The organism is Aquimarina muelleri DSM 19832 (assembly GCF_000430665.1).
GTDB classification, from domain to species: Bacteria; Bacteroidota; Bacteroidia; order Flavobacteriales; family Flavobacteriaceae; genus Aquimarina; species Aquimarina muelleri.
Genome location: NZ_AUML01000006.1, coordinates 115,344 through 173,014 on the forward strand (window position 1 = coordinate 115,344; position 57,671 = coordinate 173,014).

At 31.7% G+C, this 57,671-nt stretch carries 48 protein-coding genes (1 of these 48 only partly in view); 35 read left to right on the forward strand and 13 right to left on the reverse strand.

Going from position 1 to position 57,671, the window contains the following annotated elements:
* The 12 genes from H527_RS0105425 to H527_RS0105480 all read left to right on the forward strand — a co-directional run.
* Positions 1-148 carry the 3' portion of a SusC/RagA family TonB-linked outer membrane protein gene (locus H527_RS0105425; RefSeq protein ID WP_162143808.1) on the forward strand. It extends 3,563 nt beyond the left edge of the window, so only the last 148 of its 3,711 coding nucleotides appear in the window; its start codon lies off the left edge, out of view; it ends in the stop codon at positions 146-148.
* An 11-nt stretch (positions 149-159) separates the two neighbouring features.
* Positions 160-1,671 carry a RagB/SusD family nutrient uptake outer membrane protein gene (locus H527_RS0105430; protein ID WP_027411766.1) on the forward strand — a complete coding sequence of 504 codons (1,512 nt, stop codon included), beginning with the start codon at positions 160-162 and terminating at the stop codon, positions 1,669-1,671.
* A gap of 9 nt (positions 1,672-1,680) precedes the next feature.
* On the forward strand, positions 1,681-2,586 hold the full coding sequence (locus H527_RS0105435) for a substrate import-associated zinc metallohydrolase lipoprotein (protein WP_027411767.1): 906 nt from the start codon (positions 1,681-1,683) through the stop codon (positions 2,584-2,586).
* A 16-nt stretch (positions 2,587-2,602) separates the two neighbouring features.
* Positions 2,603-3,934, forward strand: a complete 1,332-nt coding sequence (locus H527_RS0105440) for a DUF4302 domain-containing protein (RefSeq protein WP_027411768.1) — start codon at positions 2,603-2,605, stop codon at positions 3,932-3,934.
* 194 nt (positions 3,935-4,128) lie between these two features.
* A complete protein-coding gene (locus H527_RS23480) occupies positions 4,129-5,664 on the forward strand; it encodes a nuclear transport factor 2 family protein (RefSeq protein WP_081414556.1) in 1,536 nt (511 codons plus the stop codon).
* Positions 5,665-5,726: 62 nt separating this feature from the next.
* A complete protein-coding gene (locus tag H527_RS0105450) occupies positions 5,727-7,061 on the forward strand; it encodes a M28 family metallopeptidase (RefSeq protein WP_027411770.1) in 1,335 nt (444 codons plus the stop codon).
* A 479-nt stretch (positions 7,062-7,540) separates the two neighbouring features.
* Complete coding sequence (locus H527_RS0105455) at positions 7,541-9,163, forward strand: M1 family metallopeptidase (protein WP_027411771.1); 1,623 nt, start codon at positions 7,541-7,543, stop codon at positions 9,161-9,163.
* A gap of 300 nt (positions 9,164-9,463) precedes the next feature.
* Positions 9,464-9,988 (forward strand): GNAT family N-acetyltransferase, encoded by a 525-nt coding sequence (locus tag H527_RS0105460; RefSeq protein WP_027411772.1) that lies wholly within the window; start codon positions 9,464-9,466, stop codon positions 9,986-9,988.
* Positions 9,989-10,300: 312 nt separating this feature from the next.
* The gene (locus H527_RS21490; RefSeq protein ID WP_051316645.1) at positions 10,301-11,050 is read left to right on the forward strand and encodes an alpha/beta fold hydrolase; all 750 of its coding nucleotides are present in this window, start codon (positions 10,301-10,303) and stop codon (positions 11,048-11,050) included.
* 65 nt (positions 11,051-11,115) lie between these two features.
* Complete coding sequence (locus H527_RS0105470) at positions 11,116-11,610, forward strand: RNA polymerase sigma factor (protein WP_027411773.1); 495 nt, start codon at positions 11,116-11,118, stop codon at positions 11,608-11,610.
* Positions 11,603-12,220 carry a hypothetical protein gene (locus tag H527_RS0105475; protein WP_027411774.1) on the forward strand — a complete coding sequence of 206 codons (618 nt, stop codon included), beginning with the start codon at positions 11,603-11,605 and terminating at the stop codon, positions 12,218-12,220. Before H527_RS0105470 ends, H527_RS0105475 begins: the two co-directional genes overlap by 8 nt.
* 214 nt (positions 12,221-12,434) lie before the next feature.
* On the forward strand, positions 12,435-12,893 hold the full coding sequence (locus H527_RS0105480) for a GyrI-like domain-containing protein (protein ID WP_027411775.1): 459 nt from the start codon (positions 12,435-12,437) through the stop codon (positions 12,891-12,893).
* 139 nt (positions 12,894-13,032) lie between these two features.
* On the opposite strand, the gene H527_RS21495 is transcribed toward H527_RS0105480, so the two are convergent.
* Positions 13,033-13,437 carry an aegerolysin family protein gene (locus H527_RS21495; protein WP_051316646.1) on the reverse strand — a complete coding sequence of 135 codons (405 nt, stop codon included), beginning with the start codon at positions 13,435-13,437 and terminating at the stop codon, positions 13,033-13,035.
* Positions 13,438-14,123: 686 nt separating this feature from the next.
* On the opposite strand from H527_RS21495, the gene H527_RS0105490 reads away from it, so the two are divergent.
* The 3 genes from H527_RS0105490 (at position 14,124) to H527_RS23870 (ending at position 15,875) form a co-directional block, all read left to right on the forward strand.
* A complete protein-coding gene (locus H527_RS0105490) occupies positions 14,124-14,840 on the forward strand; it encodes a hypothetical protein (RefSeq protein WP_027411776.1) in 717 nt (238 codons plus the stop codon).
* The gene (locus H527_RS0105495) at positions 14,840-15,337 is read left to right on the forward strand and encodes a hypothetical protein (protein ID WP_027411777.1); all 498 of its coding nucleotides are present in this window, start codon (positions 14,840-14,842) and stop codon (positions 15,335-15,337) included. The genes H527_RS0105490 and H527_RS0105495 overlap by 1 nt, the downstream gene beginning before the upstream one ends.
* 379 nt (positions 15,338-15,716) lie before the next feature.
* A complete protein-coding gene (locus H527_RS23870) occupies positions 15,717-15,875 on the forward strand; it encodes a hypothetical protein (RefSeq protein WP_155837811.1) in 159 nt (52 codons plus the stop codon).
* A 7-nt stretch (positions 15,876-15,882) separates the two neighbouring features.
* On the opposite strand, the gene H527_RS0105500 is transcribed toward H527_RS23870, so the two are convergent.
* Positions 15,883-16,515: an NAD(P)H-dependent oxidoreductase gene (locus tag H527_RS0105500; protein ID WP_027411778.1), complete on the reverse strand. Its 633-nt coding sequence runs from the start codon at positions 16,513-16,515 to the stop codon at positions 15,883-15,885.
* Positions 16,516-16,610: 95 nt separating this feature from the next.
* Between H527_RS0105500 and H527_RS0105505 the strand changes: the two genes are divergently transcribed.
* From H527_RS0105505 to H527_RS21505, 8 genes are all read left to right on the forward strand, one after another.
* Positions 16,611-17,507 (forward strand): LysR family transcriptional regulator, encoded by an 897-nt coding sequence (locus H527_RS0105505; RefSeq protein ID WP_027411779.1) that lies wholly within the window; start codon positions 16,611-16,613, stop codon positions 17,505-17,507.
* Positions 17,504-18,079 (forward strand): YdeI/OmpD-associated family protein, encoded by a 576-nt coding sequence (locus H527_RS0105510; RefSeq protein ID WP_027411780.1) that lies wholly within the window; start codon positions 17,504-17,506, stop codon positions 18,077-18,079. Before H527_RS0105505 ends, H527_RS0105510 begins: the two co-directional genes overlap by 4 nt.
* Before the next feature lie 305 nt (positions 18,080-18,384).
* Complete coding sequence (locus tag H527_RS0105515) at positions 18,385-21,687, forward strand: amidohydrolase family protein (RefSeq protein WP_027411781.1); 3,303 nt, start codon at positions 18,385-18,387, stop codon at positions 21,685-21,687.
* 35 nt (positions 21,688-21,722) lie between these two features.
* Positions 21,723-23,219: a S10 family peptidase gene (locus tag H527_RS0105520; protein WP_027411782.1), complete on the forward strand. Its 1,497-nt coding sequence runs from the start codon at positions 21,723-21,725 to the stop codon at positions 23,217-23,219.
* A gap of 3 nt (positions 23,220-23,222) precedes the next feature.
* A complete protein-coding gene (locus tag H527_RS0105525; protein ID WP_027411783.1) occupies positions 23,223-24,233 on the forward strand; it encodes a pirin family protein in 1,011 nt (336 codons plus the stop codon).
* Positions 24,234-24,344: 111 nt separating this feature from the next.
* Entirely contained in the window at positions 24,345-26,414 is a 2,070-nt protein-coding gene (locus H527_RS0105530) for a response regulator (protein ID WP_051316647.1), read from the forward strand.
* A gap of 131 nt (positions 26,415-26,545) precedes the next feature.
* Positions 26,546-28,624, forward strand: coding sequence for a response regulator (locus tag H527_RS23055; protein ID WP_051316648.1), 2,079 nt, complete (start codon positions 26,546-26,548; stop codon positions 28,622-28,624).
* Positions 28,625-29,452: a DUF1853 family protein gene (locus tag H527_RS21505; RefSeq protein WP_051316649.1), complete on the forward strand. Its 828-nt coding sequence runs from the start codon at positions 28,625-28,627 to the stop codon at positions 29,450-29,452. It begins immediately after the preceding gene.
* Positions 29,453-29,475: 23 nt separating this feature from the next.
* Here the strand turns inward: H527_RS21505 and H527_RS0105545 are convergent, their stop codons facing one another.
* Together H527_RS0105545 and H527_RS0105550 are read right to left on the reverse strand one after the other, a co-directional pair.
* Positions 29,476-30,951 carry a hypothetical protein gene (locus H527_RS0105545; RefSeq protein ID WP_323054154.1) on the reverse strand — a complete coding sequence of 492 codons (1,476 nt, stop codon included), beginning with the start codon at positions 30,949-30,951 and terminating at the stop codon, positions 29,476-29,478.
* A gap of 59 nt (positions 30,952-31,010) precedes the next feature.
* Positions 31,011-32,141: a vWA domain-containing protein gene (locus H527_RS0105550; protein ID WP_027411786.1), complete on the reverse strand. Its 1,131-nt coding sequence runs from the start codon at positions 32,139-32,141 to the stop codon at positions 31,011-31,013.
* A 480-nt stretch (positions 32,142-32,621) separates the two neighbouring features.
* Here H527_RS0105550 and H527_RS0105555 point away from each other — a divergent pair, with 480 nt between their 5' ends.
* The 3 genes from H527_RS0105555 (at position 32,622) to H527_RS0105565 (ending at position 36,653) form a co-directional block, all read left to right on the forward strand.
* Positions 32,622-34,091, forward strand: coding sequence for a M28 family metallopeptidase (locus H527_RS0105555; RefSeq protein ID WP_027411787.1), 1,470 nt, complete (start codon positions 32,622-32,624; stop codon positions 34,089-34,091).
* Between the two features lie 453 nt (positions 34,092-34,544).
* Complete coding sequence (locus H527_RS0105560; RefSeq protein WP_027411788.1) at positions 34,545-34,901, forward strand: hypothetical protein; 357 nt, start codon at positions 34,545-34,547, stop codon at positions 34,899-34,901.
* Between the two features lie 276 nt (positions 34,902-35,177).
* Positions 35,178-36,653 (forward strand): SLC13 family permease, encoded by a 1,476-nt coding sequence (locus H527_RS0105565; RefSeq protein ID WP_027411789.1) that lies wholly within the window; start codon positions 35,178-35,180, stop codon positions 36,651-36,653.
* A 1-nt stretch (position 36,654) separates the two neighbouring features.
* Here H527_RS0105565 and H527_RS0105570 read toward each other — a convergent pair whose 3' ends face one another.
* On the reverse strand, positions 36,655-36,894 hold the full coding sequence (locus tag H527_RS0105570; RefSeq protein ID WP_027411790.1) for a hypothetical protein: 240 nt from the start codon (positions 36,892-36,894) through the stop codon (positions 36,655-36,657).
* Positions 36,895-37,505: 611 nt separating this feature from the next.
* Between H527_RS0105570 and H527_RS0105580 the strand changes: the two genes are divergently transcribed.
* From H527_RS0105580 to H527_RS0105600, 5 genes are all read left to right on the forward strand, one after another.
* Positions 37,506-38,582 (forward strand): hypothetical protein, encoded by a 1,077-nt coding sequence (locus H527_RS0105580; protein WP_027411791.1) that lies wholly within the window; start codon positions 37,506-37,508, stop codon positions 38,580-38,582.
* Positions 38,564-39,136 (forward strand): hypothetical protein, encoded by a 573-nt coding sequence (locus H527_RS0105585; RefSeq protein WP_027411792.1) that lies wholly within the window; start codon positions 38,564-38,566, stop codon positions 39,134-39,136. Before H527_RS0105580 ends, H527_RS0105585 begins: the two co-directional genes overlap by 19 nt.
* 272 nt (positions 39,137-39,408) lie before the next feature.
* Positions 39,409-39,930 carry a hypothetical protein gene (locus H527_RS0105590; protein WP_027411793.1) on the forward strand — a complete coding sequence of 174 codons (522 nt, stop codon included), beginning with the start codon at positions 39,409-39,411 and terminating at the stop codon, positions 39,928-39,930.
* Between the two features lie 147 nt (positions 39,931-40,077).
* Entirely contained in the window at positions 40,078-40,635 is a 558-nt protein-coding gene (locus tag H527_RS0105595) for a hypothetical protein (RefSeq protein WP_155837812.1), read from the forward strand.
* Between the two features lie 28 nt (positions 40,636-40,663).
* Positions 40,664-41,494: an alpha/beta hydrolase gene (locus H527_RS0105600; protein WP_027411795.1), complete on the forward strand. Its 831-nt coding sequence runs from the start codon at positions 40,664-40,666 to the stop codon at positions 41,492-41,494.
* Between the two features lie 242 nt (positions 41,495-41,736).
* Here H527_RS0105600 and hmpA read toward each other — a convergent pair whose 3' ends face one another.
* A complete protein-coding gene (hmpA, locus tag H527_RS0105605) occupies positions 41,737-42,942 on the reverse strand; it encodes an NO-inducible flavohemoprotein (protein ID WP_027411796.1) in 1,206 nt (401 codons plus the stop codon).
* A gap of 712 nt (positions 42,943-43,654) precedes the next feature.
* On the opposite strand from hmpA, the gene H527_RS0105615 reads away from it, so the two are divergent.
* The gene (locus H527_RS0105615; protein WP_027411798.1) at positions 43,655-46,858 is read left to right on the forward strand and encodes a VPS10 domain-containing protein; all 3,204 of its coding nucleotides are present in this window, start codon (positions 43,655-43,657) and stop codon (positions 46,856-46,858) included.
* A 17-nt stretch (positions 46,859-46,875) separates the two neighbouring features.
* Positions 46,876-48,825, forward strand: coding sequence for a S9 family peptidase (locus H527_RS0105620; protein WP_027411799.1), 1,950 nt, complete (start codon positions 46,876-46,878; stop codon positions 48,823-48,825).
* 105 nt (positions 48,826-48,930) lie between these two features.
* Here the strand turns inward: H527_RS0105620 and H527_RS23060 are convergent, their stop codons facing one another.
* From H527_RS23060 to H527_RS0105665, 7 genes are all read right to left on the reverse strand, one after another.
* Entirely contained in the window at positions 48,931-49,605 is a 675-nt protein-coding gene (locus H527_RS23060) for a M15 family metallopeptidase (protein ID WP_027411800.1), read from the reverse strand.
* On the reverse strand, positions 49,583-50,668 hold the full coding sequence (locus H527_RS0105630) for an alanine/ornithine racemase family PLP-dependent enzyme (protein WP_035087470.1): 1,086 nt from the start codon (positions 50,666-50,668) through the stop codon (positions 49,583-49,585). The genes H527_RS23060 and H527_RS0105630 overlap by 23 nt, the downstream gene beginning before the upstream one ends.
* On the reverse strand, positions 50,650-51,741 hold the full coding sequence (locus H527_RS0105635) for an N-acetyltransferase DgcN family protein (RefSeq protein ID WP_027411802.1): 1,092 nt from the start codon (positions 51,739-51,741) through the stop codon (positions 50,650-50,652). The genes H527_RS0105630 and H527_RS0105635 overlap by 19 nt, the downstream gene beginning before the upstream one ends.
* 47 nt (positions 51,742-51,788) lie before the next feature.
* Positions 51,789-51,971, reverse strand: coding sequence for a hypothetical protein (locus tag H527_RS21515; protein WP_035087472.1), 183 nt, complete (start codon positions 51,969-51,971; stop codon positions 51,789-51,791).
* 733 nt (positions 51,972-52,704) lie between these two features.
* Positions 52,705-53,265: a helix-turn-helix domain-containing protein gene (locus H527_RS0105655; protein ID WP_051316650.1), complete on the reverse strand. Its 561-nt coding sequence runs from the start codon at positions 53,263-53,265 to the stop codon at positions 52,705-52,707.
* A gap of 222 nt (positions 53,266-53,487) precedes the next feature.
* A complete protein-coding gene (locus H527_RS23065; protein ID WP_081414557.1) occupies positions 53,488-55,575 on the reverse strand; it encodes a T9SS type A sorting domain-containing protein in 2,088 nt (695 codons plus the stop codon).
* Positions 55,576-55,824: 249 nt separating this feature from the next.
* Complete coding sequence (locus tag H527_RS0105665) at positions 55,825-56,127, reverse strand: DUF5694 domain-containing protein (protein WP_027411804.1); 303 nt, start codon at positions 56,125-56,127, stop codon at positions 55,825-55,827.
* A 27-nt stretch (positions 56,128-56,154) separates the two neighbouring features.
* Between H527_RS0105665 and H527_RS0105670 the strand changes: the two genes are divergently transcribed.
* On the forward strand, positions 56,155-56,727 hold the full coding sequence (locus H527_RS0105670; RefSeq protein WP_027411805.1) for a cysteine hydrolase family protein: 573 nt from the start codon (positions 56,155-56,157) through the stop codon (positions 56,725-56,727).
* Positions 56,728-56,742: 15 nt separating this feature from the next.
* Positions 56,743-57,444, forward strand: a complete 702-nt coding sequence (locus tag H527_RS0105675) for a hypothetical protein (protein WP_027411806.1) — start codon at positions 56,743-56,745, stop codon at positions 57,442-57,444.
* Positions 57,445-57,671: the final 227 nt, after the last annotated feature.

Genomic DNA, 57,671 nt, shown 5'->3' on the forward strand with positions numbered 1-57,671 from the left:
TGCTAAAATTCGTTTACAAGGAGAAAATCTTTTCTTACTGTATTCTGATAAAGGTCTAAATGGTCAGGATCCTGAGTTTTTTAATTCAGGAGGAGCTGCATTACCAGTACCTAAAACAGTATCTGTTTCACTTAATGTTGGATTTTAAAAATATAAATTATGAAGAACTATAAATTAAAATCATATATACTATTACTCGTTGTTGTTATATTAAGTGCTAGTTGTGAAAAATATTTAGATGAATCTCCAGACGACAGATTAGTATTAAATACTGTTGAAAAAGCAGCTAAAGTTGTTGCAGATGGTTATGTTGATGCTAGTTATGTTTTTACAGATATATATACTGACTTAGTAGGACCGCTTGGTGCCCCTGATGCTAATGGTGTTGTACAAGACTCTGGAGGAAATTCTATTAATTTACAGGATAATCAAACCTATACTTGGGGAGATGTAACAGCTATATTTCAGGAAACACCAACTTTTTATTGGGATAATGCTTATGAAGCAATTGCCCATACTAATGAGGTTTTAGCTATAATTGATAATCTTGAAGGGGATCAAAAAAGAAAAAATGCTGTAAAAGGTGAAGCTTTATTATCAAGAGCTTATCACCATTTTATGTTGGTTAATCTGTTTGGATTGCATTATGATGCAAATGCTTCTTCTAATTTAGGAGTACCATATATATTAGAACCTGAGACAGAATTCTTACCTAATTACAAACGTAATACGGTGGCTGAAGTTTATGATCTTGTCGAAAAAGATTTATTAGAAGGATTGGCTCTAATCAATGATGATTTTTTTACAGGAACAAAAAAGTATCATTTTACAAAAAAAGCTGCTCAGGCTTTTGCTTCAAGATTCTACTTATGGAAAGGAGATTATGTAAATTGTATCGCATATAGTAATTTATTTCTTGATGGTACTCCTGAAATCTTTTTAAAAGATTTTACTTCTCTTGCTGGTAGTGGTTATAATTCTGCAGCAGAAAGATATAGTGATCCATCACATCCAAGTAATGTTTTAGTAATACAACAGTTTAGTTCTTATACAAGAAGAAACCGAGGATATGGACTTAATGCTATTCAAGTAAATGAAATGTATCGAAACCTATTTAATGTTGCGGATAACAGAACTGAAATAGGAGGATGGAGAGCTGGTACAGAAGCTAACTTTCATGCTAAATTAAGAGAATACTTTTTTAGAGAAAATTTATCCTCAAATTCGGGACAACCCTATTATATAGCTCAAGTATTAAAAGGAGAAGAAGTATTACTTAATCGAGCAGAAGCTTATCTCTTTTCTAATAGACAAAGTGATGCCTTGGCAGATATTAATATTTTAGCTAACAAAAGGTATAATGGAACAACTTATAATAGTGTAACCGATATTGCTACTTATTACAATCCTGTTACCACTAGTGGTATTTCTAAAAACTTATCTGGTGATGATAAAGCTATTTTAGAATTAATACTAGATGAAAGAAAAAAAGAATTCTGGGATCACGGTTTACGTTGGTTTGATATTAAAAGACATAGTATATCCATAACTCACACACTACCTGTAACTCAAGGAGGAGAAACATTTACATTAGCTAAAGATGATTTAAGAAAAGCTATACAAATACCTAATGATGCTCTTTCATTTGGATTAACCCCTAACCCTAGATAAATTTTGATTATGAAAACACAAAATATAATAAAACAACTATTGTTTCTTAGCCTAGGTTTAATAATACTATTAGGATGTGATAGAGAAGAGACATTACAACCAACACCTATTTTTGAAAACGGAGAACCCGAATCGACTGATGAACTAGATCAATTTCTAAAAATTGAGTTTAGAGATATTTATGGTTGTGTAATACATTATAAATTTGTAGATAAATTTATTGATCCTACTAAATCAGCAGTTCCTCCTCGTGTAGAAGTAGTGAGACCTATAGCTGAATTAATTAAAGAAGCATGGATAAAACCATACAATAAAGCTTCAAACCAAGGAGATGAGTTTTTAAAGACCTATTTTCCTGCAGAAATTGTAATCTTAGGCTCTCCTATTTTTAACAATGATAATACGATCACATTAGGCGTAGCAGACTCGGGAGTTAGAGTTACTTTAACTCAAGCAAATAATTATGCACCTGGCAATACTGGTTGGATTTTACAAACATTTAGAACGCTACACCATGAATTTGCACATATTGTAGATCAAAATTTCAAATTTGATATAGAAGCTTTCTTTAAAATTTCTGAAGATAGCTATACTTCTCCTGGTTCATGGACTCAAGAAGATGAAGAAAGTGCTATTATTAGAGGCATGGTAACCCCATATGCCACTTCTGCTCCTTCTGAAGATTTTGCAGAAATTATGGCGCGCATAATTACTACAGATCCTGCTGTATTTGAATCTACCTACATTACACCTGCAGACTGCTCTGTTGCTGGAGCTCCAGCTAACTGTGGAGAAATAAATAAAGGTAAAGCTAAAATTAAACAGAAGTATGACGTAGTAGTAAAATACATGAAAGAACAAGTAGGAATTGATCTTTTTGTATTAAGAGATGAGTTTTTAAATAATATCAATTAATCAAATTTAGAACGACATGCTTAAAAATATAAAAATATATACATTACTTCTTATTACTTTAGGCTTTATCGCCTGTAGTACAGATAATGAAGTAGAACCGTTATTTAATCAAGACATTGATACTCGTGTGGATACTTTGTTAAAAAGTTATAAATCAACTTTAACAGCTCCAGAGTTTGGATGGAAAGTAGTATACCAACCAAAAAATAGTGTTGGTTTTTATAATATTTTATTAAACTTTAACCAAGACAATACTGTCGAAATAGTTTCTGATTATCAAGGAGGAACACAAGATTTTGAAACTACCTATAGAGTAGGTAAAAGTCATTTTCCAGAATTAGTACTAGAAAATTATTCGACTTTCCATAATCTATTTGAAGTTGCAAATTTTAGCCTACAGGCAGAATTCGAATTTATTTTTGAAAATGTAGCAGATAATAAAATTGAATTTAGAAGTAAATCAGATAAAGGAGAAGAGGTTACTAAAATTGTTTTTGAAAAAGCAATATCTGGTGACAAAGAACGTATTATGGGATTACGGGAATCTTTTGATGAAGTAGCCCTTGGACATGAAACAAATAGTTTTCTTAGAAATATAATCGTTACAGATCCTGCAGCAGCTCCAACAGATCCCCCTATATTTAGTGGTACATTTTCATTCTCAGAACTAGACAGAACTGGTATTATTACCACTTTTGATCAAAGTACAGGAAAAATAGCTTCTACTTCTTATGTTGTATCTATTAGTGATACTGGGTTTTCATTTACTACACCTTTTAAAGTGAATGGGGTAGATATTACTACTTTTTCTTTTGTTGAAGCAGATAATAATTTTATTTCTGAAGATGGTAATTTAAACACCATTATCGGATATAATCTAGCTCCTGTAGCAACAGCACTTGTTCCTCAATTATTCTCAGATGATGTAGATACTTTTGACACTAGATTTCCTAGATATTTATACTTTGATGATACTTCTGGTAACTTCCTAAAGCTAACATCACCAGATTTTCTGCATTTAACTAAAAGTATCAATGCTCCTGTTTTGGACATTAGAATGAATTGGTTTGGACCAGATGTACATGGTATAATTGTAAATGGACTTAGTGAGCCATTAACCTTAGCTTTTAACATAGCCAAAATACCAGGGCAAAAAATTGTTTTACAATATCTTGGATCCACAAACAACGCCATAATAAATGAAGCTGAAAGTTTATTAAACTTATTAAGAGATGGTGCTGGATGGTATGTACAACAAACTAATGAGAGTAGGTTTAGAAACAATCCTTCTTTCTCATTAACAAGCGTAAGCTTTCCTAATTTTAGATTTTCAATATATGGAATTTAACTTTTAAAATTTAAATACAAAAAACTATTGTTTCATTACAATAGCCTTTCTAACTCAACTTGCGAAAACCCAGAGCTAACTCTCTGGGTTTTTTTGATTTATTACAACATTATACTTTTATAAAAAACATCACATTAACATTTACTTAAGAATAAGATCTGTATTTCCTTGTATTTTAGAAAACAAAAAAAACAATGAAAAATATTTTGGCTTTTTTAATTACCCTTATAGCCTTTACTTCCCTAGCCCAAACCAATACAGAAATATACCTTTTTGATATCCTTAAAAAAGGAAATAAACAGACCCTATTCAATAAGAAAAACATATCTAATAATAACGGGTATGATAATCAACCTTATATTATAGAAGACTCTGTTGTTTTATTTTCCTCTACCAGAAACAATCAAACAGACATAGCTGCATATAATATCCAACAGACAAAATTAAATTGGATTACAAATACGAAAACAGGAAGTGAGTACTCTCCTGTCAGAATTCCTGATACAAATGATATTTCTGCCATTCGACTGGACAAAGACGGTAAACAATTACTATATAGATACAAGTATACAACAGGAGATTCTAAAGTACTATTACCTAACCTTAAAGTAGGATACCATACTTGGTACACAAAAGATATAGTTATTTCTTCAGTTCTGGAAAAAAATGGATTATCATTAGTAGTATCTAACTTAAAAAATAATACTAACGATACCATACAAAAACAAGTCGGTAGATCGCTACATAAAATTCCAAATTCAAACCTGATTAGTTACATCAGTAAAGAAAATGAAGTTTGGGAAATTAAATCTTTAGATCCTATTACTAAATCTACAAAGACAATTATACATACAATTCCTAAAGTAGAAGATATGTGCTGGTTACCAAATGGTACTATCTTAATGGGAAAAGAAAACAGGATATTCAAATTCACTCCAAAAACAGATTCGAGATGGAGTACTTTTTATACTTTTATGGATAACGAAATCGGAAACATTTCAAGAATGGCAACAAATAGCAATGGAAATAAACTTACGGTAGTATCCGAAGTTTCTCCTGAACACATCGTACAAGAACAAGTAGAAGCATATAACTCTCGTGATATTAATGCCTTTATGGCTACCTATACTGAAGAAGTCTCTATTTATACATTTCCTAATACTCTTCGATATGAAAATAAGGAAGCTATGCGACCTTACTATGAAAAAAAATTCAAAGAAGAAGTTGATTTAAATTGCAAAATAAAACAGCGTATTGTATATCAAAATAAAGTAATAGATGAAGAATATGTTACCTACAAAAATAAAAATGTAAAAGTAGCTCCTATCTATGAAATAGAAAATGGAAAAATTGCTAAAGTAACTTTTATAAAACCACAAGAAAACGATAATGATAGTATCGAAAAAAATGCAGAAAAAATAGTCCAACAGCAATTAGATAGATATAATAACAGAGATATTAATGGATTTATGAATACTTACTCCAAGGATGTAAAAGTGTATGATTTCCCAAACAAACTTTTATATGAAGGTCAAGAAAAAATGAAAAAAGAGTATTCTGATTTCTTTAAAAACACTACTGATCTACATTGCGAAATTAAAAATAGAATCGTGATGGGCAATACGGTTATAGATAAAGAATTTTTAACCATTAATGGAAAAAACTATAGCGCCATTGCTATTTACGAAATAGAAAATAATAAAATTACTAAAGTGACTTTTATAAGGTAAACCCTATTCTTATAAATATGTTGAGATCATTTTAATTAAATTAGGCTATTAAATTAACACACATGAAAACATTTCTTACCGCAACCTTAATTTTATTATCCATTATATTAACTGCACAAACAGATCAAAAAATGTATGATATCATTAATGATATCTCCTCAAAACGTATAGAAAAAGATATAAAAACATTAGCAGGTTTTGGTACCCGTCATACACTAAGCGATACGGTTTCTAATACAAGAGGAATTGGTGCTGCCAGACGATGGATAAAATCAGAGTTCGATAAAATATCTAACCAATGTAATAATTGCTTAGACGTTTTTTATCAAAAAGATTTGGTAAAACAAGGCACTAACCAACGTATTACAAAAGATGTATGGGTAGTAAATGTTGTTGCTATACAACGAGGAACAAAATATCCAAATAGATTTATTATGATGAGTGGGGATATAGACTCTAGAGTTACAGACCCCACAGATTACACTTCGGATTCTCCAGGAGCTAATGATAATGCTACAGGTATGGCAGGAGCTATTGAAGCCGCAAGAGTACTAACCAAATATAAATTCGAAAACAGTATTATCTATGTAGGCTTATCTGGAGAAGAACAAGGTTTATTTGGTGGTCAAGGCTTGGCAAAGTATGCAAAACAAAAAGATTGGAATATTATTGGAATCATGAATAACGATATGATAGGTAATATTAAAGGAGTAGACGGGGTTATTGACAATAGAACTTTTAGAATATTTTCAGAACCAGTTCCTCCATCCGAAACTGAAAAACAAAGAAAATCGCGACGGTTTTATGGTGGCGAAGTAGATGGCGTTTCTAGACAACTTGCACGATATATTCATAAAACCGTAAAAACATATATGCCAGAAATGAACCCCATGATGGTATATCGATTAGATCGTTTTGGGCGTGGTGGACACCACAGACCATTTAACGATGCTGGTTATGCTGGAATCAGAATTATGGAAGCACATGAAAATTATACTCAGCAACATCAAAATATCAGAGAAGAGGATGGAATCCAATACGGAGATGTAGTAGAGCATGTTAATTTTGATTATGCAACAAAACTAACTTCTGTTAATGCTATAAATCTTGCCAGTATAGCATGGGCTCCCCCTGCTCCTACCGAAGTTAAAATTGGAGGAATTGTAGAGCCCTCTGTAAAATTTAAATGGAAAAAAATTAACGACCCTAACATCTTAGGATATAAAATATATTGGAGAGATACTACATCCCCAACTTGGGATCACAGCCGATTTGTAGGTAACATTGATAATTTTATATTAGATAATATTGTTATTGATAATTTCTTTTTTGGGATTGCTACCGTAGGTAAAAATGGATACGAAAGCCCCGTAGTATTTCCTTCAGAAATATTTTAGAGAACAATCAATCACAATAAAAAATCTTTGCTTTTTGATAAAAACCCTATGAATAGTAAAAATACACTCCCCTAGTTGAAAAAAACATTAACTATCATGGCGAAAACAGCAACTATCTTGTAGAAATCGTTAGCTATCATGAAGAAATCATCAACTAAGCTGGAGAAAGTGTTAACTATCATGGCGAAAACAGCAACTATCTTGTAGAAATCGTTAGCTATCATGAAGAAATCATTAACTAAGCTGGAGAAAGTGTTAACTATCATGGCGAAAACAGCAACTATCCTGTAGAAATCGTTAGCTATCATGAAGAAACCATTAACTAAGCTGGAGAAAGTGTTAACTACCATGGCGAAAACAGCAACTATCCTGTAAAAAGTATTAACTAATTTATGGAAAGCGTTAACTAAATCCCTAAAATTATTTGCTAGTTTAGCACAAGAGTTAAATCTATAACTAAAATCAACACCTTAAAGACAATGCATAAATTTTTTCTTTTCTGCTTGCTTACCATTCAGGTACAGTTTTTGCTCGCACAAGATCTGCCATTTACAAAACAAGATTCCTTGCGCGGATCTATAACTCCAGAACGAGAGTGGTGGGATCTAACCTATTATCATCTGGATATTAAAGTAAATCCAGATAAAAAGACAATATCAGGAAAAAACACTATACAATACCGTGTTTTAAAAGAGCATAATGTAATACAAATCGACCTGCAAGCTCCTTTAAAGATTGAGAAAGCACTACAAAACAATAAAAAGCTTGAAATAACCTCTATTGGCAACGCTCACTTTATAAAACTTACAGAACCTCAACAAAAAGACATTATATATACAATCGATGTTTACTATAGTGGAAAACCTCGCGAAGCTGTTAATGCACCTTGGGATGGTGGTATTTCTTGGAAAAAAGACACGAATAACAAACACTTTATAGCCTCTTCCTGTCAAGGATTAGGTGCTAGTGTATGGTGGCCCAATAAAGACCATATGTATGATGAAGTAGACAGTCTTTTAATAAGTGTTAACGTTCCTAAAGATTTAATCAACGTTTCTAATGGAAGATTACGTAAAATAGAAAATCATGATGATCACACCAAAACATATCATTGGTTTGTAAGTAATCCCATCAATAATTATGGGGTGAATATTAATATTGGAGATTATGTTCATTTTGGAGAAAAATACGAGGGCGAAAAAGGAATTTTAGACATGGATTATTATGTGCTTAGAGACAATCTGGAAAAAGCTAAAAAGCAATTTAAAGATGCCTCTAAAATGATGAAAGCTTTTGAACACTGGTTTGGTCCCTACCCTTTTTATGAAGATAGTTTTAAACTGGTTGAAGTACCCTATCTGGGGATGGAACACCAAAGCTCTGTGACCTACGGAAATAAATATAGCAATGGATATTTAGGAAATGACCTTTCTGGATCAGGATGGGGTATGAAATTTGATTTTATTATTATTCACGAATCTGGTCATGAATGGTTTGCAAATAATATCACGAATAAGGATATTGCAGATATGTGGGTGCATGAAAGTTTTACTGCTTATTCCGAGAATTTGTTTTTAGATTATTATTACGGTAAAAAAGCCTCGTCAGAATATGTTATCGGAACCAGAAAAATGATTCAAAATGACAAACCAATTATTGGTCCCTATAACGTAAATAAAGAAGGCTCTGGAGATATGTACTATAAAGGAGCAAATATGCTACATACACTTCGCCAACTTGTAGATGATGATAAAAAATGGAGAACTATTTTAAGAGATCTCAACAAAGAGTTTTATCATCAAACAGTAACTACAAAACAAATCGAAGAATATCTTTGTACTAAAACCAAAATCGATCTTACTTTCTTTTTTGAGCAATACCTTAGAACTATAAAAATACCTACTCTAGAATATAGCTTAGAGAAAGGAAAACTAAAATATAGGTATACAAATAGTATACAAGGTTTTGATATGCCAATACGCATTTTTACAGACGATAGTTTACAATGGATACAACCAAGTGCTTCTTGGCAAACAACCGATTTTAAAGGAGATAAAATCACTGTTGACCCTAATTTTTATATAAATATAAATGCATTATAATTTCTGATAAACACAAAATATGTTTCTGCAATAAGAAAAAAATAAAAAAAAAAATAAGATTTCGATATCTAATCTCGTTAACAAATATATTTTTTATTAAGACTATTTAGCTGGTTAGAAAAATATCTCCTTTTGCATTTATTAAGAAGTGTTTAAATAATCTAGTAACAGTCTTTATCAAAAACTAAAAATCGATAACCTCAGAGCAAACCCTTAAGATTTGTTACCAAAAAAATATTTTATTTCCGAGACATTTCTTAAAAATAGAAACCCTCGACGAGGGATTAAAAGTAATACTAAATGAATTTTATACCTTTTCCCAACCTACAAACCGATAGACTATTATTAAGACAATTAAAAAAAGAAGACGCTAATTCTATTTTATTTTTACGATCCGATGCGATAGTCAACAAGTATGTCAAAAGACCAAAAACAGATACTGTACAAGATGCTATTGATTTTATAAATAAGATTAATAATGGTATTATAGAACATGATTGGATTTTTTGGGGAATTACTATAAATGGTAATCCAGACCTAATAGGAACTATTTGTTTATGGAATTTTTCTGAAGATCAAAAAATTGCCGAAATAGGATATGATCTTCACCCAGAGTTTCATAAAAAAGGTATTATGAATGAGGCTCTAAACTCTATACTAAATTATGGCTATAAATCTCTAAACCTAGAAATTGTAGAAGCATATACCCATAAAAACAATGAAGCTTCTAAAAATTTATTATTCAATAACGGTTTTCATCTTATAGAACATAAAATAGATAAAGACAATTTAGATAATATTATTTTTGCTTTAGAATTATTTTAAATTTTATAAAAAAGAAGTTGTTTTAGCTTATCATAAAACAACTTCTTTTTTGATTCTTATTACTTCTTATAGAAGATTTTTGTTATATTTTCTGCTTTATGATTATCTAACGACATCTATATAATATATATTCCTTTAGATAAAGTCAATACATCTATACTACTCCGTTTTTTCACCATAAATATCAAAAATTGTAATATTTATTTTTTGATAAAAGTCTTTATTAACAAAAGATAGACGTTATAAAACATCTTTTTTTAATTCCTCTTGTAACAATTTATAAACTTATGCATCAAAGGGAAAAACAAGAACATGAAAACATTTAAAATCACATTTGTATTAGTATTAGCAATAGTACATTTAGGATTTGCGCAAACACCCGCAATTAAAACTGAAGTAATAGGAAAAGGAAAACCTGTATTATTTTTACCAGGATTTACTACCCCAGGATCTATATGGAAAGAAACTATAGATAATCTAACCCAAAAAACTGAAGCACATTTAATCTCTTATGCAGGATTTAATAGTAATCCCCCTATAGCAATGCCTTGGTATGCTACTATTAAAAAAGAACTAATAGCCTACATTAAAGACAAACAACTAGCCAATTTAAAAATAGTGGGGCATAGTATGGGCGGCAATATAGCTGTTGATCTTGCCGCAGAACTACCAGATACAGTTACTGAAATACTAATTGTAGATGCCATACCATGTATGCGCGAGCTAATGATGCCCGGAGTGCCAGATAGTCAAATACAATACGACACCCCTTATAACAAACAAATGTTAGCAATGCAAGAAGAACAATTTAAGCAAAATGCAACCAGGATGGCACAAAACATGACAAATACCAAAGATAAAGTAGACACTCTTATTCAATGGATTCTAGAAGCAGATAGAAAAACTTATGTATATGGATATACCGATTTACTAAAACTAGATCTGCGACCAATATTAAATAAAGTAACTGCAAAAACATTAATTTTAGGAGCCTCTTTTCCTAGCTTAGAAATTGCAAAATCTAATTATGAAAAACAAAACAATAGAGATGGCACCAGATAGTAAACACTTTATCATGTTTGATCAACCAGAGTGGTTTTACAAAAAAATAAATACTTTTTTAACCAATGAGTAAAAAGAACCAGCAACTTTTTGAAACAATATACCAACAAGCATACTCTATGGTATTACAAATGTGTCTGGGTTTTATGAAAGGAGATAAAGATTTAGCTAATGACCTTTCTCAAGAAGTATTTATAAATATTTGGAACGCTCTAGAAAATTTTAAAGAAAAATCAACTCCAAAAACATGGGTATACCGAATCACTGTAAATACTTGTCTACAATACATTAGAAAAGAAAAAAAGAAAACCAATCTATCTATTGAAAAAGTAGAATATGCTTTAGTACAAGAAAACCCAAGTTTAGAAAATAATCCTGAACAAGAATTATATGGTGCAATTGGTAAACTAGAAAAATTAGATAGATTAATTATAATGATGGTTTTAGAAGGACAAGATTATGATACCATATCCAATATTATAGGTATTCAACCTACTAATGTTAGAGTAAAAATTCATCGAATAAAAAAACGTCTTAAAAAAATAATGGAACATGAGTAATGAATTTGAAGAATTGCAACGTAAATGGCAAAAAAATAAACAGAACATTAAAAATAATCCCGAAGCAACAAATAAAATGCTTGCTACTATAACTGCCAAAAAAAAATCAAACATCCGTTTTCATTACGGAAACATTAGTATCCTATCTATCGTAGTATTAGGAGTTGCTGCCTTTTTCTACTACGTAGCACCAGTAAAGGAAATAGCAAGTAGGATCGGCGTATTTTTAATGATAGGCAGTCTGTTTTTAAGAATATTAATAGAATATATAAGTATTTTAAAGTCCAAAAAAATAGATATTATCGATAGTGTTTTAAAAACCACCAATAATACATTGACTTTTTATACCTTCAGAAAAAGAATTCATGGTCCTGTTACTGTTACGATAATAGCTTTGTACACTATTGGTTTTTATATGATCACTCCAGAGTTTAGTATATACTTTTCTACCTGGCAAATGATTTTAATAGATAGCTCTTACATCATTGGTGCAATTATCCCTTTTCTTATAATAAGAAAAAGCATTAAAAAAGAGATACGTACTCTTTTAGAAATTATCGAGTTAAGAAATGAAATTCTTGAAAAAAATAATTATGCGAACGAAATTTAATCATTTCTAAGAGAATTTTATCTTAACTTAAAAACGTTACCACAGTAATACTTATGAATCCAAATTCAATTAATATTCGGATATACTATAAAAACCGTCAATTTATTACCCCTCTCACCGACTAACTAATTGATATCTAAAAACCCTCTACTGACATACCCTTGTCATTAAGTGTTTATACTTTTAAAGAAATTATAAATTAAAATCATACTAAATGGAAAAACTACAAATGCATTCTTTTCAGGTAATTGGGATTTCAGTACGAACCACTAATCAGGATGAAAAATCAAAAAAAGATATAGGAGAACTTTGGGGTAAATTTATGTCTCAAAACATGTTTGAAAAAATTCCGAATATAACAGACGAAACTATCTATGCTGTTTATACTGATTATGAAGGAGACCACAACCAACCCTATACTACCATTATAGGTTACAGAGTACATAATTTAGACAAGATACCCGAAGATATGGTAGGTATAAAAATCGAACCTGCAACTTACCATAAATTTATTACAAAAGGAGATCTAACAGATACCGCAGTTATCGACAAATGGGGAGAAATTTGTGCAATGGATATACAAAGAACCTATACTACTGATTTTGAAATGTATGGTATAAAAGCCGCCAACCCAACCAACGGAGAAGCAGAAATATATGTTTCAGTACAGTAAGTAAGGGTATCCAGTGTAATGAATATCTTTTTTTTATTTTATATTAATTGAATTGTATAACATATATAATCTGTATGGATACAAAAACAAAAAGAGGCTGAATTTTAAATCAGCCTCTTTACATAAAATATTAGATAGGTTAATTAGCAAATGCACCTACTGCCTCTTCAAATGATTTAGTTTGTTTTACTTTACTAACTGAAAGTGTAAAAGTTACTACAGCATTATCCCCGCTACCACCGCTTTTATTAATTTCAAATCCAGCAGGAGCTTTCATACTATACGAGTTACTACCTACATATGGGTTATCCCAAGTTATTACAATACTACCAATACCATTAGGTAATTGATACGTTACTGTACCCTCGGTACCTGTCATAAATCCATCAGACTCTGACATCCAGCTACCGTCACTATTTGCTGAAATAGTACTTGGCGGATACTGGTTAGAAGACCATACTCCATGAGATAGAGAAGCATCGGTAAGTTTGATTAGATCAGATGTTGTGTTCTGCAATTTTACTGTTGTACTGCGTGCTGACATAGTTAAAAATTTTAAGGTTTATAATTAAGAGTATATTCTTATATTAAAAAAAGTGTATTAAAACCCTTCACTTTTTTGATTCCTAAACAAATATCATCATTAGAATCCAGAATAAATATTTCATCTTATTTCACTGTAAATCAATAAAATACAAAACAATAAAGAAAATACAGGAAAACCTTTATTGGTAAAAAAAATGTTAACTTATAATACTATTTCACTATAAACGAATAGAGGTTACAGCCTTTAACCTTCTTATTTTACTGGTCTTAATACAGTAATACTATTAACTCAAAAAACTTCCTTATACAGTATACTATTTATTCAATTTAAAAGAAAAAAGTATATAGTATCGTACTATAAGGTTAGCCACAAAATAAAAGATTAACTGACTCTTATACTTAAAAAGCTCGCTCACTCACATATCGTATAATAATCTTCTACATTTCAAAACATAACTTGAGGGATATCTCATAAGAAACAAAAACCTCAATTAATCTATTTACGTAATTATATGTACGGTATATACCACATGTATATTACTGTAAAACCATCGCATATTTTTGCTTATTCCACTGATTATCAAATAATTTAACAAAAACCGATGTAAAAGTATTATGGTTTTACCGTAAACAAAAAACATATAATTTTCCTAGCTTAGATACCACAAATAGACTTAACACAAAATGAACTTACTTTTAGTTGCAGCAGCTAAAAAACTAGCTAAGGATCAAGATATTATAGACTCCTATTGGAGGTATCAGCAACGAGAACAAAACTGGTTTTTTTCTCCAAATCCTAATCTTGATCAGGCCACCAGTAGGCCTTCTTCTCTAAATAACTGGAATAGTTGGGATAGGTTATCTGTTAAACAAAAAATGACTTTATCTACCTTAGCAGGTTTTAAAAATGACGCTACCAATATTATCCGTAATACTGCGCATTTATCTAAATTAAAAAATGCTCTTAGCAGCAAGTGGAGAAATGACTTGTATAGTATTTTTTGGGCAAACGAAGGAGATGGAAAATTGTGGCTTTGTAATGTTTTTATAGGAGATGCCATATATCTGTACAATGGTAATAATTTTATTTCTGGGAACAAGCACTACTTTGATCCATATCAAATATACAGTGGTCAATCTTTTTTAAGAAAAAGAAATAGTTATAAAGAAGTAAAAGCAGGAGATATTGTAGTATTCAAATATGGAGGAAGCGCTAAACATGTAGAAATTATAACAGAAGTACAAAAGAATCGTTTTGCAGATGATGGATTTTGTTCTATAGGTGCTGGTAGAGGAGGAAAAAAGAGCGATTTAGGAACGGTTAAATGTGACAGCCATAACTGGTATATCGGAGGACGACGTGAATTAGAGGATAAAGGAAATATATATTTTTATATTTGATGAAAGATAATATTAAGTTTCATATTGTAAGCAGTATTTTAAACGCTTCTATTATAGGAGTGCTTATGATCGTGCATGGCTTAATTGCTGAAAAAATTGACTATTTATTCTCCATTAGGATTCCTGTATATTTTGATTTAATCTATCTTATTTCTGCATTTATTATTTCGTGGGTAGCCCCATTTATGATTTATAAAATAAAAAACTACAAAAAACATTTCTTTGCACTCCTAATATTTTACTGGATATTGATTTTGTTTTTTTTGATATTCGAATACATTAATAATTTAGAATACACAGATGCTTATAATGGAAATTTAGGTTATTTAAAACACTGCTTTACAACTGTATTGATAGAGGAGTATGTAATTTTAATTTCTATTTTACTCTCTGTTATTATTTATTGTTGTCAGTTCCTTATTGGTAGAGTATTTATACCTGTATTATACACAGAAGAAGACATTAGAGGTAACAAAGGTAATGGCATAATAAAATAAAACTATCATATCCTACCCTAAACTCTAGCACTCTTGAAGAGTTATACACCCCAACTCTAAGAATATTTTGGGTAGTTTCAACTCTATACCAGTATGAGATAATCTCTTATCGAAATCCTTCGAAGGCTTATAGAGGTCTGGATATTGGTTCGAATTACCTCTGGATGGAATTTCTATTATCTTACCTTAAAGATCCCTCTCTCATCGACAAGAGATAAAAAACCCCTTAAAAAAACAACTCAAATTTCTACAACAAAGTATCTTAACTAAATTTTGAAATTTCTTAGAAATACTATTCCTGAGGAGTTCTCTAAAGAACAGTTTATAGAACTGGGTATAAATTAATAACAGAAGCTCATTAAAGCAAAACAAGATATCCATGTTTTTTATTTCACCCCCATTTAACCCATTTTATGCAAAAGAAAATCTATTACATCTTATAGCCGTTACAAATACAGACGCTTTGCTAACCCTAAAATCAAGAAAACGACTGTATTTATGGCATCTTCAAGCTTCATTACGAAGTTCTACTACATAAAGCGGATTTAACTATCTCTTTTTTCATCTTCCATTATAAAATTCTCTTCTCTTTTAAATTCATTATCTAAAAATGTAATATATTTTTGTAGTTCTCTAGAAATATCAGCATTTTTTTCTATATCATAAAACGGTATAGATTTTATTAAATCCAACCCTATATACCTATTCATTGCATGAAATCCCGATAACACACTTTGATCAGAATCCATTTCCCTAAAAAATTCGCCCGGTAAAGTAAAAGCGCCTTTTGGAGCATTCCAACTTGTAGTAAGCATATATTTTTTACCTTGCAAAAGTCCACCTGTTCCATAATTTATTTCAGGATTTTCAGAACTCCTTCCATCACTTGTCCAAATTCCGTTATGATAACCCGCTGTTAAGATCTCATCAAAGTACTTTTTAAACTTAAATGGTATTGAAAACCACCATACAGGAGTGTGATAAATTATGATATCTGCCCAAACATATTTAGATACTTCTTCTTCTATCTTATACCCTTTGTCTATTTGTGTTTCTTTTATAGAATAATAATCAAATCTCATAAAAAAGTTTTTTGTAGTATTGAATAAAGAGGTATTAAACAAACCTTTAGAGTCTGAAAAAGAGTGCCAACCATTAATTATCAAAATGTTTTTCATTGTATTCGTTTTTTAAATTATTATGTAAAAGTATTTTGATTTTTTGTATTATATAAATTATACAAATCATACCTTAGTATCATAATTATAATAACATGATTAATTTAGAATGGTATAGAACTTTTAAGGCTGTTTATGAAGAGGGCAATTTAACAAAGGCTTCTGAGGTATTGTATTCTTCCCAACCTGGGGTTAGCTTACACATAAGCTCTTTAGAATCTTATGTGGGATATAAATTATTTGAAAGAACCTCTAGAAAAATGATCCCTACAGTTAGAGGGATGGTAATGTATGATTATATTATAGATGCTTTAAAAAAATTAGAAAAAGCAGAGCAACATTTTAGAAAAAAAGGATTGGATACTACTCCTACACTAAGTATCGGGATGTGTTCTGAGGTTTTTCAATACTTTTTTGAACCCCATATAGCACAATTAGACTTTGATATTATAGCTCATTTTGGAGAATACCCACAAATGATAAAAGAATTAAACGAAGGTATTTTGGATTTAGTCATAACCCCAAAAAAGATCAATAATAATACAATTACATATACTCCTTTTTTTAAAGAAAAAATTCAACTCATTGCAGGTATTAATACAGATACTTCAAACTTAGAACTATCTATCAAAAATAAAGAATGGAAAAAACTCGAACATCATCTTAGCCATCAGACTTGGTACTGTTCTTATAATATTATGGAGTATTCAAAAACTTTTTGGTCACAAAATTTTAATAAAAAACAATTATTTAAACCCAACTATATTGTTCCCGATATCCTATCCATTATAAGATGCCTAAGTAATAATAAAGGAATGGCACTCGTACCTGATTTTTTATGTTCCAACGCATTAAAAGCTAATAACGTTAAATTAATTTGGGAAGGGTTTCAGAGTCTTGAAAACACCTTTTATTTTGCTGTTAAAGAAAATAGTATAAAATTAAAAAAAGAAATAAGTCAAATCGAAAAAATAGTTACCCGAGAAATATGATCCACAAACCAGAACTATATTTTAAAAACGATCAGGAATGGCGTGTATGGCTACATAAAAACCACGATCAATACCAAGGTGTATATCTTATATTTTATAAGGTAGAGAGTTCTAATCCCAGTATGCGTTGGGAAGAAGCAGTAAAAGTAGCTTTATGTTATGGATGGATAGACTCTACCGTAAAAAAAATAGACGAGCAACGCCGCAGGCAATATTTCTGCCCTCGCAAACCTAAAAGTGTTTGGAGTAAAGTTAACAAAAATCATATCATAGATCTTATACAAAATGATCTTATGCACAGTAGTGGTTTGCTTAGTATCGAAACTGCAAAAAATAATGGTTCCTGGATTGCTTTAGACGATGTAGAGAATGGTATTATCCCAAAAGATCTTCAAAATGCATTTGATGAAACACCAAAAGCATTCAAAAACTACTTAAATTTTGCAAAAGGATACCGTAAAAGCTATCTCTATTGGCTTAATCAAGCTAAACGACAAGAAACAAGAGATAAGCGTATTGCCGAAATTATTAAACTCTGCACCTCTAATATTAAGTCTAGAGATAATTGGTAAAACAAACAACTTAAGAGTAAACTCATAAAATATAATTTCAAAAACAACCTCCCTTAGTACTGTTTTATATTACAAAAATAAAAAATTCTTTCTTTTTTAATTTTTGTCAATCCCCAACTCATCTAGATTTTGATAATAACATTTATATCTTTTATCAAACAATGCACAAAAATATCTCTATCTAATTAAGAAAAATTATATCTATGATTTTATCATACATAAAATCTAGTAAAATTCCCTTAACACCACTTTAAGATATATTGTGGGATAAATCCTTATTTTGGATGCATCTAAATTCACTTAACATGCATAAACATATTGTTACTACCCTTTTAATCGGGGTCTTTTTAACTTTTAATATCAACTCTCAAAAAGCAAATAAAAAGGAAGGTGAGAAATGGGATATTTCTAATCCTAAAGGCGGATTTAATTATAAAGATCATACGTTCAGTACCGATCAAGGTACTTGGATGAATCTGGATGTTAGTCCAGATGGTAAAACTATTGTATTTGATCTTTTGGGAGATATTTATAGCATTCCTGTATCTGGTGGCAAAGCAAAAGCACTACGTACTGGAGTCCCTTTTGAAGTACAACCAAGATTTAGTCCAGACGGAAAAAAAATATCCTTTACCAGCGATGCAGGTGGAGGAGATAATATATGGACTATGAATATCGACGGCTCCTCTGCTACTCAAATCACTAAAGAAGATTTCAGATTACTAAATAATGCTACTTGGATGCCCGACAGTAATTATCTAATAGCTAGAAAACACTTTACCTCTCAACGTTCCTTAGGAGCAGGCGAAATATGGCAATACCACATTACAGGAGGGTCTGGTATACAATTAACCAAAAAGAAAAACGACCAACAAGATGTTAATGAACCTAATATCTCTACCGATGGTAAATATCTGTATTATTCAGAAGACATGTATCCTGGTGGCTTTTTTCAATACAACAAAGACCCAAACAAGCAAATTTATGCTATCAAACGATATGAGTTCAAAACTGGTAAAACAACTACTATTACAGGCGGTCCTGGTGGAGCAGCAAGACCACAAGTATCCAGAAATGGTAAATTGCTTGCATTTGTAAAAAGAGTACGTACCAAAACAGTATTATATATACATAATCTGGAAACTGGTGAAGAATGGCCAATCTATGATGCATTAAATAAAGATCAACAAGAAGCATGGGCTATATTTGGGGTATATCCAAATTATAACTGGATGCCAGATAATAAAGAAATAGTATTCTGGTCTGGTGGAAAGATCAACAAAATAAATATTGAAAATCAACAAGTAACCAATATTCCTTTTACCGTAGATGCAACTATTAAAATAGCTGAAACTTTACATTTTAACTCCCCTGTAGCTCCAGAAGAATTTACCGCCAAAGTAATCCGTAATGCTGTTACCTCTCCAGATGGCAAAACAATTGTATTTAGTGCTCTGGGATATATCTGGAGTAAACCTTTACCTAAAGGTACACCACAACGACTTACCTCACAATCTAACGACTTAGAGTTCGAACCTAGTTTTTCTAAAGATGGTAAACACATTGTATATGTAACCTGGAATGATGAAAACTTGGGAGCAATATATAAAATACCCGCAACTGGTGGTACCCCAACCAAATTAACTACCCAAAAAGGAATTTATCGAACCCCTTCCTTTAACTCTTCTAATAGCCTAATCGTATTTAAGAAAGAAGAAGGAAATAGCGACCAAGGACTTAGTTTTAGTAAAAACACAGGTATTCATACCATGTCCTCTTCTGGAGAAAATAATAAACTAGTAACAGAAGAAGGAGAATACCCAATGTTCTCGGCAGACAATACTCGAATTTTTTTCCAAACAGGAGGTACATACTTTGGTGCATTAACCAAAGAATTAAAATCCGTAGACCTTAACGGAAAAGATCAAAAAACACATGTAAAATCTAAATATGCTAATCGGTTAGTTCCTAGTCCTGATAATAAATGGATTGCTTTTACCAACCTACATAAAGCTTTTATAGCACCATTGGTACTTAATGGTACAGAAATAGATTTGGATAACAATACTAAATCTGTACCTGTATCTCAAATCTCTAAAGACGCAGGAATTAACTTGCATTGGTCTGCAAATAGTAAAAAAATATTCTGGACTCTTGGGGAGGAATATTTTGTAAACGATATAAAAGATCGTTTTACATTTTTACCAAACTCTCCAGAAAAAGTAGGAGAAATTACTACCAAAGGCATTACGATCGATTTAAAAGTAAAAACAGACAAGCCACAAGGTAGGATAGCTTTTACTAATGTAAGAATAATTACTATGGAAGGAGATCAGGTTATTGAAGACGGAACGATAATTATTAAAGATAATCGTATCGAAAAAATAGGAAAGACCTCTGAGATATCTGTCCCAGAAGACGCAAAAGTATATGACGCAAAAGGCAAAACAATTATGCCCGGTATTGTAGATGCGCATGCACACATAGGTGCTTTTAGACATGGTTTAACTACCCAGAAACATTGGCAGTTATATACAAATCTGGCATTTGGAGTGACAACATCTCATGATCCCTCTGCAAATACCGAATCTATATTTGCAATGTCTGAGATGATTAAAAAAGGGGAAATGGTAGGGCCACGCCTCTACTCTACTGGTATTATTTTATATGGTGCAGACGGCGATTTTAAAGCTGTGGTAAATACTTTAGAAGATGCGCGATCTTCTATTAGAAGAACCAAAGCATTTGGAGCTAAATCTGTAAAAAGTTATAACCAACCACGTAGAGACCAACGCCAACAAATACTGCAAGCGGCTAGAGAATTAGAAATTAATGTAGTTCCTGAAGGAGGATCTACTTTTTATCATAATATGAGTATGATTATGGATGGACATACTGGTATAGAACACAATATTCCTGTAGCTCCCGTATATAAAGATGTAAACGAATTATGGAAAACCAGTAATACTGGATATACCCCTACATTGATTGTAAATTATGGTGGTATGAATGGGGAATATTATTTCTATCAAAAAGACAATGTTTGGGAAAATAAAAAACTCCTAAAATATACACCTAGAGCAATTATCGATGCTCGCTCCAGACACAGAACAATGGTACCTGATGAAGAATATGAAAACGGACATATATTAGTTTCAAAAACCTGTAAAGCATTAACTGATGCAGGTGTTAAAGTTAACTTAGGTGCTCATGGACAACTACAAGGGCTGGGAGCACATTGGGAATTATGGCTCCTACAACAAGGAGGAATGACCAATATGGAAGCTTTAAGAGCTGCAACTATTAATGGTGCAGAATATATCGGGGCAGGAAATGACATAGGCTCTCTTAAAGAAGGAAAGTTAGCAGATTTAATCCTATTGGATAAAAACCCTCTAGAAGATATTAGAAATACAGAAACCGTAAAATATACCATGGTTAACGGACGATTATTTGATACCGAAACTATGAACGAGATAGGTAACACCCCTAAAAACAGAACAAAATTTTGGTGGGAGAATGTTAACTATAGTCAAGCATTTCCTTGGCATCAAGAATCTAATAGTTTTATGCAACCAGGATGTGGATGTCATATCGGGCATAATTAAAAATATAAATCTAGTATTATCATAATCCTTAACAGATGAAAAAAATATTTTCTTTACTAATTTTGGTTTTTGCTAGTATGCTTTCTACAAAGGCTCAAAATGTGAGAGTCTCTATAGATACTACTATAGTTACCAACCATACCACCACTATTAAGCAACAAACAATTCCTTATAAGGCTACCACAGGGTTTCAACCTGTTTGGGATGAATCTGGTACACCTATAGCATCTTTATCCTATACATACTATAAGAGGTCTGATATTAAAAATGACGAAAAACGACCTTTAGTAATTTCATTTAATGGTGGCCCTGGATCTGCCTCTGTATGGATGCATATTGCATATACCGGACCTCGTATTCTCAAAATTGATGAGGAAGGATTTCCTGTACAACCCTACGGTATTAAAGCAAACCCAAATTCTATATTAGACGTTGCAGATATCGTTTTTGTTAACCCTGTTAATACTGGGTACTCCAGAATGATCCCTGGTAGTGATGGAAAAATGCCTGAAAAAGAATTATTTTTTGGAGTACAAGCAGATGTAAAATATTTGGCAGGTTGGATTAATACCTTTGTATCTAGGAATAATCGATGGAGATCTCCAAAATATCTTATTGGTGAAAGTTATGGCACAACCAGAGTATCTGGCTTGGCATTAGAGTTACAAAACCAACACTGGATGTACCTTAATGGAGTAATATTAGTCTCACCAACTGAAATTGGATTTAAGTTTGCTGGCCCAGTAGAGGTTGCCAACAGGTTACCTTATTTTACAGCAGCAGCATGGTATCATAAAATGCTTCCGCCAGAACTACAAAATAAAGATCTAAGCGAAATATTACCAGAAGTAGAGAACTATACTATTAATGAATTATTACCTGCGATTGTAAAAAGTGGATATCTTGAAAAAGATAAAAAGGAAAATGTTATCACTAAAATGGCATATTACTCTGGGCTTTCTAAAAAAACAATACGCCAACATAACCTCGAAGTACCAAAAGCTTATTTTTGGAAAGATCTTTTAAGAGATAAAGATGGATATACTATTGGCAGACTAGATTCTCGCTACAAAGGAATGGATATAAAAGAAGCAGGAGAGGCACCAGATTATAATAGTGAGCTAACCTCTTGGTTACACTCATTTACTCCTGCTATAAATTATTATTACAGTCAAGAACTTAATTTTAAAACAGATCTTAAATATAATATGTTTGGATCTGTAAGACCTTGGGATAGAACAAAAGGTAACCAAACAGGAGAAAACCTAAGAAAAGCCATGGCTATGAATGCTAATCTACATACCATGATACAATCTGGTTATTATGATGGTGCTACTACTTATTTTAATGCAAAATATGTAATGTGGCAGCTTAATGCCAATGGTAAACTTACTGACCGCCTAAGCTTTAAAGGGTATCGTAGTGGACACATGATGTATCTGCGCAACGAGGATTTAATTCAAGCCAACGATGATATTAGAGCATTTATAACCAAATCCTCTGCTAATATTAGCAAAGGATCAAAATACTAAACTATGTCTGCAATTATTAAAATTAAGCCTTTAGGTTTTACTTGGGAAACCAGCGATCCATTTTTGTTTTGTGCATATCACGAAGATCAATATCCAAAAGGAAATGGGAAATTAGGGCCAGACGCCTCACTCGAAGGAAGAAATATAGGTCAGGATTTTACTTTAAAAGATGGTTGGCGAATGTATCATGGCACCAACATACCTGGTTTTCCTGCACATCCACATCGTGGTTTTGAAACCGTTACAGTTGTGCAAAAAGGATTAGTGGATCATTCAGACTCTCTGGGTGCTGCAGGGCGTTTTGGCAATGGAGATGTGCAATGGATGACCGCAGGTAAAGGTGTACAACATTCTGAAATGTTTCCTTTATTGAATACTGAAAAAGAGAATCCCTTTTTACTATTTCAGGTTTGGCTTAACCTCCCCAGAAATAAAAAAATGGTAGATCCACATTTTAAGATGTTATGGAGCGACGAAATTCCGATCCTTAAAACTAAGGATGATTCTGAAAAAATCACTCAAATAACCTTAATTGCAGGAAAATTTAATGATGAAATGGCTCCTACCCCTGCGCCAGATTCCTGGGCTACAGATCCAGAAAATGAAATAGCTATCTGGACCATAAAAATGGACCCCAATGCTACATTTACTTTTCCTACCGCATCTAAAGGAATAAATAGATCTTTATATTTTTTTAAAGGCAATGACCTAATTAGCGAAGGATACACCATACCTGTTAACCATGAAATAGTACTAAACGCCGATAAAGAGATCACTATAAAAAATGGAAACACCGAAGCACATTTTTTACTTTTACAAGGTAGACCAATTAACGAGCCTGTAGTAAAACAAGGGCCTTTTGTTATGAATAGCCAAATAGAAATTAGAGAAGCTATACAAGAATACCAACAAACAGAATTTGGTGGTTGGCCATGGTCTGGTTATGATCATGTTCATGACCCCTCTGTAGGTAGATTCGCTCTTTATCCTGATGGTACCGAAATAAAAAAATAACACATAACTCCCTCATTAAAAGTAAATAATCACTAACTTTAATTTCAATTTTTTATTAAATAAAATATTTTTAACATCATTCTAGTCTTATAATTACTTAATTTAGAACAAATGTGTAATAGAAAAACCTTTCTTTTACCCTTTCTTTATTTTCTGTATACTATTTTATTCTTTTCGTGTGCAAAGAAGAAGATTTTAACAGAAACAGAAATAGATTGGTTAAAACAGAATGACTCTATTATTGTTGCATTATGTCCTTATTACCCTCCCTATCAATTTATAGACGATAATAATACTATCGAAGGCATTTTTATTGAGTACTTAAGTTTAATTGAAGATAAAATAGATCACAAATTCAAAAGGAAATATTATTCTGAATGGCCTAAATTAATGAAGGATGCTAGAGGTAATAAGATAGATATTATTATAGAGATAGAAAGAACCCCATCCAGAGATACTTACCTTAGTTTTTATTCTCACCTCTTTGAATCTAATCATGTTATTGTTACCCGAAAAGATGTTACCACTAACAAAAAAATTACCGACTTTAATAAACAACAAATAACAATCCCTCAAGATTTTGCCATTCTAGAACTTTTAGAGAAAGAGTATCCAGATATTATCTTTAAAGAGAACAAAAACGATTTGGTTTGTCTTCAAAACCTAAATTCAGGAAAATACGATGCTTATATTGGTCCTAAAGCAATTGCCAACTATCTTATTAATACCAAAAAATTAAATAACCTACAAATATCCTCAGAAACAGATATACCATATATACCCTTAATTGCTGTAGATAAAAAAAATAAAGTCCTTAATGACATTATTAAAAAGGCTATTCTTGCTATTTCTGATTCTGAAAATCAAAACATTCTTGAAAATTGGCTATATACAGAAACAAAACCTTTTTATAAAAGAGCAGGTTTTCTAATCCCCTTTATTCTTTTTATGGCATCTGGACTCATTTTTATACTAGGTATAAATTTTTATCTGGGATATAAAGTAAAACAAAAAACAAAGTCCCTTAAAATAGCTAAAGATGAAGCAGAAAAAAATAATGAATTAAAATCCGCTTTTATACAGAATATCTCCCATGAAATTCGAACACCTATGAATGGTATTGTTGGATTTTCTAAATTTTTAAATGAAAACACAAATAATATAGAGAAAATAGAATATTCTGAAATCATAGCTAATAGTAGTAAACAATTAATGAATAGTATGAACAACATACTTGAAATTTCGGAGCTACAAACTAAACTAGTTAAACTCGATCCTAAGAAAACAGATTTGCAGGAACTTTTTGACGATATTTTCTCACTATATGAAACAAAAGCTAAAGAAAAGGGAATAGTATTATTACTTAACAATAACATTATAGAGTATCATCGTTTTGTATATATAGACAAATCAAGGCTTAACAAAACAATCAAAATATTAGTCGAAAACGCTATTAAATATACAAAAAAAGGCGCTATACTTATTTCTTGTACGATTCATAAAAGTACTTTGGTGGTAACAATTAGAGACTCTGGCGTTGGAATAAAATCAGAAAATCAAAAACTTATATTTAAAAGTTTTACGCAATCTGAAAATCAAATATCAAAAAAATACGGAGGCTTAGGGATTGGGCTAACCCTAGCCAAAGAAAATACTCAGTTAATGAAAGGTAAATTATCTTTTTCTTCTATCCCCAATAAAGGATCTACTTTTCGGCTTGAAATACCTTTTGCTATATTCACCTTTAAAAATAAAAACAATATACTTCCTGTTACTCTAGATAAAATAAAAACCTATACTATTTTAATTGCAGAAGATGGTGATATTAATTTTCTAGTACTAAAAACCATCTTGCTAAAAATAGAAAACTATGATTTTATTATTCATCGAGCTCATAATGGTAAAGAAGCTACTGTTTTTTTTGAAGAAATAAATACTATAGACCTAGTATTTATGGATATAAAAATGCCTGAAATGAACGGTTATGATGCAACAAGATGGATCAAGAAACTACATCCTAGACTTCCTGTAATCGCTCAAACAGCTTATACCAATAATGAGGATATACAAAATGCTTTTAATGCAGGTTGCGATGATTTTATTTCAAAACCTATTGATCCAAAATCAATACAAAAGATAATACATAAATATCTACCAACTTATTCTTTTTTAAATTACTGATTAAGTCTTAACTCTATTTATAATCTTAATAAATTCAAAAAATAAGAGAACCCTTTTTTGAGAGTCTTGTGATTAAATACTATCTTTATTAACAAAGGGTAAAAAAAGTAAGGGATAACTAGTTAAAAACTATGGTAAAAAAATCACTTCATATTTTCCTTACATCTATTTTAATATTAGGATATCTTTCTTGCTCTAAGTCTACAATACTTAATGAACAAGAAAAAAAATGGCTTCAAAACAATGATAGCATTACTGTTGGAGTTTTCCCTTATTACGCTCCATATCAATTCATAAATGAAAATGAAAAGATAGATGGTGTTTTAATTGATTACCTTTCTCTTATAGAAAAAAAGACAGGGCATAAATTTCAACGAAAATTATATACTAATTGGGAAAACTTATTAAATGATGCCAAAAATAATAAAGTTGAAATTATATTAGAAATACAACAAACTTCTAGTAGAGATTCTTATCTCAACTTTTACTCTCAACTTTTTGAATCTAGTCATACTATTGTTACTAGAAAAGATGTTAATTATGGAAAAGATTTAGAAAACTACTACGATAAAATAATCACTGTTCCCAAGGATTATGCCATACATGAAATTTTAAAAGAAAAAGAAAAAAATCTTAACATATCTACCGAAATAGATGACATTACCTGTTTAAAACAAGTTCTCTCTGGAAAATATCATGCCTATATTGGTCCAAAAGCTGTCGCTAATTACCTTATAAAAACAGAAAGCCTAAACGATCTTAAAATTGTTGCAGAAACAAAATATAACTACGCTCCAAGTTTAGCTGTTCAAAAAAGTAATACATATCTTAATCAGATTATTTCAAAATCTACTAATAGTATTACAGATCATGAAAAACAAGTGATTTTTGATAATTGGTTGTATAACCCTATAATTCCATTTTATAAAAAAGCTAGTTTTTGGATTACTCTTACCGCAATGGCTTTACTGTTATTAATAATCATTCTTTTACTTAATAGATATTTAAAATTTTTAATCCTACAAAAAACAAAAGAATTAAGCTTTGCAAAAGAAAAAGCAGAAGAAAGTAATAAGCTAAAAACAGCTTTTATTCATAACATATCTCATGAAGTTCGAACTCCTATGAATGGTATTATTGGGTTTTCTGAATTATTAAATGACCCAAAAATTACGGCTGAGGATCAGAAAAAATATTCTAAAATCATCATTGACAGTAGCAATCAACTAATCAATATTATAGATGATATTATAGAAATTTCCCAACTAGAAACCAATCAAGTAGAAGTTAGATCTGAAGAAGTAAACCTTAATGCTTTATTAGATATACTGTTTTCTGATTTTCAAAGTAAGGCGGTAAGTAAAAATATTGCAATATATCTAAATAATAAACTAACAGACGATCAGGCTTTTTTACTAATCGATAAACTAAAAATAACTAAAATATTACGTAACCTTATCGACAATGCTATTAAATTTACTACCAAAGGTACAGTCGAAATTTATTGTGAAATAAAAGAAGGAATTCTAATTATTTCGGTAAAAGATACTGGAATAGGTATAAAATCTGAGGATCAAGAACTAATCTTTAAAAACTTTTCGCAGTCTGAGAAAGAAGCTACCAAAAGTTATGATGGCCTTGGATTAGGATTATCTATAGCTCAAAAAAATGCTAAACTAATCAATGGTAATATTTCTTTTACTTCTATGCTCAACAAAGGTTCTAGTTTTATTTTTACTATACCCCATAATCCTGTGTTTACTGCTACAAATCAAAATGTTTCTTTAAAAATAAACAACACACACGATCTCCCTTTAAAACAAGTGATTCTTATTGTTGAAGATGGAGAAATAAACTTTTTGTACTTAAAAACTATTCTGCATACAATGAAAGAATTTAAATTTGTAATTTATCGTGCAGAAAATGGTAAAGAAGCAATAGAAATCTGCAAAAAAAATGAAGGCATTGATTTAATATTAATGGATATAAGAATGCCTATAATGGATGGATATACTGCTACTAAGAAGATAAAAAAAATGAGACCCGAACTACCTATTGTAGCACAAACGGCATATTCTACAGAAGAAGACGTACAAAAAGCACTAGATGCTGGTTGTGATGATTTTGTATCTAAACCTATAGATAGAAAAATACTAAGACCTATTATTGATAAATACTTTTCTGTTTTTTCTAAATCCAAATTTACCTAAATGTCAATTACAAATGAGTATCTGGGTTTTCTTAGTAGTCATCCTTTGTGGCTAGACAAAAAGTTTTTATCCTTAACACCATTTAACTTTGCTGGTTTGGTACCACCTGACTTTTCTATAGATAAGTCTATAAAAATCAATATTCGAGAAAACGAAGTTCTGGGTAAACGAATAGAACACTTTTTTGAATATAGTATCATTAATTCTAATCGGTATACTATAATCGCAAATAATATTCAAGTATTTAAAGATAAAATTACTATTGGAGAATTAGACTTTTTAGTAAAAGACCTACAAAAAAACAAAGTAATCCATATTGAACTAGTTTATAAATTTTATCTTTTTGACCCTACAATAGATGGTGATTTACATCGATGGATAGGTCCTAATCGCAAAGATACTCTACTTCAAAAAGCAAAAAAAATAAAAGAAAAACAGTTGCCTTTATTACACTATAAAGAAACAAGTGCTATTTTAAAAAAATTACAATTAGACATCAATACTATAGAGCAACAGGTTTGTTATCTTGCTAATCTTTTTATTCCTTTTTCTCTTAAAAAAACTACTTTTCCATACATTAATAACCAATGTATAGTGGGCTATTGGATACCAATAAAAGCTTTTACTTTAAAAGAATATGGTTCTTACCAATTTTATATACCACAAAAAAAAGATTGGGTAATTGCTCCTAAACATTGTGATACTTGGTTCTCTTTTAAGGATATTATTGAATCTATAGAGGCTTTATTATCTCAAAAAAAATCTCCGCTACTTTGGATAAAAAGTAACGAAGATTCTTATTTTCGATTTTTTATTGTTTGGTGGTAATCGCGTTCTTATGAATCTAAAAACTAAAGTTCGCTAATGTAACTTCCATATAAATCATTAAAACGAAAACCTTCAGACAATCTGTATTTACTTAGTTTTTTATATTCTACCAATCCCCATAATAAAAATTCCATCATAAAATAAAGATCTTCAGACTTAGCCTCTGGTTGGTACTTTTTTATCAAATCTTTAAGTGGCGTTATCGCATCTAGTTTTTCTTTGTACTCTTTATCTGTAATATCTTCTAGTAACTCAAAGCCACTTTCTTCAAAAAACCAATTTACCAAATCCTGATATGGATCTTGATACTCTTCTTTTTGTAGTTTTTCTATCTTAGGAAAATAATCTTCAAAAAGTGTCTTAATTGCATCCGAAATCAAAGAATGTGCTACAGATGCAGCTCCCTCCTGCTCTCCTTCATACACAAGTTCTACTTTACCTGTTATAGCAGGTATAACCCCTACAAAATCACTTAATCGCAATATGGTTTTATCCTCACCAGAACGCAATACTCTATATTCTGCCGTACTCAACAAATTTTCATACGCAGTAATACTCATTCGTGCACTTATACCACTTTTATGATCTATAAATTCACTTTCTCTCGCCTCAAAACTAATCTGTTCTAATAAATCCTTTGCTAAATCGGGAACATAAACCAAATCGGCTTGTCTGGTATCTAATTTTGCTTCTTGTTGGGTTATTGTTTTTGCTATTTCTATAGTTTCGGGATAATGCGTTAGGATCTGAGATCCTATTCTATCCTTTAATGGGGTTACAATACTTCCTCTATTAGTATAATCTTCTGGGTTTGCAGTAAATACAAATTGTATATCTAATGGTAATCGCAATTTAAACCCTCTAATCTGGATATCTCCTTCTTGTAATATATTAAATAATGCTACTTGTATTCGAGCTTGTAAATCTGGTAATTCATTAATTACAAAAATACAGCGATTAGCTCTGGGGATCATTCCAAAATGAATAACACGATCGTCTGCATAACTTAACTTAAGATTAGCTGCTTTAATTGGATCTACATCTCCTATAATATCTGCTACAGTCACATCGGGTGTTGCTAATTTTTCTGCAAAACGATCGGATCTGTGTACCCATGTTATAGGCGTATCTTCTCCTTTTTCTTGTATTAAATTACTTGCATATCTGGAAATTGGATGAAAAGGATCATCATTAATTTCAGACCCTTCAATTACTGGTATCCATTCGTCCAGAAGAGTAATCATTTGTCTTGCCAATCGTGTTTTTGCCTGCCCTCTTAATCCTAATAAATTAATATTATGGCGAGACAGAATAGCTCTCTCTAACTCTGGTATTACGGTGTTTTCATATCCATGAATACCTGTAAATGTTTTTTCTTTATTACTTATTTTAGTCCTTAAATTATTTCTTAGTTCATCTTTTATAGATATACTTTTATATCCCGATTCTTTTAACTGACCTAATGTTTTTATACTTTTAATATCTATTTGTTCCTTCATATTTTCTTTTATTTCTAACAAAAGTCGTGTAAACTTCCTGTTCAAAATTTGAAATTAGTTTATCCTTTAATTCTTTTTTTTCGGTTGGTTTCATAATCCTCAAAAATCATTTCACCAAGTCCTTTTAAACCTGTATAAAATGCTTTACCTTGATTTGCATAGGTAAATTCTCGCACAAATTGCATCAAGTAAGGATCTTGTGCTATCATAAAAGTAGTTATTGGTATATGTAACTTTCTGGCTTGTTGCGCCATCATATTACATTTGTTTACAATATGGCGATCCAAACCATTACTATTTTTATAGTATTGCCCATCTGGCAGTTTAAGACAACTTGGTTTACCATCAGTAATCATAAAAATTTGCTTATTGGTATTGCGTTTTCTGCGTAGCATATCCATTGCTAATTGTAATCCCGCCACTGTATTTGTGTGATAGGGTCCAACTTGTAAATACGGTAAATCTTTGATCTCTATAGACCATGCATCGTTACCAAACACCAATATATCCAAAGTATCCTTTGGGTATTTGGTAGTAATAAGTTCTACCAGTGCCATTGCTACTTTTTTGGCAGGAGTAATACGATCCTCCCCATATAAAATCATACTATGGCTAATATCGATCATTAAAACGGTACTCATTTGTGCTTTAAAACGAGTTTCTTCGACTACAAGGTCATCTTCTGTTAAATTAAAATCCCCTATACCATGATTAATTTGCGCATTTTTAAGGCTCTCTGTCATGGATATTCGTTCTAAAGAATCTCCGTATTGATAATTTCGAAACTCTCCAGAATGTTCATCTCCTTTACCAATATAATTTGTTCTGTGGTTTCCTGATCCGCTACGTTTTAATTTTCCAAATATTTGATCTAATGCTCTTTTACGAATAGCCTGTTCGGTTTTAGCAGTAATAGACATTCCTCCTTTACCATCTGGCTTTATTTCTTCTCTTATATATCCTTTCTTTTTTAAGTCTTCTACAAAATCATCTAATGTATACTCCTCATCTGTTAATTGATATTCTTTATCCAGCTCTTTCATCCAATCTAAAGCCTCATCCAAATCTCCAGAAGTGTGTGTGATAATTTCTTGAAAAATATCAAAAAGCTTATCAAAAGGAGACTGCTCGGGAGCCTCAAATACTTTAAACGCAAAACCTTTTTTAAATACTCTTTTTTCTTTTTTCATTAGCTACATGTTTTCTATACACTTAATAGTATGATTCTTTTTTAAGTCCTTACTTAATTTTAAAAACAACGTATATAGATTTCACAAGATAAAGTTAGTACATTTTGTATAAGATAAGAGCTTATCCATCATCTAAGAAATTAGAATTAACATTTGTTTTGGAGAAATTAACCCCTGTTTAATTTATTATTCTGTAAAATTACTATTTACTATATTTGAAAGGTGGAAAAACCATAATTTACCATCTAATACGATTTACGGATGAGAATTGCGTATAAATAATTGCAAAGGTTTTTCGCTAGATTGATGAATCAAATTAAAGAATAGCCATAGCTATTGTTTCATTTTATGAAGAAAATATAGTAGAAAAAGAATGCGATTATATGTGAGATTTTTATTCGTAAATCGTATAATACCATTTATCATTTGAATTTACTGGAATAAAATGTTCTTTATCCTAAATTATAAGATACGCTATCTATGAAAAATTCTATTCTATCCATATTGTTTTTAACATTTGTAATCTCTGTTTCTGCACAATCTGATATAGAGAAAGTAAAATCTACTATCTCTAAAAATAAAATCGAAGGACATATTTATTTTCTTGCTTCAGATGAATTAAAGGGGAGACAAACTGGTTCTGCCGAAAATAAAATTGCTGCACAATACCTAGCCAATATGTTACGTAGTTATGGCGTAAAACAAATTAAGGATACGAATAGTTATTTTCAAAAAGTATTCTTAAAAAAGACTTCTGCGGCAACAAAAACCGTTTTTAAAACAGGAGCGTTACATCTGGATAAAATACTAACCGTTGCATCGGTAAATACCGACTATAAAGGAAAAGCTATTTTTTTAAATCACGCACAAGAAGACGATTATAAAAATATAGATGTTACAGGAAAATATGTAATCTCTATTATCGGTACTAAAGAAGATAAAGATATTAGATCTGCTTTTTCTAAAACAAAAGAAAAAATGGCCCTCGCTAAAGAAAAAGGCGCTATTGGTTTTATCGAGATTTGTAACGTTGATGATGCTACTTGGAGTAGAATGGAACATTATTATAATGGAGATAAAATGGATGTTGCAGGCAAAAATGAAGATTCTAGTACTTTTTCTCATACCTGGATTAATGACCAAAAAGAAGAAATAAGTGCTGCTTTTGATCAAAAAAACGAGATCGATATTGAAATAATTGTCGAAGGGATTCAAAAAAAGGATATTATCTCACAAAATGTAGTAGGGTATGTAGAAGGTTCTGATCCTGTTCTTAAAAACGAATATATTATTTACTCTGCACACTACGATCACGTAGGTATTGGTAAACCCATAGACAATGACTCTATTTACAACGGTGCCAGAGACAATGCTGTAGGAACAGTTACTGTACTTTCTGCTGCAGAAAACATAGCTAAATATCCAACCAAAAGATCTGCTTTATTTATTCTTTTTACCGGAGAAGAAAAAGGACTTTTAGGTAGTAAATGGTATGTCAATCATCCTGTATTACCGCTTCATCAAATGGTATATTGTTTTAATAGTGACAATGGTGGTTATAATGATACTTCCATAGCTACTATTGTTGGTTTGGGCAGAACCACTGCACAAAAAGATATTGTCGATGCAGCTACTGCTTTTGGACTTAAAGCTATAGATGACCCTGCACCAGAACAAGGATTATTTGATCGTTCTGATAACGTACACTTTGCCGCAAAAGGCATTCCTGCTCCTACTTTTAGTATGGGTTTTACAGCCTTTGACGAAGAAATAACCAAATATTATCATCAAGTAACCGATAATCCAGATACTTTAGATTATGAATACCTTTTCAAATTTTTTCAATCCTATGTTTTAGCTTGCAGAAATATAGCTAACAATCCAAAAACTCCGTTCTGGATAAAAGGGGATAAATATTATGATGCAGGCAAGAAATTATATCAGAAATAATAAATAACCTATTTCTACTTTGTCATCTTAGAGTTAAAAAACACATCCATCCCAACTTTCCTTCAAAGGAAAGTGTAAAGCTTTTGCATTTCGATAAGTTTAATGTAAAAGTTTTACACGGATTCTATTAGTCTTTGATAATCTCAGAATAATAATTAGTACCACTACCAACCTTTCATATCTTTTCTCTTCTCACAAAGAATTATTTGTTATTTCAAAAAAAACTGAGCTTAGAAAAGAAACAGAGCACAAGAATTTAAGATTCATTATATATTTTTTAACATAATAATATTATAAGAAAGAGGATTTAAATCTTAATTTTACTCTACCCCTATTTTAAGATCATTTAATCGTTAAAGCACTTAGCAAATACACATGGAAATAAACGTAAACCTAATGTAATTGCATAATATGTGAGTAACACAGATATGTAATTATAAAAATCGTCAGATTATGAAAAATTACATACTCCCCCTTTTAGTATTTTCCTCTTTTTTAGTATACCCTAATGTCGTCAAAAAACAAAGTACTCCCATATCTGTATTTACTCAAAACCCCATAGATCGTAAACTTTCTGCAGAAGAAGTAAAACAAAGAGGTATTGACCTTTTAGTAAATCAAATTATTGAAAATATTGATGAAGTTGATTTACGAAAAACAGCAAGGTCTGCAATCTTCGAAACATCCTATGGTTTTCGATGGAAAATGGTTAATCTAAGTACTAGCAAGGTTTTTATTATTAAGGTAGATAAAGATTTTAAACTTATCTCTGTTCGAAATGCAGATAATTCTAAAAACATAACGCCATAATACGATAATAATTACTTTATAAAATATTCTTTGTTTTTAATAATAATAGATGTCATTTTGGGCGGAGTCAATACTATGTTCTCCCCTTTGATTACTATTTGGCTACGCTCAATATGACTTTTTATAAGAGAAATAGTTTTTAAATACTATCCGCATATCCTTTTCAAAATTTATGTAGTATATATATCTAAAAGTTTTCTAGTACTTTTGGATGTACAGTTTTTTGAATTTCAATCATTCATAAATTTGTAATACATTAATTTACATTTGTCATATATGCTTGTAAATATTAAAAAAACAGGGCTCATATCTGGCCCCTCAATTTTTATTCTGGTATTGTTATTTTTTCACCCAGAAGGATTGAGTAAAGAAGCCAATGCAATACTGGCAAGCACATTATGGATTGCTATATGGTGGATTACAGAAGCTATACCAATTGCTGCTACATCATTATTACCTATTATTCTTTTTCCGTTATCTGGTGGATTAGATATAAAAACTACTACTGCTGCATTTGGCAACCATAATGTATTTTTATATGCTGGCGGATTTATTTTAGCCATAGGGATAGAAAGATGGAACCTACATAAGCGTATTGCTCTGCGTATTATTACCATAATTGGTACCAATGTTAAAACCATGATACTTGGTTTTATGGTAGCTACTGCTTTTTTATCTATGTGGATTTCTAACACAGCAACCTCGGTAATGATGCTACCAATAGGAATTGCGATCATAACACAGCTTACCGATAACCCTAATACGATAGCAGATGAAAATAAAATTTTTGGAAAAGCATTAATGCTAAGTATTGCATATAGCGCATCCATCGGTGGTGTTGCCTCTCTTATAGGAACTCCTACTAATCTTATTCTGGCAGGTGTGGTAAAAGAAATTTATGGGTTCGAAATAACCTTTACCAATTGGATTGTAATTGGACTACCAATTGCCCTACTCCTGCTTTTTATATGCTGGTATTATTTGGTATATATAGCATTCTCTTTTCCACAAAAAGAATTTCCTGGAGGAAAACAAGAAGTTAAAAATCAATTACAAGCATTAGGCAAAATATCTTTTGAAGAAAAACTGGTACTTGCAGTATTTATATGTACTGCATTTGCATGGATCACCAGATCCTTTTTACTACAACCGATATTTTCTGCTATAGATGATACCATCATTGCAATAACAGCAGCACTACTTCTTTTTATCCTGCCAAGTGCCAAAAAAGGAAAGCCTTTAATGAATTGGGAAACTGCCGTGAAATTACCTTGGGGAGTACTGTTACTTTTTGGAGGAGGACTTGCCCTTGCTGCTGGTTTTAAAGAATCCGGACTTGCCGTTTGGATAGGTACACAAATGTCTTTATTACAAGGAGTACATTTAATTACGTTATTAATTTTTATAGTAACCGTAGTAAATTTTTTAACCGAGATTACCTCTAACGTTGCCACCACATCTATGTTATTACCCGTTTTAGCATCCATGTCTTTATCTCTGGATGTACACCCTTTTATTTTAATGGTAGGCGCAACCATAGCAGCATCCTGTGCATTTATGCTTCCTGTAGCTACCCCACCTAATGCGGTGGTATTTGGGTCTGGGTATTTAACCATACCAGATATGATGAAAAAAGGATTTTGGTTAAATACTATATCTATTATTTTTATAGTGTTAATTACCTATTACCTACTACCTTTTTTCTGGGATTTTGATCCTTCTTATTTCCCTCAAGAATTTAAAAAACCATAAACTAATGCTTATCCAGTATTGCTTTCACCGATTTATAATCCTCCATATACTCCCAATATATAATTCTATTGTATGCATATTCAATTAAGATAAACTTTTCGCTTAGGGATAAAATACGATCTATGGCAACTAGTTTTTTTGAAGCTTCTTGTACCTCTACATCTTCGGTTATTTCTTTATTTCTGGCATCAAACCCATGAAGAATAGTATGGTTTTTAAGAGTAAGTTCTATGAATTTCATCTTTTTAAAAATTTTAATTCCTCAAATTTACCATATTTCACCTAAAATGCTCTTTAAGGTTTTAGTATTCTAACTTTATTTACTTTATGGTTAGTTAAAATTATTTTGAGACAGACACTACCAATCAAAAAATATACACATACACTAACCAAATGCACATTTACAGTTATAAAATTTAAACGTAACCTTACTATCCAAGCAAATGTAGTAATTCTAATAGTCTACTATCATGTCGAAATCATTAGCTAACACGGCGAAAGCATTAACTATCTCGGGGAAATCATTAGCTATCACGGCGAAAGCACTAGCTATCCTGTCGAAAGCATCAGCTATCACGGGGAAATCGTTAGCTAACACGTCGAAATCGTCAGCTATCATGGCGAAATCGTTAGCTATCCTGTCGAAAGCATCAGCTATCTAGGGGAAATCATTAGCTTACACGGCGAAAGCATCAGCTATAGTATGCAGCATATTACCAAGATGCCTACTAAGGGTAATATATTATTTTTATTGTATACAGATTTTTGTACTACTATTACTGAAAAAGTAATTGTATTTTAGTACTTATGTAATCTTGTTACCAAATAATACTCCTTAAAGCCTAAAATTATATGGTATCCAATTCTTTATTTGACCTACAGTCTATAAAAAGCGACGTTTCTTCTGCCCTTAACTCTAGTATATCTGATTTAGGGAACTCCCATAAAGACCCTAATTTTTGGGCTAAAACAAGTTTACAAACAAAAGTAGAAAGCTCTATACAAGACATCGCCCGAAAAACATCTACCTCTGGAAGGGGATATACAGGAAATCCCCCCGACAAAGGGTTTAGCGTAACATTTGGTATTCAAATACTGGTAGGATATAAAATTAGGGTAAGGGGCAATGCCAATATTGGATATGGCAACCGATATGGCAATTTTGGAGCAACATCCTCACTACATATTTCTGCATATAACGCAGGGCTGGGCAGTGCCGTAGGTAAAAAAGGGTTGGTCGTGAATCTAACCGCAGCGATAAACCTTACTATTGGTAGTGGATACGGAACACCGCTACAATCGTATTCCTTAAATTACAATTCGCCAATACCAACGCTCAATGATTTTGATAACTCTTTTAGTTATGGGCAATTACTAACATGGAACTCTGCTTTAAATGAAAATCAATTTTCGTTAGACCGTATACAACGAGAAGGTATGATTGGTTTTCGGCTGGGAGATGTTAATGTAAGCTCTAACAACGATACCAAAAGAGCCTATTTTGGAGGGGGAACCGATATGGGATGGACAGGTGGCCTAACTGTAGCAACCCCTTTTCTTGAAATAGGGTTTCAAGATTTTTCGGGTAAATATGCACAAGAAGATGATAAACAACGTAAGGATATCTTAGAACGAATTAAAGAAACTAAAAAAAATAATGATCTTAGTAAATTTCAAAAAGAAGCTAGGGTATCTGAATTAGAAGGGGAACTTAAAAAAATGACATCTAATTACCATAACCAAACATCTTATCATAAAAAACTAAACAAAGCCTCTACATATATTCGTATTAATAACTCTAGCGGTTATAATGCAACGGTAGATTTAATTGGGGATGCGTGGTTACAAAACGCAATACATAAAGCCATTAAAGATTTTAGGTTTGAGTATAATCACAAAAACATAGAAATATGGGGTGGAAAAAAATAACGGTTTTATTACTACTTTTTACAACTATTGGATGTAATACCCTGTTTAAAAATTACTATTATACAGAAAAACTTGGTTTAAGACCTAAGACACCAAAATACAAACTAACCAAAACTACGTTTGGTCCAGATAAAAACAATCTAATTGACGAAAACTCTATTTATATTAATGAGCGGGAAATAATATATAAAAATGGAGGGAGAGAAAAGAAAGAATATTTTCTTAGATTTTTCACTAATGGTAAATGTGTTTGGGGGTACCCATACGATTTCAAAAGAAAAACACTCAATATCGAAGATATAAACAATATGTCCAGAGGAGGTGCTTTTGTTGGATACTATAAAATAGAAGATACTAACAAAATTTTTGTAGAAACATTTTATGTAGGCGTTGGTGAAAACGGAAAATATGATATGGATTATGGAATCATAAAAGGAGATACCATTTTCTTATCCGATTCCCCTTTAATTAACAAAGAAAAAATAAATATAAACAATACTAAAATATACATCAAAAAAAAGATAGAAGGGCTAACAGGAACACCCGATTGGTAATAGAAAATAGTTTATGATACTAATAAATAGGCTTGATTTATTTATTCCTGCTTGTAAAACAAAATCTACAAATAATAGAATTTCTAAGCAAAATAAATACTAGATGTTAATGTATCTTGAGCCTCTCAAAATAATCTGCTATATATTATAAAGTGAATAACTTTAATAAATTGAGTTTAAGAATCGGAAAAAGAAAAACACATTAACAACTTACAGAAAATTATATTTATAATAAATATGCATTGCAACTATATAACGTTACTACCCAAAATATGACAAATCTCATACCGAAAGAAAAAAGAATAGATGAATTGATCCGTTTTGGAGCGCCAAAATTATTCCTTGAAAATATTGGTAACGTAACCGAACTAGAATTTAGAGTAGAAAAAACAGATGGAGCATACTTTTATTTACCGAAAATTCTTGACTATAAAATAATCAGAAACCAAAATATCATTCCTATTTTTTCCTGTGGCGAAAGCTTTTATGTATTCACTTTTAATAAGCACACTGAAAGAATTATACATTTCGAGCTTGAAAATGATGCGATATATACCGACTATGGCAATAATTGGAACGTACTCTTAATGGATATTATGATTCAATATTTTGAAGACAAAATTGATAACGGTATCGAAAATAATGATTTTAAAAGAGTTGGTGAAAAAATAGAGTTTCATAAAGCAGAAAAATTATTTAAACTCTTAGACATACCAATTGAAGAATACAACACCAAATATGACCAAAAAGAAAAATGGCGAATTGAAATAGCAAAAGAACTAGAAATACTGTAAGTAAAACAATATAAAACATCACTAATAAATGTTTTCCAAAAAGATGTATGTTAGTTTATAAAAACAAAGAATATTACTATTTTTATCACGTCATGCAATAGCCGTACTGCATCTAACTAATAGATTAAAACTACTTAAACATAAAAAATGGAATCTATAAAAATACTTTTCTTCATCTTAGGCTCTTTCTTTGGAATGGAAAACGTAGGAATTGCTGCCGATAAAACAACAGTTACTATATATCCCAAAAAACAAGAAATAGAAATCATTCAAGAAAATCTATTTACCGTTATCCAATCCGAAAAAGATAAAGCACTTGTATTAGAACAATGGGACAAATTATTTTATTGGAAAGAAAAAAATACTCCTTGGGCAAAAGAGCTCGATAATTTTAATGTAAAAAGTTTTACTTTTAAAACGACAAAAGAAACCATACAACCACATTTAACACTTAGTTATTCCAAAGAAGAAGATTTACAAGCAATGGGCATTTGGTATAATGAAGAAAAAAATCAATTTTCTATAAATCATATTCCAGAACAAAATATCAAAACTAAAAACGGAAAACTAGAGGGCAATTATTGGATTTTTAATGGCGATAGCACCTTCAGTTTTACAATAGAACCTTTTCTACAAATGGCAGAAAAATATGAAACGTATAAACACTCCCTAAAGAATATAGTAGACCAACAAAAAAAAGAATAAATCCAAATACCTTACCTAATAGTTATATATGAAACAGATATTAGTAACTTTAACTTTGACATGGATAACTTGGGGATCCTTTGGGCAGAGCTTGCCCAAAGCAATAAGCGAAAGTGATTTTTCGATAGGCAAATCTATTACCATCAAATCTAAAATCTTAGAAGAAACCCGAAACTTGAATATCTATTTGCCTATGGGGTATTCTAAAGATAGTATAAAGACATATCCCGTTATTTATTTGTTAGACGGTTCAAAAAATGAGGATTTTATCCATATCTCTGGAATCGTACAATTTGGTTCTTTTTCATGGATAAATATCATCCCCGAGTCTATTGTAGTTGGTATAGCAAATGTGGATAGAAAAAAAGATTTTACCTATACATCTACAAATGCACTGGATCAAAAAGATTTTCCGACATCAGGAAAGTCAGAAAATTTTGTAAAGTTTCTTCAAAAAGAGCTACAACCATTTATAGAGACAACTTTTAGAACAGGAAATAGTAATACTATTATCGGACAATCTCTTGGTGGGTTATTAGCTACAGAAATTTTATTTAAAACCCCCGATCTATTTGATAACTATATTATAGTTAGCCCAAGCCTGTGGTGGGATAATGAAAACCTTTTAAATTATCCACCCACAAAATACAGTTCTAACAAATCAATTTATATTGCCGTTGGTAAAGAAGGAGAAGTTATGGAACGTACCGCAAAAAAATTGTACGCAAAGCTAAAGAACGAAAAAACAGAAAACACAAAACTATTTTTTGAGTTTTTGGAAGACAAAACACATGGAGATGCTTTACATCAAGCAGTATACAATGCCTTCGAAAAAATGTTTAAACCAAAAAAAGAATAAAAATCATATTAAATCAATAACCTCGCGGAGAATTAAACTCCACAATGCAGATTAAAAAACGATTCGTTTTTAGAATCTATACAAAAACTTCCTTTTTTCTTAATTCTATTTTACAGAGCTATATTTTAAGTTTTTAGCATCTGATAAAACAAGTAGAATATCTAAAAAAAATTAATAAAAAAATGCTCTTCTACAGATTTAAAAATAAGAAGAGCATTTTTTTATTAAATTATAAGATTTTCCTAATGAACCACAGCAAGTTCTTCTGCTGGTCCGAAAAACTCATAGTTTATATTTTCTTGATTAACATTTAAAGTTTTTAATATTTTTAAAGTATTTGCCATAAAAGGAGGTGGTCCACAAAAATAAAAATCACTTTCATTATTAATATTTAAATCCTCTAGAATCTCCGCTGTAAGATACCCTTGATAATCGTAATTACTATTTAGAAAATCGCTGTCTAAAGGAGCACTATAAACAACCACTGATTTTGAGTTTACTTTAATTAACTCATTTATCTCCTTAGAAAAAGCATGCGTTTCACTATTTAAAGCACATTGAAGAAAGATAATTTTTTGATTATCTTTTTTTATCAACTCTTTAAACATACTTAATAAAGGAGTTACGCCTATTCCACCACTTATTAAAACTATTGGTTTTTCTACTTCTTTTAAAACAAATTCTCCAGAAGGCATTCCTAGAGTTAAAATATCTCCAACATCTATATTTGAATGCATATAATTTGATACAATTCCTTCTGGATTTCCTTCTTGTTTTTTAGGACTAATCCTTAAATAATCTTTATCATTTGCATCTGATAAACTATAATTTCTGGTATGTTTATGATTTGTATTAGGTATCTCTATTGTTAAAGCAACATACTGCCCCGGAAGAAATGTAGGAACTGGTGTACCATCTTTTCTTTTCAAATAAAATGAAGTAATCACATCACTTTCCTTTATTTTATCTATTACAATAAACTTCTCTGTTCCTCTATAGCCTCCAATACTTTTTTCTCTACTAGAATATATATCCTCTTCTCTATTTATAAAAATAGCAGCTAAATCATCATAAGCCTCTGCCCATGCATCAATGATTTCAGGAGTTGCAGCATCCCCTAAAACTTCTTTAATTGCAGCAAGAAGATTTTTCCCTACTATAGGGTAAGCCTCTTTTGAAATAGATAGACTAGTGTGTTTTTGAGCAATATGCTCTACCGCATCTCCTAATAATTCTAATTTATCTATATGTACAGCATACTGAAATATTGTACTTGCCAATGCTTTTTGTTGCGTTCCTTTTTTTTGATTTACCATATTAAAAACATCCTTTAACTCTGGATGATTTTCAAATAATAACCTATAAAACACTTTAGTAATTGTTTCTCCATGCTGTTCTAAAACAGGTGCTGTAGATTTAACAATTTCAATTGTATTTTTACTTGCCATAATAAATTTTCCTTTAGTTTTTTACCATCTTTGTTTGATAACAAAAATACGCTTATACAGGGCGTAATCTTTATGACCCAAATCATATGATTGAAAAACATCAATAAATATCCCTCTAGACACCCCATAAAGTATTCAATAAAAAAAAGTATTCTTTTTATTATGAAAACTTTAGCTTTTCGAGCCTACCTTTTTAACCAATAATATAAGCATCTGGAAAACCTAATTAAGTATTATGGTATATAGATACTTTAATTTTTAAAAGAGAATGCTTCAAAAAAAAGATCAAATTAAGCTAGCTAATAGACAACCTCCCTTTTACCTTAACACCCCTTTAAGACTTTAGCATTTTGATTTTATTTACTTTAGAGTCTTAAAAGGTAATCTATTGTAATGTGTTAAAATCATTCCTTTTCTTATCAAGCGTTCTTTATACCATTTTTGGTGTTGCGCAAAAGAGTCTATTAAACCAATTACAGCTACCTAAAAAAGCTATTGACGCCTATCTTTTATTGTATTATATGCTCTTGCATAAAAATGTAATAGAATTAATTCATAAATATGCTCTCCCAATACAAAACATCACAATTCATATTTTGCAAAAAATAAAAAACCCAGAATTTTTAGTACTTAACAATAAATATTTTGATATCCCCCTTTCTTACAGAACCAAAATAACTAATTCAACTATAATTAACGCATATTAAAAAAAATGAAAAAACAACTATTATTTTTCCTGTTACTCAGTGTAGTGTCTATCGCATCTGCGCAAAATTTCACAATGGATCTCATTAAGGACAATACCCCTAGAAATATAGGTCCGGGTGGAATGAGTGGTCGTGTAACAGCTATCGATGTAGTTACTTCTAATCCAGATATAATGTATGCAGGGACTGCATCTGGCGGATTATGGAAATCAACATCGGGTGGAATTAAATGGAGCCCTGTTTTTGATAATGAATCTACCGCTTCTATAGGAGCAGTAGCCATCCAACAATCCAATCCCTCAGTATTATGGGTAGGAACAGGAGAAGGAAACCCAAGAAACAGTCTTAATGGTGGGTATGGTATATACAAATCGATGGATGGCGGTAAAAATTGGAAACTAATGGGGTTAGAAAAAACCCGACATATCCATAGAGTGATTATCGATCCAACCAATCCTAATACAGTATATGCTGCTGCAATTGGATCTCCTTGGGGAGAACACCCAGAGAGAGGTGTTTTTAAAACTACCGATGGTGGAGAAACATGGTCCAAAATCTTGTTTAACAACGATAAAACAGGTGCAGCAGATTTAGTTATGGATCCTACAAATCCTAACAAATTAATTGCTGCCATGTGGGAGCATAAAAGAGACCCATGGTTTTTTAAATCTGGTGGTAAAGGATCTGGTCTTTATATCACCCATGATGGTGGTAAAAACTGGGAACAACGTACCGATAAAGACGGTTTACCAAAAGGAGATTTAGGAAGGATAGGTATAGCCGTCGCTGCAAATAAGCCTAATATTATATATGCCCTTATCGAAGCCAAAAAGAATGCACTGTATAAATCTATCGATGGAGGATTTACATGGAAAAAAATAAATGATAAAAATGATATCGGAAACCGCCCCTTTTATTACTCAGATATATTTGTAGATCCCGAAAATGAAAACAGAGTATATTCTGTATTTACCTATGTAAACGTATCTGAAGATGGCGGTAAAAATTTTACGCAATTAATGCCAGCCTATGGTGTAGATAATGGCGTACACCCAGATCATCACGCTTGGTGGATTCATCCAACCGATGGTAGTTTTATGATCGATGGCAATGATGGTGGATTAAACATTTCGCACGATGGAGGAAAAACCTGGCGCTTTATCGGCAATTTACCCGTAGCACAATTTTATCATATTAATGTAGATAATGAATACCCGTATAATGTATATGGTGGTATGCAAGATAATGGTAGCTGGAGAGGTCCCGCCTATGTATGGAAAGCACAAGGAATACGAAACTCGTATTGGCAAGAAATATCTTTTGGAGATGGATTTGATGTAGTGCCCGATAAAGACGACTCCAGATATGGATGGTCTATGAGCCAGCAAGGATATGTAAGCAGGTACGATTGGATGACTGGTAATAACTATACCGTTCGCCCTACTCACCCAGATCCCGAAATAAAATTACGTTTTAACTGGAACGCTGCTATTAATATAGATCCTTTTGATAATAACACTATATATTTTGGAAGTCAATTTGTACATAAAAGCACCGATAAAGGGCTTACCTGGACTATTATATCTCCAGATTTAACCACCAACGATCCTGCAAAATTAAAACAAGATGAAAGCGGCGGATTAACGATGGATGCCACTGGAGCCGAAAATCATTGTACTGTATTAGTAGTAGAACCGTCTACCTTAGAACAAAACATGCTATGGGCAGCTACCGATGATGGTCGCGTGCATATTACTCAAAATGGAGGTACAAACTGGGCAGACGTTTCTGCAAACATCAAAGGATTACCAAAAGGTAGCTGGATAGTACAAATAAAAGCCTCGAATAAAAATAAAGGAGAAGCTCTTTTAATAGCCAATGATTACCGAAGATTTAACTATACCCCATACGCATACAGAACAACCGATTATGGTAAAACCTGGAATCGTATTGTAGACCAGAGCGATGTAAAAAGCTATACCCTAAGTATTGTAGAAGATCCTATCGAAAAAAACCTTTTGTTTTTGGGTACCGATGATGGGTTATACATTTCTTTTAATGCAGGTAACGATTGGATAAAATGGACCAAAGGGTTTCCTACCGTACCTGTAAAAGATTTGGTAATACAACCCAGAGAACACGATTTAGTAATAGGTACTTTTGGTCGTGCTGCTTGGGTATTAGACGATATACGACCATTAAGAGCACTTGCAAAGGATAAAACTATTTTAAATAAAAAATTACAGCTTTTTGAAACCCCAACAGCTTATCAGGCAGCATACCAACAACCAACAGGAAGTCGTTTTGGAGGAGATGCATTATATAATGGTGAAAACAGGGAATATGGAGCATTAATCTCTTACTACCTACAAGTCGAAAAGAAAAAAGAAGACCCTAACAAAGACGAGGAAGAAGAAGAGGATACCGAAGAAGAAGAAGCTACCATAAAATGGGATTCTATACGTCTTAAAGTTTATGATGGAGATCGATTGATTCGTACTTTAAAACAAAAAACTCCAGATTCTACAGGGTTTCATAAAATAAAATGGTTGATGGACGAAAAAGGGGCAGAACAACCAAATAGAAAAGTCGAAAAACAAGATAAAGAACCAGGAGGAATAGCTGTTAAACCAGGAAAATACAAACTATTGTTAGAATACGGAGATCAAAAATCTGAAAGTAGTATCGAAGTACAATCAGATCCAAGGTTGCCAGTATCTCAAAAAAATATAAATGAAGTATATGCCGCTTCTAAAAATCTAGAAAAGATAAAACAGAAAATTGCAGATGTCGTAAAACAATTGGCAGAAAGTAAAGAGATAGCCGCAAAATACCAAACAGAATTGCAAAAACTAGACAAAAAGAAGTATAAAGAACAAATAAAATTATCTAAAGATATTTCTAAAAAGATAGATACTGTAATTGCACTATATATTGGTAAAGAAGATAAACGACAAGGTATTACCAGCGATCCAACTATAAATGTAATGCAACGCCTAGAAAGCGCACAATGGTATACTAGTAGTCGCAAAGATGGATTAACTAGTACCGAAAACACACTTATAAAACAAGCAAAAGATGCTTTAAAAATAGCACTGGATAAAACCAATACATTTTTTGCACAAAACTGGAAAACCTATAGGGAAGCCATAGAAAAATTAAAAATATCTCCTTTTAAAGAGATAAAGAATTTTAATATCCAACAATAAATAAAGTAATATAAATTATGAAAAAAATAATCCTGTTAAATTTAGGATTGCTTCTCTTCTTTTCTTGTAAAAAAGAAAAAAAAGAAGAGATTGCACAATCCATTACCATCGACCCATACTCCATTGAGCAATTTATGGATAACGAAAATGCGTTTGCAAATGGTTTTTCGCCAGATAAATCAAGCGTATTAATGACCAGCAACCGATCTGGTATTTATAATATGTATACTGTACCCTCTAGCGGTGGAGAGTTTACTCCTGTTACAAAATCCGATAGTGCTTCTGTATACGGAATCTCTTATTTTCCTGAAGATGATAGAATTCTGTTTAGAATGGATGGTAACGGAGATGAAATTTTTAAAATTTTTGTAAAAGATAGTTCGGGAATTAAACGCTTAACCCCAGAGAAAAATGTAAGAGCATTATTTAGAGGATGGGCTAAAGATGGAAAAAGCTTTTTTTACGGAAGCAATGAGCGAGATTCTAAATTTATGGATTATTATGAAATGAATATTGCAGATTTTACTTCTAAAATGATTTATAAAAATGAAGATGGGATGGATTTTGAGATAATGTCCGAAGATAGAAAGCACATCCTACTAACCAAAACTATCAATACCAATGATAGAGATCTTTATCTACTAAATACAGTTACTAACAAAAAAATAAAGATCAATACTAATTTAAGTAGTAACTCTCCAGAAGATTTTTCTCCAGACGGTACTTCTTTTTATTATACGACAGATGATAGTGCAGAGTTTAGTTACCTAATGAAATATAATCTTGAAGAAGGTACTAAAGAAAAAGTAGTTGAAAAAAAATGGGATATTGCTCGTTTTTACTTTACTCGAAACGGAAAATACCAAATACTATTTACCAACGAAGATGCTAAAACTGTTATAGAAGTAACCGAAGTTGCAACTGGTAACAAAGTTAAGTTTCCTACTATAGATAATCAGGAAATTAATCAAGCAAGCTTTTCTCGAGACGAGTCTATGGCTCTTCTAAGCGTTGGCGGTTCTAACACTCCAGATAACTCTTACTCTTATAATCTTGCTACCCAAGAGTATCATAAACTTACCGATGTTTTAAATAAAGATATTAATGCAGAACATTTGGTAACCTCTCAGGTAGTTCGTTTTCCTTCGTTTGATGGGTTAGAAATTCCTGCAATCTATTACCAACCAAAACAAGCTACCGCTACAAATAAAGTTCCTGCATTAGTATGGGTACATGGTGGGCCCGGAGGGCAATCCAGACAAGGGTATTCTTCTGTAATTCAATATTTGGTAAACCATGGCTATGCTGTATTGGCTGTAAATAACAGAGGAAGCAGTGGTTATGGCAAAACGTTCTATAAAATGGATGACCGTAACCATGGTGACAAGGATTTAAAGGATTGTATTGCTGGAAAAGATTGGCTTGCTAAACAAGATGTTATTGATAGTAATAAAATAGGTATTATAGGAGGATCTTATGGTGGATATATGACGATGGCAGCACTTACCTATACTCCAGAAGAATTTAAAGTTGGGGTAAATCTTTTTGGAGTTACTAACTGGATAAGAACTTTAAAAAACATTCCACCATGGTGGGAATCTTTTAAAGAAGCATTATATACCGAAATGGGAGATCCGAATACCGCAGACTCTATTCGATTACATCAGATTTCTCCACTTTTTCATACCGAAAAAATCACCAAACCTTTAATTGTACTTCAGGGAGCACAGGATCCAAGAGTTCTAAAGATAGAATCTGATGAGATTGTAGAAGGGGTTAAAAAGAACGGAGTCCCTGTAGAATACGTTCTTTTTGAAGATGAAGGACATGGTTTTGTAAAAAAAGAAAATCAAATTGAAGCGTATGGCAGAGTTCTAAAATTTTTGGACACCTATTTAAAAGATGGGGATACTAAAATGATAAATGATGGTAAGACCGAGTCTACCAAAGTTGATTCAAAAAACTAAGAATAGTAATCTATACTATTTTTAAGAACTTCTAAAAAGAGGGGGTCTGAAAAGTCAAACACCCTCTTTTTTTAATACCATAGGATACTATATCTGTTTAACAATTCATCTAATTATATCATAAATAGCATAATCTTTACCTTTTTCTATTGCCCAACCCACATTACCATAATCAAAATGCCAATATTCTTTCATATCACATACAAAATCTTCATTTTCGAACAGATCGATAAGTAATTTCCTATTTTCTTTAGCTTCCAGACTAATTGCTGGATGATAAGGGTAACATTTTTTACTGAGATCAATTTTATATCCTTTATTAGTTCCAAAATTTAGGATTTGATCCTTTTTTTTATCATATATCAATGCATCTATTGCTCCACCAGTAGAGTGAGTTGACTTTTTTTCGGGAGCTATGTAATAAGAAACAATTTCATTAATCTCTTTAACTTTTTTATTAGGAAATTTCTTTTGCATCCCAAAAACGGTAAGTTCCCATAGTAATCTTTGATGCTCAAAAGATCTCCATGAAGAACGTATTACTAAAGTTTTATCCTTTTGTTCTAGATGATTGCTAATTCTCTCGATTTTTTCTACTAACTCTTGGCGTACCATATACCTATATCCCTTTATAATAGAAGGTTCATAAATTAGATGAAAACCAGTATCTTTAAGACTAACTAAGGGAGATCCGTTGTCTTTAATAAAGAATTTCTTTTCGAGTTTTTTGTGTAAAATATCATGAGATTCTACCTGATCACAGTATTCCTTCGAGTTCATAAGAAACAATATTTATTTTTTCAACATAAGGAGAGGTCATTGCAGATAGTAATGCAGCATAATTAAGGCTAAACGATACCTCATCTCCTATTTTAAGATTAGTTTTTTGTGGGTCAATAATAGTATGATCACTTCCTACCCCTAGGATAGAGATATCCAGATTCGATTTTAATCCTGATACATCCACATCCTGAAGTCCGATTCCTAGTATTGCTCTTGAAATTTTTCCTCTATCAGGAAAATGTAAAATATGACCAAATGCATTCTGCCCTTTTTTTCCGTATGGCACAGAGGGCTTTATCTTTAATTCGGTTACCTCTGCAACTAAATTAAAAACATCTGTATAAAGATTTGGGATTGGACGTCTGTTAACCGGATCTACACCTAAAAGAATAGATTCTCCAAGTCGTAAATGATTAATTTTACCAATATCATGAGTTGATTTAAACCAGCCATAATTTGCAGAGTTTCCTCCTGAAATATATGGTAATGAAATATGGTATTTTTGTTCGATACACTCTGCTATAACAGATAGTAATTCCATTTTATCCTTACTTGGCTGGATACCTCCAAAACATGCTAAATTTGTACCAATACCAACCAATTTAATTCCTTTTAATTTTAGTACTTTTTTAACCATATTATCTAAACGAGAAGGCATTATCCCTTCGCGCAAATCCCCCATTTCTACCATAAGTATAATCTTATGAGTAACTCCTCTAATACAAGCATGCCTTGCTAATTCTTCAATTACTACCAACTCTGAATTATTACTAATATCTGCCCATTTAATGATACTACGAGCTTGACTAAGCATTGGTGTTCCTATAAGTAAAAATGTTGCAAGAATGCCTCCTTCTCGCATTTTTTTAAGATTCGAAACTTTAGAATCAGCAAGCATAGTTACCCCTGTAGATACCAGGGTTTGGGCGATCATTATATTTCCACACACCCCCTTAGTAACTGCACAAATCGAAATTTTTTTAGCTGCATATACTTGAGTAAGAAATGCACAATTATGAGCTATTTTTTCATGGTTTATTTCTAATCTTGGGGTTCCCACAGTATAGGTTTTACGGATCTTAAGTCAGGAAATACTTCATAAAGTTTTTCTATAAGCTTGTCGCAGTCATTTTTTAAAACGTCTGTAACAGGTAGTTGGTATTTTTCTTCATACATCGTAGTTACATTTTCTACTTCTTGATCATTCATTCCCTCGTGATTGATTGTAATTGCAATTACTTTGGCTCCTGAGAAAACTTCTAACATTTCTATTTCACTTTCTAGTGTTGGCATTAAAATTTCAGGAAAATCACATCTTGTTTTTCTTTTTGGCGGATGCTGTAAGATGATTGCTTTTGGCATAGCACCTCTTATAATGGCACTTGAAGAGGTAAATGCGGGGTGACTAAGTGCTCCCTGCCCTTCAACTACAATAATATCTGGCTGCTCTTTAAGTGATTCTAAAATAGCATTTTCAACCTCTCCAGAGGCAAAACCAGAACTTAACATATCTATTGCAATACCATATCTTGAGCCTTGTAATATACCTGTTTGACCTGTAGTTATAAAAATGGCGTGCAAACCTTCTTTTTGCAAAGCTTCTACCAACTTAAGTGCTGTAGTACGTTTACCAACTGCACAATCGGTGCCAGACACTGTTATTATTGGTGTTTGTACATCTCTTATCTTACCAGTAAAACTATGTAGGTTTTCTTTGGATGGTGGTTTTCTTACATCAAAAATAGATACTCCATATTTTTTTGCAAGATCTGTACAGACTTTATCGTCTGAAAAGAACTCTGGAAGCCCATTTACAATATGCATTCCTGACCTAATAGCTTCATAAACGATTTCTTTTTCTTTAGTACTAAGTGTAGGCTCTAAGGGAGCTATTCCGTAAATAAAATATTTTGGAATGTTATCCAAAATTGTAATAGCCTGATGAAAATCATTAAATATTGGTATTCCACTCTTAATTCCATCTAAATATTCACCTGCATCAAGACCTGATTTGGAACTATCTATGATACCAACAATTTTATATTTATCTGAATGTCTGACAAGGCCATTTGCTACTTTTCCATCCAGTTTACCAAATTCATTTTCACAATATACAATTGCTGAAGTTTTCATGTTTTAATTACTAATTATATTAAGAAAATTTAACTTTGAGGTCGAACTTAACCTCCTACCAGTGCTTTTAAAGATAGCCCCAATTCCCATCTATCTGGGTCATTTTGAAATCCACAGTAATATACTCCATCCATATGTCGTCTTACTACAAGCGAAATTCTAGGGCTCACTTTCGCAAATACAATGTCTCCTACTTTATATTTGCTTATTGTAGATTTTATTGGTTTCATGATTTAATGTTAAATGATTGTTTGTATTTTATTTGGAACCCCCAAAGGATTAATTTATTGAATAAAGTAACCCTTGAAGATCCAAAAGATTGGTTAATTGGCAATTATAAAAAAATTAAACCTCTATAATAACGGAGACTAAAACCATACACAAGTTAGCCTTGCTTCTTGTGTTCGGCTCTCTTTTGCGCTTTTGCAGCTCTTTTTTCTTTAAGATTTCTTTCTGGTGTCTTTTTACCTGATTTAGCTTTACCTTCTTTTTCTTTTGACATTGTATGGGTTTTATTAATCTTTAACCCTACTTATCCATATCGTTATCTTTAGACCAAAAGATATTTAATTGTTGTATTGAACGTATCGAAATGTAATTGAATAACATAGATTTTATTGGTATTCGACAAGCTTAGACTGGTAATACAAAACTTAAAGATATGGATAAGGCAAGTTAAAGTGATTTTGTTTCACATATAAAGATCGCTGTTTTTAGGCTAATAAGTATTGTATAATTCTTGTAGATTATTACATATATCCCATGTTTTACTACTCTCAATTTCTTTGCAGCCGATATTACTAACGGCAACTTTGCAATAGTTTCCTAATTCTATAAAACTGATCTTTAGTGTAGAGTGAAACCCATAGAAATAATAAAGCCAAAAGGGCACAGAATATACTTACAAAAGGTATGTTTTATTTTTCGAACAAAATTTTGGATAATTAAACTTGGAATGAAGATTTAAAGGTCTTCGAGATTAGACTTTCTTTTATTTTTTAATTGCTTATAAAATGTAGGGGTTAATCCTGTTACTTTTTTAAACTGACCCGACAAATGTGCTACACTACTATAATGCATTTTATAAGAAATCTCGGTAAGGTTTAAATCATCATAGATCAGCAATTCTTTTACTCGCTCTATTTTATGCATAATAATAAATTGCTGAATGGTTATACCTTTTACTTCAGAAAACGTATTAGCCAGATAGGTATAGTCATACCCTAATTTTTCACTTATATAATCTGAGTAATTTACTTTTAATAATTCATCTTTATAATGAACCATATCTGTTATTACATTTTTTATTTTTTCAATCAAGATACTCTTTTTATTATCTAGCACTTCTAACCCTGATTTCATTAAATTTTGTTTTAGTATACTTCGTTGTTCTTTGGTTATATCTTCTAATATCTCTACCATACCAAGTTCTACTACAACATATTTAATTCCTATTTTTTTTAACTCCTCTTTTACCATCATTTTACAACGAAGGCTCACCATATATTTAATGTAAATTCTCATGATTAGTAAAAGGATTATTTTCTAGTATCTAATAACATAACGTTTTAATTACTCTATGTATAGATATATGTTTTTAAAGATAATACTATTAATACAAAATATACTTTTATACTCGTTCTTAAATGAAATGATATTTTACTATTCTTTCTTTACAAAAAACAAAAAAAGCTGCCTTTACAGACAGCTTTTAATAGGGCCAATTTATTATTAATTATTTAAAAATTATTTTACAAAAATCTTTTGCGTAAGAGTTTTTGTACCCGTAGTTACTTGTACAAAATAGATACCCGTAGATAATTTACTAATATCTATCGTTTTTCTTACGGCACTTTCAGGAGTTGTTTGTAACTCTATAATTTCTAATGTTCTTCCGTTCATATCCTTGATACTAATTCTAGAAGAAGATTTTATATTAGTGATTTCTAGGTTTAAAAGATCTTTCGCTGGGTTAGGATATACTGTAAAGTTTAATCCTCCCGCTGGTCCATCTTCGTTAAATGCAGTGAATGCTCCACCACAAGGTCCTAGGTTTGTCCATCCTGAAGCAGTTCTTTCATATAAAGATCCGTTATAAGTTACTCTATCCCCTATACTATATGTAGTACTAGCAGAATATGGTGCTACTCCTGCACAAGGATCAGTTGTTGTACAAGGTCCTAAATTAGTCCATCCTGAAGCAGTTCTTTCATATAAAGATCCGTTATACGTTACTCTATCCCCTATATTATATGTAGTACTAGCAGAGTATGGCGCTACACCATCACAGTTACCACCTCCACTACTACAGTTTCCTGAAGAGTTATACCTGGTTTGTCCACAAGCAATACTAAAGTTATCTACGGTATCCCCTGAAGCTTTTTTAGCTTGCCATGTACTACCTACAGTAGTGTTTGCATTGTATGAGCCACCAGCATTGGCAGAACCTTGTAAAGAATTATTCTGAAAATACTCTAGAGTACAATCTGTATTATTAGTAAAGGTTACCGATATAGCATCTCCTGTGTTACATCCACCACCATCACATGCTTGTAAACAACTAGATCCTGCAATATAGTTACGGATTACATTAGCTGGTTGTGATCCAAATCCTTTATTGAAATTTACTCCAACACTAGTATTTGGACAGTAACTCATAATAGTTCCTCCACCTGAAGGATTTCCTGGCAATCTACAATTTCCTTCTACACGTCCAGCACAACCATCTATTGCAGTATTGTTACCATTCCACACACACGCATGTGTATGTCGTGATCCTACATTATGTCCTGTCTCATGTGATATTAAGAATACATCAAAAGAATAGGTAGGTATATTTTGATAACTACCTTTAATACCAGAAACTGCTGCTTTTCTTGATGAGTTACACAGTGTTCCAATTCCTCCGGCTAGTCCTCCTCCAAAACTATAATTTACCATATGTGCTAAGTCTCCATTAATACCATTTTGGTTTTTATAGCTGATATAACTATCCAGACTATTATTGGTAAATGGTTGATTAGAAGTCCAAGCTTTGGTACCTGATAATTTAATAGATATCTGATCATTGGCATATAGTGCCGCTACTTGATTAAATACAGCTTCGATATAATTAGAAGCTTGTTGCGCTCCTCCTTTGTCGTTAACAATATCTGTACATATATCAAAGAATATTTTTACACACTTTGCAGCTGCTTTACTTTGTGAGTTATTCGCCAATTCTTCAATAGTGTACCCTCCTTTTTCTATATTATCTTCTGCCTGACAAGAAAAATCATTTAAATGACTAATTTCCTTATCCTTATAGAGAATATGGCTCTTACTGTTACTTACAGGTCCAACTACCATATTACCATCCTGACCATCGATACTAATAAAACCAGATACCTTATCGTCGTAAAAACTAATAGCAACCAGCGAGTTAGACTGGCCTTTTACCACTCCTCGATAGTGCGCTATATTATCACGAGAAAGCACTTTACCAGAAGGCATATCTATAGCCGAAAAATCATCTGTTCTAACCTCTACTTTTACCAGATCCAGAGACATTGCTGATTTTTGACCAGGAATACTTAAATTCATAGTATTCGGGAAATTACCTTGTAAAGACTTCATTTTACTCTGATCTAAAGAAAGTAATACATAATCCTTAAGTTCTTTCGGAACCTGTATGTTACTTTTTTGTTGATCAATGGAAGTAAAGAGTTCGGTAGTTTCAAAATTGGATCTCAAGGATTTTTGTTGAGATACTAGGTCACTAGGTTTTTGCAGTTGAGTTTGTGCGAAGCTCATTACCGTCATAAAGGCAATGACGATTGTTAAAATACGTTTCATTTTTATGGTTTTAAGTTTTGAATCTTTACTTAGTTATGATTCTGGCCCCATAAACCTTCCTCAGCAAAAATTCAAAATCGTTTGTGTATCACAAAGTTACAAACTTAATCCTTTGTTTAAAAAAATATTAATGATTATTTATATATTATGTACAATTGTTAACCTTATAGAAATTTATAATACAATTTTTTTAAACAAAATTCATTTATTTTGTTAAATGCACACATAGCTCACGTGTATATAACAATTCTATTTTTTTGGATACAGAATTTGATTGATATCATAATACTCCCAGTCTACTCTATCTTTAATAAGGTCTACTAAAATATCTTTATGTCCTGCCCCATAAATAATCAAAACTCTATCCTTTGGAGTTACAATCCTATTAAGATTAGTAAACATTTTTTTGAACAGATTAACAAAAAGAAATTGTAATCTTATTATTGTTTCTATATAAAATTTATCTTTGAAACATCCTGTGTATTGTATGGCATTTGCTCCATAAACTCGGGCAACTATTATCTCTTTAATAAGAAGGTAAAAATGCAGCATAAAAAGTAATATAAACAATATATATCTATGAAATTATCTAAAAGCGACTCCCCTGCTCTACTATTAATCGATATACAAAAAGGCTTTGAAGATATAGCCTACTGGGGCGAAGAACGCAATAATCCAGATGCAGAAACAAATATGGAAAAGCTACTGATTTTTTGGAGAGAAAACAATCTACCCGTATTTCATATACAACACTGTTCTACCAATCCTGTATCTCCTTTTTCCAAAAATAATGCAGGTAATGATTTCATGGATTTTAATACCCCATTATTACAAGAATCGGTTATACAAAAAGAAGTAAATAGTGCTTTTATAGGTACTGATCTTAAAGAACAGTTAGAAAACAAAAATATAGATACTCTGGTAATTATTGGGCTTACTACTGATCATTGCGTATCTACCACTACCAGAATGGCTGGTAATTTTGGTTTTAACACCTATTTGGTAGAAGATGCCGTAGCTACTTTTAATAAAGTAGGTGCGAACGGACAAAAATATAGCGCACAATTAATACACGATACTGCAATAGCCAGCTTAAAAGAAGAGTTTGCTACTATTGTATCTACCAATAACCTTTTACATTTACTATCTTAAGTTTACCATAAAAATATGTCGAAACAAGATTATGACAATACGCTTACTACCCTAAAAGCTATACCTACAGAAAATATAAAAATCCCCAATATACCTATAGATACCTATCTACAGGAAGCCGAGAACTTATACTTGTGGGTACAAGAGGATAAAAAAGCACTATTAGGAATTAATCTGGATTGGCAACAATATGTAGAGGATATTACGGTTCGTACAGCGGCATTGCGACATGCACAATCTTTATGGATACGAAGAAAAACCGGAAAAGAAAAATCACAACTGGCCTGGAGAGAAAAACTACCCATTGCCTATGCCCTGCGCAACGATTTATTGGCTGATTATCGATATGCGTACAAAGATAATACCGCAATATTACTAGCTTTAAAAGATATTGCCAAAGGAAAAAGATATTCAGATTTAATACAGGATCTTAGTGACCTTAGTGTTTTAGGTGCTTCAAACCTTCCCGAGCTACAAGCAATTAATTTTGATATTTCTGTGTTAGATACTGCGCAGCAACTTTCTGCCACCATGGCAAAACTACTTGCCGAGGTAACTAGCAGTACTATGTATGAAAACAGTACGGTACTACAATTAAGAAACCGGGCATACACACACCTTAAAGAAGCAGTAGACCAAATACGCAGTGCAGGTAAATATGTTTTTAGGAAAGATTCTGATCGATATAAAGGGTATATCAGTAATTACAGAAAATAAAAAACCTTGATATTACTCGCCCCCGCGCTATCTTTGCTCATCACCGCACTATCTTTACTCATCACCGCACTACTATAGCCATCCCCGCACTATCTTTGCTCACCACCGTACTACTATAGTTATCCCCGTACTATCTTTGCTCATCACCGTACTATTTTTTATGCTCACCATTACAGGGACGATAATTTTTACTGCGGGGATCATAAAAAAACTACGAGGACTTATAT

Excerpts from the sequence above, each read along its gene's own strand:
- H527_RS0105585 (WP_027411792.1), top strand. The coding sequence starts at position 38,564 with ATGGGGTGGAAAAAAATAACGGTTTTATTACTACTTTTTACAACTATT.
- H527_RS0105550 (WP_027411786.1), bottom strand. The coding sequence starts at position 32,141 with ATGAAAAAAGAAAAAAGAGTATTTAAAAAAGGTTTTGCGTTTAAAGTA.
- H527_RS0105555 (WP_027411787.1), top strand. The coding sequence starts at position 32,622 with ATGAAAAATTCTATTCTATCCATATTGTTTTTAACATTTGTAATCTCT.
- H527_RS0105450 (WP_027411770.1), top strand. The coding sequence starts at position 5,727 with ATGAAAACATTTCTTACCGCAACCTTAATTTTATTATCCATTATATTA.
- H527_RS0105565 (WP_027411789.1), top strand. The coding sequence starts at position 35,178 with ATGCTTGTAAATATTAAAAAAACAGGGCTCATATCTGGCCCCTCAATT.
- H527_RS21505 (WP_051316649.1), top strand. The coding sequence starts at position 28,625 with ATGTCAATTACAAATGAGTATCTGGGTTTTCTTAGTAGTCATCCTTTG.
- H527_RS0105570 (WP_027411790.1), bottom strand. The coding sequence starts at position 36,894 with ATGAAATTCATAGAACTTACTCTTAAAAACCATACTATTCTTCATGGG.
- H527_RS0105525 (WP_027411783.1), top strand. The coding sequence starts at position 23,223 with ATGTCTGCAATTATTAAAATTAAGCCTTTAGGTTTTACTTGGGAAACC.
- H527_RS0105545 (WP_323054154.1), bottom strand. The coding sequence starts at position 30,951 with ATGAAGGAACAAATAGATATTAAAAGTATAAAAACATTAGGTCAGTTA.
- hmpA (WP_027411796.1), bottom strand. The coding sequence starts at position 42,942 with ATGGCAAGTAAAAATACAATTGAAATTGTTAAATCTACAGCACCTGTT.
- H527_RS0105590 (WP_027411793.1), top strand. The coding sequence starts at position 39,409 with ATGACAAATCTCATACCGAAAGAAAAAAGAATAGATGAATTGATCCGT.
- H527_RS0105475 (WP_027411774.1), top strand. The coding sequence starts at position 11,603 with ATGAGTAATGAATTTGAAGAATTGCAACGTAAATGGCAAAAAAATAAA.
- H527_RS0105635 (WP_027411802.1), bottom strand. The coding sequence starts at position 51,741 with ATGAAAACTTCAGCAATTGTATATTGTGAAAATGAATTTGGTAAACTG.
- H527_RS0105655 (WP_051316650.1), bottom strand. The coding sequence starts at position 53,265 with ATGAGAATTTACATTAAATATATGGTGAGCCTTCGTTGTAAAATGATG.
- H527_RS0105435 (WP_027411767.1), top strand. The coding sequence starts at position 1,681 with ATGAAAACACAAAATATAATAAAACAACTATTGTTTCTTAGCCTAGGT.
- H527_RS0105495 (WP_027411777.1), top strand. The coding sequence starts at position 14,840 with ATGAAAGATAATATTAAGTTTCATATTGTAAGCAGTATTTTAAACGCT.
- H527_RS23870 (WP_155837811.1), top strand. The coding sequence starts at position 15,717 with ATGTTTTTTATTTCACCCCCATTTAACCCATTTTATGCAAAAGAAAAT.
- H527_RS0105515 (WP_027411781.1), top strand. The coding sequence starts at position 18,385 with ATGCATAAACATATTGTTACTACCCTTTTAATCGGGGTCTTTTTAACT.
- H527_RS0105490 (WP_027411776.1), top strand. The coding sequence starts at position 14,124 with ATGAACTTACTTTTAGTTGCAGCAGCTAAAAAACTAGCTAAGGATCAA.
- H527_RS0105510 (WP_027411780.1), top strand. The coding sequence starts at position 17,504 with ATGATCCACAAACCAGAACTATATTTTAAAAACGATCAGGAATGGCGT.
- H527_RS0105460 (WP_027411772.1), top strand. The coding sequence starts at position 9,464 with ATGAATTTTATACCTTTTCCCAACCTACAAACCGATAGACTATTATTA.
- H527_RS0105500 (WP_027411778.1), bottom strand. The coding sequence starts at position 16,515 with ATGAAAAACATTTTGATAATTAATGGTTGGCACTCTTTTTCAGACTCT.
- H527_RS0105440 (WP_027411768.1), top strand. The coding sequence starts at position 2,603 with ATGCTTAAAAATATAAAAATATATACATTACTTCTTATTACTTTAGGC.
- H527_RS0105480 (WP_027411775.1), top strand. The coding sequence starts at position 12,435 with ATGGAAAAACTACAAATGCATTCTTTTCAGGTAATTGGGATTTCAGTA.
- H527_RS0105615 (WP_027411798.1), top strand. The coding sequence starts at position 43,655 with ATGAAAAAACAACTATTATTTTTCCTGTTACTCAGTGTAGTGTCTATC.
- H527_RS0105455 (WP_027411771.1), top strand. The coding sequence starts at position 7,541 with ATGCATAAATTTTTTCTTTTCTGCTTGCTTACCATTCAGGTACAGTTT.
- H527_RS23480 (WP_081414556.1), top strand. The coding sequence starts at position 4,129 with ATGAAAAATATTTTGGCTTTTTTAATTACCCTTATAGCCTTTACTTCC.
- H527_RS0105580 (WP_027411791.1), top strand. The coding sequence starts at position 37,506 with ATGGTATCCAATTCTTTATTTGACCTACAGTCTATAAAAAGCGACGTT.
- H527_RS0105670 (WP_027411805.1), top strand. The coding sequence starts at position 56,155 with ATGAAATTATCTAAAAGCGACTCCCCTGCTCTACTATTAATCGATATA.
- H527_RS23065 (WP_081414557.1), bottom strand. The coding sequence starts at position 55,575 with ATGAAACGTATTTTAACAATCGTCATTGCCTTTATGACGGTAATGAGC.
- H527_RS21495 (WP_051316646.1), bottom strand. The coding sequence starts at position 13,437 with ATGTCAGCACGCAGTACAACAGTAAAATTGCAGAACACAACATCTGAT.
- H527_RS0105665 (WP_027411804.1), bottom strand. The coding sequence starts at position 56,127 with ATGCTGCATTTTTACCTTCTTATTAAAGAGATAATAGTTGCCCGAGTT.
- H527_RS0105530 (WP_051316647.1), top strand. The coding sequence starts at position 24,345 with ATGTGTAATAGAAAAACCTTTCTTTTACCCTTTCTTTATTTTCTGTAT.
- H527_RS0105595 (WP_155837812.1), top strand. The coding sequence starts at position 40,078 with ATGGAATCTATAAAAATACTTTTCTTCATCTTAGGCTCTTTCTTTGGA.
- H527_RS23060 (WP_027411800.1), bottom strand. The coding sequence starts at position 49,605 with ATGAACTCGAAGGAATACTGTGATCAGGTAGAATCTCATGATATTTTA.
- H527_RS21515 (WP_035087472.1), bottom strand. The coding sequence starts at position 51,971 with ATGAAACCAATAAAATCTACAATAAGCAAATATAAAGTAGGAGACATT.
- H527_RS0105470 (WP_027411773.1), top strand. The coding sequence starts at position 11,116 with ATGAGTAAAAAGAACCAGCAACTTTTTGAAACAATATACCAACAAGCA.
- H527_RS21490 (WP_051316645.1), top strand. The coding sequence starts at position 10,301 with ATGAAAACATTTAAAATCACATTTGTATTAGTATTAGCAATAGTACAT.
- H527_RS0105600 (WP_027411795.1), top strand. The coding sequence starts at position 40,664 with ATGAAACAGATATTAGTAACTTTAACTTTGACATGGATAACTTGGGGA.
- H527_RS0105675 (WP_027411806.1), top strand. The coding sequence starts at position 56,743 with ATGTCGAAACAAGATTATGACAATACGCTTACTACCCTAAAAGCTATA.
- H527_RS0105560 (WP_027411788.1), top strand. The coding sequence starts at position 34,545 with ATGAAAAATTACATACTCCCCCTTTTAGTATTTTCCTCTTTTTTAGTA.
- H527_RS23055 (WP_051316648.1), top strand. The coding sequence starts at position 26,546 with ATGGTAAAAAAATCACTTCATATTTTCCTTACATCTATTTTAATATTA.
- H527_RS0105520 (WP_027411782.1), top strand. The coding sequence starts at position 21,723 with ATGAAAAAAATATTTTCTTTACTAATTTTGGTTTTTGCTAGTATGCTT.
- H527_RS0105620 (WP_027411799.1), top strand. The coding sequence starts at position 46,876 with ATGAAAAAAATAATCCTGTTAAATTTAGGATTGCTTCTCTTCTTTTCT.
- H527_RS0105430 (WP_027411766.1), top strand. The coding sequence starts at position 160 with ATGAAGAACTATAAATTAAAATCATATATACTATTACTCGTTGTTGTT.
- H527_RS0105505 (WP_027411779.1), top strand. The coding sequence starts at position 16,611 with ATGATTAATTTAGAATGGTATAGAACTTTTAAGGCTGTTTATGAAGAG.